Origin of the sequence: Pantoea sp. BRR-3P, from assembly GCF_039621635.1 — a bacterium.
GTDB lineage: Bacteria > Pseudomonadota > Gammaproteobacteria > Enterobacterales > Enterobacteriaceae > Pantoea > Pantoea floridensis.
In genome coordinates, this window is record NZ_CP155066.1 from 4,027,572 (window position 1) to 4,085,242 (window position 57,671).

Sequence of the window (57,671 nt, forward strand, 5' to 3'; positions counted from 1 at the left end):
CCTTTACGCGGCACGATCACCGAATGGTCTGGCAACGCCTGACCAATCGGCATTGAGCACACCGCAAGGCGGTGACCATCGGTGGCGACGGTGCGCAGCTCTTCACCTTCGGTTTCAAACAGCATGCCGTTGAGGTAATAGCGCACATCCTGATGCGCCATCGAGAACTGCGTAGCCTCGATCAAGCGTTTCAACGTTGCCTGCGGCAAAGTAAATTCTACCTCGCTCTGCCAGTCATCCAGGTTCGGGAAATCACTGGCTGGCAAGGTAGATAACGAGAAACGGCTGCGGCCAGAACGCACCAGCATTCTGTCGCCTTCCAGCGTCAGACTGATCTCAGCACCTTCCGGCAAACCGCGACAAATATCGAGGAATTTACGCGCGGGAACCGTGGTTGCACCCGGCTCGTGTGGCTGCGTCAGCGCAACGCGCGCCACCATTTCCATTTCCAGATCGGTGCCGGTCAGGCGCAGCGTATCTTCGCTGACCTGCAGCAGTAAATTGCCAAGGATCGGCAGGGTTGGACGACCGCCCAGCGGGCCGCTGACCTGTTGCAGGGGCTTCAGTAACTGCTCACGTTCTACAATAAATTTCATATGCGTCAGGAAGATAATGTTCGAATGAGGTTAGAGAAATCTTCTTTGATGTCGTGGCTCTCTTCACGCAGCTGCTCGATTTTACGGCAGGCGTGAAGCACGGTGGTATGGTCGCGGCCACCAAACGCATCGCCAATTTCCGGCAAACTGTGGTTAGTGAGCTCTTTCGCCATCGCCATCGCCATCTGGCGCGGACGCGCTACCGAACGCGAACGGCGTTTCGACAGCAAATCCGCCACTTTAATTTTGTAATACTCGGCCACCGTTTTCTGAATGTTATCAATGGTGACCAGCTTTTCCTGCAGCGCCAGCAGATCGCGCAGCGCTTCGCGCACGAAATCGATGGTAATGGCGCGACCGGTAAAGTTCGCGTTGGCGATCACGCGGTTCAGCGCGCCTTCCAGCTCTCGCACATTGGAACGCAGACGCTTAGCAATAAAGAACGCCACTTCGCCCGGCAGGCGGATGTCGTTTTCATCGGCCTTCTTCATCAGGATCGCCACGCGCGTTTCCAGCTCAGGCGGCTCGATCGCGACCGTTAATCCCCAGCCAAAGCGCGATTTCAGGCGATCTTCTACGCCGTTGATCTCTTTTGGATAGCGATCCGAGGTCAGGATGATCTGTTGATTGCCTTCCAGCAGGGCGTTGAAGGTGTGGAAAAACTCTTCCTGCGATCGTTCTTTATTGGCAAAGAATTGGATGTCATCGATCAGCAGTGCATCCACCGAACGATAGTAACGCTTAAACTCTTCGATAGCGTTGTTCTGCAAGGCTTTAACCATGTCCTGAACAAAACGCTCAGAGTGCATATACACCACTTTGGCATTGGGCTTGCGCGCAATAATGCCGTTACCCACCGCGTGCAGCAGGTGAGTTTTACCCAAACCGGTGCCGCCATAAAGGAACAGAGGGTTATAGGCGCCGCCAGGGTTGTCCGCTACCTGACGTGCCGCCGCGCGTGCCAGTTGGTTCGATTTACCTTCCACAAAGTTATCGAAGTTATGGCGGTTATTCACATTGGAACGGTAGGTAACATCAGCCGGCGCAGGCACCGAATCCCAGCTTGGGCGCAAAATTTGCGTGGGCGCCGGGCGATTTTCAATCGGTGCAGGCGCGCTGTAACTGGCCATTGCCGGCTGGCTGGTGGTGACCTGTGCGGCAGGACGCGTGCCCACTTCAAAACGCAGTAACGGCACATTCGTACCGCAGAATTCATTCAGCAGCCCATTGATACTATTGAGATATTTATCTCTAACCCAGTCGAGTACAAACCGATTTGGTGCATACAAGGTCAGCGTATTGTCGTTCAATTCAGCCTGCAGCGGACGAATCCACATGCTGAATTCGGTGGCAGGAAGCTCATCCTGCAAACGGGCAAGACACTGTTGCCAAAGCGTAAGTGACACGGCGGACTCCACTCGTACAAAATCGATAAGAATTTTAGGCGCTAATAAATAGAAACGTAATTTTTAGACACAGGCGGTTGGAAAGCGCCTGCGACCGCTATTCGCGGTAGTCTTCCCCGGCGATCGCATGGAGGATCGTCAGCGGAAGGGCGGATCATAACGTAAAGCAGCCGAGAGATCTTCCCTTTCTACACAGTTTTGATCCATTTTATCCACAGGCTGATGATGCGCAAATGAGTTTACGCTTTTTAGCAGAAAAGCCAGCGTTAATGTGGCTGAAAGCGACAATTTTTCTGGGCGGCTCTCGTTTTTGCCGCAACAAGTTTGCAAATAGATCGCAAGAAGATCCTGCGCGATCCTTGCGCTTTACCCCACAGCCCGTATAATTCCCCACCCGGCATTATTGCGTGAAGCCTTGATGCCCGGAATCAGCGGGCTGTATCTGGGTTTCCAGGTGCCGCGACCAGCGAAGTAAATTGACTCTGGACTGTACAATTATTACAATCCCGCCTCTTTATTAAAGACACATTGAGGCGTTGGTCGATTTACTGGCCCGAAAACGCGTCACCCAGTGAAAATTTTCAAGTTTAGGTAGAAATCGCCATGAAACGCACTTTTCAACCGTCCGTACTGAAGCGCAACCGTTCACACGGTTTCCGTGCTCGTATGGCAACAAAAAATGGTCGTCAGGTTCTGGCACGTCGTCGTGCTAAAGGCCGTTCTCGTCTGACCGTTTCTAAGTAATAAAGCTAACCCTCGTGGTTAAGCTCGCATTTCCCAGGGAGTTACGTTTGTTAACTCCCACTCATTTCACTTTCGTCTTCCAGCAGCCACAAAGAGCCGGTACGCCGCAAATCACCATACTCGGCCGACTTAACTCGCTGGGGCATCCCCGCATCGGTCTCACCGTCGCAAAAAAACATGTAAAACGCGCCCATGAACGCAACCGGATCAAGCGATTGACCCGAGAAAGCTTTCGTCTGCGTCAACATGAGCTGCCTGCGATGGATTTTGTGATCGTGGCTAAAAAAGGGATTGCTGACCTGGATAACCGTGCGCTGACGGAAGCGTTGGAGAAATTATGGCGTCGTCACTGTCGCCTGGCTCGCGGCTCCTGATTGCCCTGATACGCGTTTATCAACGCGCCATCAGCCCACTGCTGGGACCTCATTGCCGGTTCCATCCCACCTGCTCGCAGTATGGGATTGAGGCCTTACGCCGCTTTGGCGTGGTAAAAGGCAGTTGGTTGACGATTAAACGCGTATTAAAATGCCACCCTTTGAACCCGGGTGGTGACGATCCTGTGCCGCCAAAAACCTTTGATACCAGAGAACATTAACGATGGATTCGCAACGCAATCTCTTTCTCATCGCTTTTCTGTTCGTGTCTTTTATGATCTGGCAAGCCTGGCAGACGGACCACGCTCCGCAGCCACAGCAAACCCAGACCACGCAAAACACAAGCAGCGCAGCGGGTGATGCCGCCACTTCCGGCGTGCCGGCTAGCGGACAGGGCAAAACGATCACCGTTAAGACAGATGTCCTGTCACTCAACATCAATACGCGCGGTGGCGATATTGAGCAGGCTCAGCTGCTGACTTACCCGGACAAACTGGGTTCAGACGCACCGTTCCAGCTGCTTGAAACCACACCTGCATTCGTTTATCAGGCGCAGAGCGGCTTAACCGGCCGTAACGGTCCGGATAACCCGAACAATGGCGCACGTCCGCTGTATACCACCACACAAGATAGCTTCGAGATGGCAGATGGCCAGAGCGAACTGCGCGTGCCGCTGACCTGGACCGGTGAAAACGGCGTGGTTTACACCAAGACCTTCGTCTTCAAACGCGGTGAGTATGCGGTAAATGTTGACTACAACATTAACAACACCACCCAGCAGCCGCTGGAAGTGTCGATGTTTGGTCAGCTGAAGCAAACTATCGATGTGCCTAAGCACCGCGATACCGGCAGCAATAACTTTGCTCTGCATACCTTCCGTGGCGCAGCGTACTCCACCAGCGATGCGAAATACGAAAAATATAAATTCGACACCATCGCGGATAACGAGAACCTGAACACCACCACCGGCAACGGTTGGGTGGCGATGCTGCAACAGTATTTTGCCACCGCTTGGGTGCCACGCACGCAAGGTAATAACACGCTGTACACCAGCAACCTCGGCAATGGCGTAGCGGCAATCGGCTACAAATCTGCGCCGGTTACCGTTGGCGCAGGCGCACAGCAGGATCTTGGTGCCACTCTGTGGGTTGGCCCGGAAATTCAGGACAAAATGGCGGCCATCGCGCCTCATCTTGATCTGACTGTGGATTACGGTTGGCTGTGGTTCATCTCTCAGCCGCTGTTTAAGCTACTGAAGTTCCTGCACAGCTTTATCGGTAACTGGGGCTTCTCCATTATCGTTATCACCTTCATCGTTCGTGGCATCATGTACCCGCTGACTAAGGCGCAGTACACCTCCATGGCGAAGATGCGTATGCTGCAGCCGAAGATTCAGGCGATGCGTGAACGTCTGGGCGATGACAAGCAGAAGCAGAGCCAGGAAATGATGGCGCTGTATAAGGCGGAGAAAGTGAACCCGCTGGGCGGCTGCTTGCCGCTGGTTATCCAGATGCCAATCTTCCTGGCCTTGTACTACATGCTGTCAGGCTCGGTTGAACTGCGTCATGCACCGTTTATTCTGTGGATTCATGACTTGTCTGCGCAGGACCCGTACTACATTCTGCCGATTGTCATGGGTATCACCATGTTCTTCATTCAGAAGATGTCACCGACCACTGTGACCGATCCGATGCAGCAGAAGATCATGACTTACATGCCGGTTATCTTTACCGTGTTCTTCCTGTGGTTCCCATCAGGTCTGGTGCTGTACTACATCGTCAGCAACCTGGTAACCATTCTCCAGCAGCAGCTGATTTATCGCGGCCTGGAAAAACGTGGTCTGCATAGCCGCGACAAGAAGAAAGCGTAACGCCTGACTGCCACCAGCAGCAGCGTATAATCAAAGGGCGACATTTATGTCGCCCTATTTTTATTTATTAATACCCTAAAAGTTTAAGGTGGAATCATGAGCCACAGCGACACCATCGTTGCCCAGGCGACGCCTCCCGGCCGCGGCGGCGTAGGCATTCTGCGTATCTCCGGCGCCAAAGCGGCCGAGGTGGCGCAAGCCGTGTTAGGCAAATTGCCGAAACCGCGTTACGCCGATTATCTGCCTTTTACCGATGCCGATGGCAGCGTGCTCGATCAGGGCATTGCGCTGTGGTTTCCCGGCCCGAACTCCTTTACCGGCGAAGATGTGCTGGAGCTGCAGGGCCACGGCGGCCCGGTGATTCTCGACCTGCTGCTCAAACGCATTGTGGCCCTGCCCGGCTTGCGTATTGCTCAGCCCGGTGAATTCTCGGAACGCGCCTTCCTCAACGACAAACTCGATTTAGCGCAAGCCGAAGCGATTGCCGACCTGATCGATGCCAGTTCAGAGCAGGCAGCCCGCTCAGCGGTGAACTCGCTGCAGGGCGCCTTTTCCCTGCGCGTTAACGCACTTGTGGAAGCACTTACTCACCTGCGTATCTATGTGGAAGCGGCCATCGACTTCCCGGATGAAGAGATCGATTTCCTGTCCGACGGCAAAATTGAAGCACAGCTCAATGTGGTGATCGGCGATCTCGACGGCGTACGTGCCGAGGCGCGTCAGGGCAGCTTGCTGCGTGAAGGGATGAAAGTGGTCATTGCCGGTCGCCCTAATGCCGGTAAATCGAGCCTGCTGAATGCGTTAGCCGGTCGCGAAGCGGCGATTGTCACCGATATTGCCGGCACCACGCGCGACGTGCTGCGCGAACATATCCATATCGACGGCATGCCGCTGCATATCATCGATACCGCCGGTTTGCGTGAAGCCAGTGATGAAGTAGAGCGCATTGGTATTGAGCGTGCATGGCAGGAGATCGAGCAGGCCGACCGCGTGCTGTTTATGGTCGATGGCACCACCACGGATGCCACCGAAGCCGCCGCCATTTGGCCAGATTTTGTCGCGCGTTTGCCAAATGCGCTGCCGATTACCGTGGTGCGCAACAAAGCGGATATGACGGGGGAAGTGCTGGGGCTTACTGAAGTGAACGGTCACTCACTGATTCGTCTCTCGGCACGCACTGGTGACGGTGTGGAAGCGCTGCGCGAGCACCTGAAACAGAGCATGGGTTTTGCTGGCAATATGGAAGGCGGATTCCTTGCACGTCGCCGCCATCTGCAGGCGCTCGAGTTAGCGGCTGCTCACCTGCAACAGGGAAAACATCAGCTATTAGGCGCATGGGCGGGTGAATTACTGGCGGAAGAGCTTCGTTTAGCGCAACAGGCGCTGAGCGAGATCACTGGCGAATTCACCTCCGACGATCTGCTGGGACGAATCTTCTCAAGCTTCTGTATTGGGAAGTAATATCTGTTACGTAGTCGCCATAAATGGCGACCCTACAACAAATGAGCGCGGTTTTCGTAGGGTGCGCATTCGTGCGCACCTGATGTCTGTTACGTAGTCGCCATAAATGGCGACCCTGCATCGAATGAGCGCGGTTTTCGTAGGGTGCGCATTCGTGCGCACCTGATGTCTGTTACGTAGTCGCTATAAATGGCGACCCTGCATCGTATGAGCGCGGTTTTCGTAGGGTGCGCATTCATGCGCACCTGGATCCCAGTAGACATGCGTCTTTGTTATTTGGCTCCCCTTTCGCTTTGCAGTATAACGATCACTGCCCGGCGAAAAGGCCCTGCCGGGAACATCGACTATTCATGCAAAATATTGGGCGCTCGTTGCGGCCTGAACAGGAGAGAAACATGAGTACAACGCTCGACAGCGTGGCGCTGAATGCGCTGTTTAATGAAGCCCGCACCCACAGCTACTGGCAGGACAAACCGATTTCTCAAGAGGTGCTGAAGCAGCTCTACAATCTGACCGCGCTGGGCCCAACTTCTGCTAACTGCTCGCCAGGCCGTTTTGTGTTTGTGACGTCTCAGGAAGGGAAAGAGAAGCTGAAACCGGCACTTTCGTCCGGTAATGTTGACAAAACCATGGCGGCGCCGGTGACGGTGATCGTGGCGTGGGACCCAGAATTCTACGAAGCGCTGCCAAAGCTGTTCCCGCACGGCGATGCGCGCAGCTGGTTCACCAGCAGCCCGGATCTGGCGAAAGAGACCGCGTTCCGTAACAGCAGCTTGCAAGCGGGTTACTTGATTCTGGCGGCGCGTTCGCTGGGGTTGGATGCAGGCCCAATGTCCGGTTTCGATCCGTCCAAAGTGAATGAGGCGTTCTTCAGCGAGAATAAATGGCAGGTGAACTTGCTGATCAATCTGGGCTATGGCGAAGCCAGCAAACTGCACCCGCGTTTGCCGCGTCTGAGCTTTGATGAAGCCAGCAAATTTGCCTGATTCGATAGCGAAAAGGCGTCACTTACGACGCCTTTTCCTGTGCGGTTAGCCCAGTGAATGGAAACCGCTATTGAAGTAGATCATTGGCTCTGACGCTTCGCCAGGCAGCGCAATGCCAACAATACGTGCCAGCAGCACGCTATGCGTATTCCACTCCACCACTTTCTCCAGCTGGCAATCAAAGCTCACCAGCGCATCCGCCAACACTGGCGCGCCGGTATTCAGCGTCTGCCAGGCGCCGTTTTGAAAACGCTCTTCGCGACGCGATGATTGGCTGAACTGAGCGCATAAATCGTCATGCTGCTCACGCAGTACGTTAACGGCAAAATGACCGGCCTTGATAAACGCATCATGACTGGATGCGCTGCGATTCACGCACACCAGCAAGCTCGGTGGCTCAGCCGCCAGCGAACTCACCGACGTGGCAATTAGCCCCAGCTTTTCGCCCTGAAATTCGGTGGTAACCAGAGAAACGCCTGCCGTTAGGCGGCGCATGCCGTGACGAAACTCATCAAGAGAGATCGATTCCTGGCGAGAAGAAATAGCGGTAACTGACATAAAAAACTCCGACGTGCATGATTCAGCGATGTGCACGATTGGCCTGAGGGTGAATAGTTAGCGCACTTCGATGTGCCTTTTTACTGCCCAAATCCTACACCACATCGCGCCAATCGGCACCCGATCAGACATGAATGTGCAAAAGCGTTCTATGCAAAGTGACAAAATGGGATTGCCGTGCGGCTTCAGCCTTATCTGAAATATCGCCTATTCCACCTTAAGGCGGATGCAAACCCATGAGAAAATTCTTACAATAGCACTGATGATTATTCGACCATTTTCACGGAGCGACAGATGGCTAGTCATTTTGTTCGTTGGATCGGTCATCCGCCCTTTTCTTCAGAGAATATGCGGGTGCCACAGGAAGTGATTCATAGCGCCCAACGCTTCGCTGACAAGCGCCGCGGACGCTTTCTCGCCGCGCGCGAACTGCTGGGGCAGCTGATGCTGCGCGTTTATGGTATTCGTGAATTACCTGCATTAATTACCACCAGCAGTGGTCGTCCCCGTTTTGCCGATGCGAATCTGCCCGATTTTAGTATTTCCTATGCTGGCAACACTATCGGCGTGCTGCTGGCCGAAGAAGGCGGTCGTGCCGGACTGGACATGGAGATTGTGCGTGCGCACAGTCGCCAAACTCAGGATATGCTGACGCAGGATCTCTCCTCTGGCGAGAAAGCCTGGATCAACGCGCAGCAGGATTTTATGGAAGCGCTGACGCAAATCTGGACGCTGCGGCAAAGCATTCTCAAACTCACTGGCGAAACGAATAGCGGTATTGATTCACTGCGTTTGCATCCCGCAGCCGGACGACTGCGTTCCACCGTGTTTCCCGATATTCAGGCGGTATGTGATGCTGAACCGACGCTGGTATGGTCGTGTGCACTATCTCCAGGCACAGAACGTTTACGGCTGTGGGAAATTGATGGCGCGCAGCAGTGGCAAGCGCTGCGCGACGTCGAGATGAGCAAACCCAATATGGGGCCGCGCACCTTACGCCTGACCAGTTTGGTCGCGCCGCAGGAGATAGGACATCCCTGACAAAAAAGGCCGCTTAAGCGGCCTTTTTCACTTAATGAGCGTCAATGAAGACGATTTTCAGCACAAACAGCAGCGCCACCACCACCACGCATGGACTGATTTCACGCCAGCGACCCGTTCCCAACTTCATCACGCAGTACGAGATAAAGCCCAGCGCAATGCCTTCGGTGATCGAGAAGCTAAATGGCATCATCGCCGCGGTGACAAACGCCGGAACCGCTTCAGTGAGATCGTCCCACTGTACGCGGGAAAGCGACGCCGTCATTAACACGCCAACATAAATCAGCGCGCCCGCCGCCGCATAGGATGGCACCATCGCTGCCAGCGGTGACAGGAACATCACCAGCAGGAACAGAATCCCGGTAATCACCGCCATCAAGCCGGTACGCCCGCCGATCGCCACGCCGGACGAGCTTTCAATGTAAGCGGTAACTGAAGAGGTCCCCACCAGCGAACCGGTCACAGAGCTGATGCTATCAACGTACAGCGCCTGCTTCATGCGCGGGAACGTGCCTTTCTCGTCGGTCAGTCCGGCTTTATCGGTCACGCCAATCAGCGTGCCGGAAGAGTCGAACAGATTCACCAACATAAAGGAGAAGATCACGCCGGCCATGCCGATGTTGAATGCACCTTTGATATCCACCTGACCAACCACCGAAGTGATGGCGGGCGGAGCGGCGAACACACCGCTGAATTTTACGTCGCCAATGATCAGGCCCAGTGCGGTAGTCACCACGATCGAGACCAGCACCGCCGCATGGATATTACGTGAGGCCAGAATAGCGATGATGAAGAACCCAAGCGCGCCCAGCAGTACGCTGTGCGACGTCAGGTTGCCAACGGCCACGATGGTATCGGCGTTAGGCACGATGATGCCGGCATTTTTCAGCCCCATCATGGCGATAAACAGGCCGATACCGGCGGTAATCCCCACGCGCAGGCTCAGCGGAATGTTGGCAATCATCCAGTAGCGCACGCGCAGCAGCGTGAGGATCAGCAAGCCCAAGGCTCCCCAGAAGATCGCGCCCATGCCAACCTGCCATGAGTAGCCCATCGCGCCCACCACCACGAAGGCGAAAAAGGCGTTCAAGCCCATCGCCGGTGCCAGCGCTACCGGCAGATTCGCCACCAGCCCCATTAAGATGCTGCCGAACGCGGCAATTAAGCAGGTGGTGACAAACACGGCCTGGGTATCCATGCCTGCCACACCCAGAATTTGCGGGTTAACGAAGACGATGTAGACCATCGTCAGGAAAGTGGTGCAACCGGCAATCACTTCTGTACGCACGGTTGTGCCGTGTTCCTGCAGCTTGAAGATGCGCTGCAAAAGCCCCTGGTTATTCATTTCACTGTTCCGATAAAAAATTAATCGCCGCGTATCGTATAGAGTTTAGCGTGGCAAAACACTGATTTTTCGCAACCGGTTGCTCAGGGTCGCTTTCTGCGCTCAGTGCGCTAGAGTGTCAGCTTATTGTTTAACAAAAGGATGATGCGCGATGTCGGTGGAATGTATTTTTTTTGATTGCGACGGCACGCTGGTCGACAGCGAAGTAATCTGTACGCAATCTTACGTCAACACCTTTGCCCGCTACGGTATTGAGCTCTCACTGCAACAGATGTTTGAGCAGTATAAAGGGGTGAAGCTCTACGACATCATCCGTGACGTCGCGGCAGAACATCAGGTTGAGTTACCGCTCGAAGAGGTGGAAACTGCCTATCGCGCCGAGGTGGCGCGGCTGTTCGATCTCGATTTAAAGCCGATTGCCGGTGCCAAAGCGCTGGTGGAGCGCGTAAAAGTGCCAATGTGCGTGGTTTCAAACGGCACGGTGAAGAAGATGCAACACTCCCTGGGATTAACCGGCATGCTGCCCTATCTGGATGGCAAGCTATACAGCGGCTATGACATCAACCACTGGAAGCCCGATCCCGAGCTGATGTATCACGCCGCCGAGCAGATGCAGGTGCCGATTGAGAAGTGCATTCTGGTGGACGATTCCGAAGCCGGCGCACGCGCAGGCATCGCGGCCGGGATTCCAGTGTTTTACTACTGCGCTGACGCACATAATCCAGAATTAGATCATCCGCTGGTGACGCGCTTTGATGATATGGCGCAGCTGCCGGAGTTGTGGCGCGCACGCGGCTGGGATTTGGTGGGATAGGTGCGGTGTTCAGCCAGGTCGGCATCAATGCCGACCCTACGTTCGTGCTCCATTCAATGATAGGGTCGCCATTCATGGCGACCACAAAAATCAGCCAATCGCCCCCAGCGAATCTTCGTTGCTCTGCTTTTTCGGCAGCAGGAACAGCGTGGCGGCGATATCCAGCAAATAAATCAACGCCAGTAGGGTGATTGCGGCGGTGAAGGAGATGTTGGTGGCCAGTAATCCAATCACCAGCGGACCAAACCCGCCCACGCCACGCCCAAGGTTAAACAACACGTTCTGCGCCGTAGCACGCGCCTGCGGCGGGAAGGTATCAGAAATCAGCGCGCCGTAGCCGCCAATCATACCGTTGACAAACATCCCCATCAGCGCGCCAGTAAACAGCATTACCGTTGGATCGCGCAGCTGTGCATACACCACCACCATCACCACCGCACCGAACTGGTACAACAGGAAGATTTTCCAGCGCGCGAAGCGATCGGCCAGCACGCCGAACAGCCAGATGCCAAATGTCATGCCGACTACCGTTACCGCCGTCCACAAGCCGGATTTTGTCAGGCTGAAGCCAAAGTTAGACGACAGATAGCTCGGCATCCAGATCATCAAACCGTAGTAACCGAAATTCTGCACCGAACAGAGAATAAGAATTCCCAGACTGGCTTTGCTGGTATTGCTATCGGCGAACAGCAGTTTAAGCCGCGCGGTAAACGACAGCTGCGGGGTTTTCTCAACGTGACGGGTAAATTCTTCCGGCTCACCCATGCTGCGGCGAATCACAAATGAGACCAGCGCGGGCAGTAAACCAACGAGGAACATGCCGCGCCAGCCAATGACACTCAGCAATGGCGGCGTAATAAAGGCCGCCAGCAGCACACCAAGCTGCCAGCCAATGCCGACCCACGCCGAGGCGCGGTTGCGCTTCTCTTTTGGCCAGGCTTCCGCAATCAGCGCCATCCCAATGCCGAACTCGCCGCCTAATCCCACGCCCGCCAGGGTGCGGTACGCCAGCAAATCCCAGTAGCCCTGTGCGACAGCGCACAGTCCAGTGAACACCGAGAACACCAAAATAGTGACGGTGAGAATACGGATGCGGCCATAGCGATCGCTGAGATGGCCAAACACGATGCCGCCAATCACCGCACCAATCAGCGTCCATGTCACCAGAGAACCCGCCTGAGACGGATCGAGCGCCAGCGAAACGCTGATGGCGGGCAGCATAAAGCCGAGGATCAGAAGGTCAAATCCGTCCATGGCGTAGCCGCTAATGGCAGCCACCATGGCTTTCGCCGGTGTAATAGCGCGTTTTTTTTGTAGTGAGGAGGACATGCAGCAGCACCTTGCAGAAAAAAGTGTGCCAAGTATAAAAGAGAGGGCAACGCGGAGACCAGGCAGAAATCAAGAAAGCGGCCCGTTAGTCACAGTGGCAACGGGCCGCCAAAGTCTCAATCAAGAGGGTTTATTGCTACCGTCATCGCCCGACAGCAGTTCATCCAGCTTGTCGCCGCCCACATGGCGGAAATCCTGACCTTTTACGAAATAGAAGATAATTTCACAAATATTCTGGCAGCGGTCGCCGATACGCTCGATGGCGCGCGCGCAGAACATCGCGGTCAATACGCTGGGAATGGTGCGCGGATCCTCCATCATATAGGTCATCAGCTGACGCACGATGCCTTCATACTCTTTATCCACCTTCTTATCTTCGCGGTAGATTTTGATGGCTTCGTTAAGATCCATGCGCGCAAACGCATCCAGCACGTCATGCAGCATCTGCACGGTGTGATGGCCCAGCGCTTCAAGGCTAACCAGCAGCGGCAGATGCTGTTGACCAAACTTCTCCAGCGCGGTGCGGCTGATTTTCTCCGCCACGTCACCAATGCGTTCCAGCTCTGAAATGGTCTTGATGATCGCCATCACCAGGCGCAAATCGCTGGCGGTAGGCTGACGTTTGGCGATGATGCGCACGCAGGCTTCATCAATCTCCACTTCCATCATGTTGACCTTCTGGTCGCCGTCAATCACGTGACGCGCCAACTCGCCATCCTGGTTATGCATCGCGGTAATGGCATCGGTAAGCTGCTTCTCTACCATGCCCCCCATGATCATCACCTGAGTGCGAATGTGCTCAAGCTCCGCATTAAACTGACCGGAGATGTGTTTGTTCAGATTTAAATTATCCATGTGCGTCTCCTGAATCAGCCGTAGCGACCGGTGATGTAATCTTCGGTTTGCTTCTGTGCGGGCTTAGTGAACAACGTATCGGTATCGCTGAACTCAATCAGCTCACCCAGATACATGAAAGCGGTGTGATCAGAACAACGTGCGGCCTGCTGCATGTTATGCGTCACGATTACCACCGTGTAATCCTGCTTCAGCTCGGTGATCAGCTCTTCGATACGACCGGTTGAGATCGGATCCAGCGCGGAACATGGCTCATCCAGCAACAAAACTTCCGGGCGAATGGCGATGCCACGCGCGATGCACAGACGCTGCTGCTGACCGCCGGAAAGACTGTAACCGCTCTGATGCAGCTTGTCTTTGGTTTCATTCCACAGCGCGGCTTTGGTTAGCGCCCACTGCACGCGCTCGTCCATATCGGCACGCGACAGCTTTTCAAACAGGCGTACACCGAAGGCGATGTTATCGTAAATCGACATCGGGAACGGCGTTGGCTTCTGGAATACCATGCCAACGCGCGCGCGCAGCAGGGCGATATCCTGATTAGATGCCAAAATGTTATCGCCATCCAGCAGGATGTCACCTTCTGCACGCTGCTCGGGATAGAGCGAGTACATTTTGTTGAAGGTACGCAGCAGCGTGGATTTACCGCAGCCTGATGGGCCGATAAACGCGGTGACCTGGTTTTTAGTGATATCCAGGTTGATGTTTTTCAGCGCGTGAAACTTACCGTAATAGAAGTTCAGATTACGGACCTGAATTTTACCGGCTGATGAAGTCACGTTACTCATTCTCGTCTCTCATAAGCAGCGCCGCCGAAGCCGCGCCGGGAAATTAGTGTTTGCCCTTGGCGAAAATCACGCGCGCCACAATGTTCAGCAGCAGCACGCACAGCGTAATAATCAGCACACCCGCCCACGCCAGGCTTTGCCATTCGGCAAACGGGCTCATGGCGAATTTAAAGATGGTGACCGGCAGGTTAGCGATCGGCTGCATCATGTCGGTACTCCAGAACTGGTTCGACAGCGCAGTGAACAGCAGCGGAGCGGTTTCACCGGCGATACGCGCCACGGCCAGCAGCACACCGGTGATGATGCCGGAAACGGAGGCTTTCAGCGTGATAGCTGAGATCATCTTCCATTTCGGCGTACCGAGCGCATAAGCCGCTTCACGCATGCTGTCCGGCACCAGACGCAGCATGTTCTCGGAGGTACGAATCACAATCGGGATCTGCAGCAGCGCCAGCGCCACCACGCCCGCCCAGCCGGAGAAATGCTGCATCTGCGACACCACAATGGTGTAAACAAACAGGCCGACCACAATCGACGGCGCAGACAGCAGAATATCGTTGATGAAGCGAATCACTTCCGCCAGCCAATGTTTACGCCCATATTCCGCCAGGTAAATTCCGGCCATGATGCCAAGTGGCGTTCCGATGATCGTCGACCAGAAAATCAGTAAGCCGCTGCCGACTAAGGCATTGGCTAAGCCACCGCCTGCTGTATTCGGTGGCGGAGTTGATTCGGTAAACAGCGACCAGCTTAAACCATCGACGCCGCGCGTCACGGTAGTGAACAGAATCCACACCAGCCAAAACAGGCCGAAAGCCATGGTCAACAGCGACAGCGTCAGGGCAATTTTGTTTTTAGTACTGCGCCACGCCTGCATTTTGCGGCGCGAGGCTTCCAGCTCAGCGCGAGCCTGAACTTCAATAGCGGTCATGAACGGGCTCCTTCACTCTTCGCCAGACGCAGGATCATCAGTTTGGAGATCGCCAGCACGATAAAGGTAATCACGAAGAGGATCAGACCCAGCTCCATCAGCGCCGCGACGTGCACACCGGATTCCGCTTCGGCGAATTCGTTGGCCAGCGCGGAGGTGATACTGTTGCCCGGCATAAACAGCGAGGGGCTGTCGAGCTGGTAGGTGTTGCCGATGATAAAGGTCACCGCCATGGTTTCACCCAATGCGCGGCCCAGTCCCAGCATCACGCCGCCGATCACGCCGTTTTTGGTGAACGGCAGCACGATGCGCCAGATCACTTCCCATGTGGTACAGCCGATACCGTAAGCCGACTCTTTCATCATCACCGGCGTTTGCTCAAACACGTCACGCATCACCGAAGCGATGTAAGGAATGATCATGATGGCGAGAATCACGCCCGCCGCCAGAATACCGATACCGAATGCCGGGCCAGAGAACAGCGCGCCAACGATCGGGATATTCGATAACACATTGCCCACTGGCGTCTGGAAATATTCGGCGAACAGCGGGGCGAAAACAAACAGGCCCCACATGCCGTAAACGATGCTGGGTATCGCGGCCAGCAGCTCAATGGCGGTGCCCAGCGGGCGGCGTAGCCAGCCCGGCGCAAGTTCGGTCAGGAACAGCGCGATGCCGAAGCTCACTGGCACGGCAATGATCAGCGCAATAATTGAGGTAACGAGGGTGCCGTAAATCGGCACCAGCGCACCAAATTGTTCGTTTGGCGCATCCCAGGTTTTGTTCCACAGGAAGGAGAAACCAAATTTTTGGATGCTAGGCCAGGAGGAGAAAATCAGGGAGACGATAATGCCACCCATCAACAGCAACACGATAAGCGCAGACAGTTTGACCAGTGCGCCGAAAATCATATCGCCTTGTTTACCGGGGGCTTTGAACGTCGGCTTAGTGGCAGCCATAGAATTCTCTGTTCTCAGGAGGATATCAGGGCGGCAGGTGATGCCGCCCATTGAGCTGGCCAACCGTGCTGGCTGGCCGGGTAAATCCGTTACTTGTACAGCGCTTTACCGGAGCTATCTTTAATGTTCGCTTTCCACGCTGCACGAATCTGGTTCGCTACGCTCTCTGGCAGCGCGGCATAGTCCAGAGACGTTGCGGTTTTACTGCCGCCTTTGTAGGCCCAGTCGAAGAACTTCAGCACTTCGCTACCTTTCGCCGCATCAGCCTGATCTTTGTAAATCAGGATGAACGTGGTTGAGGTGATCGGCCATGCATCGTTGCCTTTCTGGAAGGTCAGATCCTGGGCAAACGATTTGCTCCAGTCTGCGCCTTTCGCGGCGTTAGCAAAGCTGGCCTCGCTTGGCGCTACCGCTTTGCCATCTGCATCAACCAGTTTGGTGTAGGTCAGGTTGTTCTGCTTAGCGTAGGCGTATTCCACGTAGCCAATCGAACCCGGCAGACGCTGCACGAAGGCGGCTACGCCATCGTTACCTTTACCGCCCAGACCGGTTGGCCAGTTAACGGTGTTACCTTTACCGATTTTGCTGTTCCACTCTTCGTTCACTTTCGCCAGGTAGCTGGTGAAGACGAATGAAGTACCGGAACCGTCAGCGCGGCGCACCACGTTGATGTTGGAATCGGGCAGTTTCACGCCCGGGTTCAGTTTAGTGATCGCCGGGTCGTTCCACTTTTTGATGGTGCCGAGGTAGATATCACCTACGGTTTTGCCGTCGAGGGTTAATTCACCTGATTTCACGCCTGGAATGTTAACCGCCAGCACCACACCACCGATGACGGTAGGGAACTGGAACAGGCCGTTTTTCTCCAGATCTTCATCTTTCATTGGTGCATCAGACGCACCGAAATCGACGGTTTTTGCGATGATCTGCTTAACGCCGCCTGAAGAACCAATACCCTGATAGTTAATTTTGCTACCGGTGGCTTGCTGGTACTCTGCTGCCCACTTGGCATAAACCGGTGCCGGGAATGTCCCGCCTGCGCCCGTCAGATCGGTTGCTGCAAAAGCAGAGACCGCGCTTACTGCGAAGGTGGCGGCGAGGATTCGGGCTACGGTGCTACGCATCAGTGTCATGTTCCCTCCAGGGGATTTAAAAAAATCAGGCTCAATGCCTTTTTAGTAGGAGTCAGTGATTGCTGCTGGAGGGAAAATAGGACAGTTTGATGACAGTGAAATGTACGAAATATGACAGTTATATGACAGCGTGCAGAAATGAAGCGGGCCCGTTGCGGGCCCACTCTTATGATTGATTATTCTACGGTAACGGATTTTGCCAGGTTACGCGGCTGATCGACGTCGGTGCCTTTAATCAGCGCCACATGATATGAAAGCAGCTGTAACGGCACGGTATAGAAGATTGGAGCAATCACCTCTTCTACGTGCGGCAGTGAGATGATTTTCATGCCATCGCTGTCACTGAAGCCGGCATCCTGGTCGGCAAACACATACAGCAAACCGCCGCGCGCGCGCACCTCTTCGATGTTGGATTTCAGCTTCTCCAGCAGCTCGTTGTTCGGCGCCACCACGATCACCGGCATATCCGCATCAATTAACGCCAGCGGGCCATGCTTCAGCTCACCAGCCGCATAGGCTTCGGCGTGAATGTAGGAGATCTCTTTCAGCTTCAGCGCACCTTCCATGGCGATGGGATACTGATCGCCGCGGCCAAGGAACAGCGCGTGATGTTTGTCGGAGAAACCTTCAGCGAGATTTTCGATCACTTTATCCTGCGCCAGCATCTGCTCGATACGGCTCGGCAATGCCTGCAGCGCGTGCACAATTTCGTGCTCGGTTTCGGCTTTCATGCCGTGCAGACGGCCGAGTTTCGCCACCAGCATCAGCAATACCGCTAGCTGCGTGGTGAAGGCTTTGGTCGACGCGACGCCAATTTCGGTGCCGGCTTTGGTCATCAGCGCCAAATCTGACTCACGCACCAGCGAGGAACCGGCCACGTTACAGATCGCCAGCGAACCGAGATAACCCAGCTCTTTCGACAGACGCAGCGCGGCCAGCGTATCGGCGGTTTCACCCGATTGTGACAGCGTGATCAGCAGGCTATTTTTGCGCACCGCTGATTTGCGATAGCGAAATTCGGAGGCGATTTCCACATCACAAGGCAGGTTGGCCAGCGACTCAAACCAGTAGCGCGACACCATGCCGGAATTGTAAGAGGTGCCGCAGGCGATGATCTGGATATGCTCAACCTGGCTCAGCAATTTCTCTGCATCCGGGCCCAGCTCACTGAGATCAACTTCACCGTGATTAAAACGCCCGGTTAAGGTGTTTTTAATCGCGTTCGGCTGCTCATAAATCTCTTTCTGCATGTAGTGACGATAGATGCCTTTATCACCGGCATCGTACTGCGCAGTGGATTCGATTTCAGCGCGTTTAGCCGGTTTGCCAGCGCGGTCGATGATGGTGATTTCGCGGCGGGTAATCTCAGCGATATCCCCCTCTTCCAGATAAACGAAGCGGCGCGTCACCGGCAGCAAGGCCAGCTGATCGGAAGCGATAAAGTTTTCGCCCACGCCACGACCAATCACCAGCGGGCTACCGGAACGCGCCGCCACCAGCACCGCAGGATCGCGGCTGTCCATGATCACCATGCCATAAGCGCCGCGCAGCTGCGGGATCACGCGCAGCACCACTTCACGCAGCGTGCCGCCCTGCTTCTGCTCCCAATGCACCAGATGCGCCACCACTTCGGTGTCGGTTTCCGAAGCAAAGTGGTAGCCGCGCTCAAGCAACTGGGCGCGCAGCGGCTCATGGTTCTCAATAATACCGTTGTGCACGATGATGATGTGCTCAGAAATATGCGGATGCGCATTGGCTTCCGAGGGTTCACCGTGAGTCGCCCAACGCGTGTGTGCGATCCCCGTGCCGCCAATCAGCGGCTGCTGTTCTGCCGCTTCCGCCAGGTTCTGTACTTTGCCTAAACGACGCAGACGCGTCATATGGCCCTGACGATCAACTACCGCCAGCCCGGCAGAGTCATACCCGCGATACTCAAGACGACGCAAACCTTCCAGCAGAATTTCTGCGATGTCACGCTGCGCTACTGCACCAACAATTCCACACATAGTAATTTCCTGACTTCATGGCTTTTGGCCATTGCGTTGTCATCTGACCTGATTTCCCCGAGCCTTGTAGAGAGTGGGGATAGTTTTTATGGCACTGCTAACGAGCCGATCGTTGCCGGCCCTTAATTTATTTCTTCTTCACCGGGCGCTGCCAGCCAGACTTGTGGTTCTGCTCTTTACGGTTATAAACCAGGTCAGCGGCCGTCACATCCTTCATGATGGTAGTACCCGCGGCAATGGTCGCGCCGCTCGCCACGCTGACGGGTGCTATCAGCTGCGTATCTGAGCCGATAAATACGTTGTCGCCGATGATGGTTTTAGATTTGTTCGCGCCATCGTAATTACAGGTAATGGTGCCTGCGCCGATATTCACGCCCGCGCCAATTTCGGCATCACCGAGATAGGAAAGATGGCCAGCTTTTGAGCCTTTGCCCAGCGTGGCTTTCTTCATCTCCACGAAGTTACCCACGTGCGCCTCTTCCGCTAACTCGCTGCCCGGACGCAGACGCGCGAACGGACCAACCGTACAGCCGGCGGCTAAGGTGGCATCTTCGATCACCGAATAGGGGCTGATTTCACAGTCATCCGCAATCACGCTGTTTTTGATGATGCAGCCCGCGCCGATTTTCACGCGGTTGCCGAGCGTAACGTTGCCTTCAACAATCACGTTGGTGTCAATCTCCACATCCCGCCCGTGTTGCAGCGCACCGCGCAGATCGAAACGCGCCGGATCGCGCAGCATGACACCCGCCAGCAGCAGCCTTTCCGCCTGCTCGCGTTGGTAAACGCGCTCAAGTGTTGCCAGCTGCAGCCGATTATTCACGCCGTCGGTTTCACTGATGCGCGCTGGGTGCACCGCATTGATAACGCGACCTTCCCGGTGCGCCATGGCAATGATATCGGTGATATAGAATTCGCCCTGCGCATTGTTATTGTTGAGCTGCGCCAGCCAGCGCTTGAGGTCGCTGCCGTTGGCAATCAGGATACCGGTGTTAATTTCCTGGATTTTTAGCTGTTCTGCCGACGCATCTTTCTGCTCGATAATGCCGGTCACCGTGCCGTTTTCACGCACGATGCGGCCATAGCCGGTTGGGTTATCCAGAACCACCGTAAGTAAGCCAATGCCACCCGCCGGTTTAGCCGCACGCAGACGCTGCAAGCTCTCTTGCGAGATCAGCGGCACGTCGCCGTACAACATCAGGATATCTTCATCATCAGCAAAGAAGGGGGCTGCCTGCTGCATTGCGTGCCCGGTACCGAGCTGTTCAGCCTGCAGCACCCAATTAAGTGCGTTATCCGCAAGCGCAGACTTGAGTAAATCACCGCCGTGACCATATACCAGATGGATGTGTTGAGCGCCCAAACCGGTTGCGGCATCAATCACGTGCTGAACCATTGGTTTACCTGCAAGGGTGTGCAGAACTTTGGGCAGATCGGAATACATTCGGGTGCCTTTGCCAGCGGCTAAGATCACCACACTCATCGCGTTTGTAGACATAACTATCCTGACTGAATTTAACTTTCGAAAGTGTAAGGTTTAGCCCTGAGATTACTACATTTTTCTCGGGTCGAAATTAGCCGGGATTAAAGCGCAACGGCAAATTTTGGGCAAAAAAAATGCCAACCCAATGGGCTGGCATTTCGTGACGCATAAAGCCTGATTACATCGCTTTTTTGGTCAGCTCGATAACACGCAGTTTTGCGATGGCTTTCGCCAGCTCCGCAGAAGCCTGAGCATAATCCACGTCGCCGTGGCTGCTGTTCATGTGCTCTTCCGCTTTACGTTTCGCTTCCTGCGCGCGCGCTTCGTCGAGGTCTTCGCCGCGAATCGCGGTGTCAGCCAAAACGGTGGTGCTGCCAGGTTGTACTTCCAGCACGCCGCCAGAGAGGTAGATATACTCCTCTTCGCCGTGCTGTTTCACGATGTGAATCATACCAGGCTTGATGGCTGTCAGCAGCGGGGCGTGACCCGGGCGAATACCCAGCTCACCTTCGCTACCTGACACCTGGATGCGCTCCACCAGACCGGAGAACATTTGTTGCTCCGCACTGACCACGTCCAGATGATAAGTCATAGCCATACCATTCCTCCTGGGAAACCGAAATTACAGTTTCTTCGCTTTTTCTACGGCTTCTTCGATAGCGCCGACCATGTAGAACGCCTGCTCTGGCAGGTGGTCGAATTCGCCTTCCATGATGCCTTTGAAGCCACGAATAGTGTCTTTCAGGGTAACGTACTTACCTGGAGAACCGGTGAAGACTTCAGCAACGAAGAACGGCTGAGACAGGAAGCGCTGAATTTTACGCGCACGTGCCACCAACAGTTTGTCTTCTTCAGACAGCTCGTCCATACCAAGGATGGCGATGATGTCTTTCAGTTCCTGGTAACGCTGCAGCAGAGACTGCACGCCACGCGCAACATCATAGTGCTCCTGACCCACGATCAGCGGATCCAGCTGACGGCTGGTAGAATCCAGCGGGTCAACGGCTGGGTAGATACCCAGAGAGGCGATCTGACGGCTCAGCGTAACGGTTGAGTCTAAGTGAGCAAAGGTGGTTGCTGGTGACGGGTCAGTCAAGTCATCCGCAGGAACGTAAACGGCCTGTACAGAGGTGATTGAACCGGTCTTGGTAGAGGTAATACGCTCCTGCAACACACCCATCTCTTCTGCCAGCGTCGGCTGATAACCTACCGCAGATGGCATACGACCCAGCAGTGCTGATACTTCAGTACCGGCCAGGGTGTAACGATAGATGTTGTCGATGAACAGCAGAACGTCACGGCCTTCATCACGGAATTTTTCCGCCATGGTCAAGCCGGTCAGTGCTACGCGCAGACGGTTACCCGGCGGCTCGTTCATCTGGCCATACACCAGCGCTACTTTATCGATAACGTTGGAGTCAGTCATTTCGTGGTAGAAGTCGTTACCCTCACGAGTACGCTCACCCACACCAGCAAATACCGAGTAACCTGAGTGCTCAGCCGCGATGTTACGGATCAGCTCCATCATGTTTACGGTTTTACCTACACCCGCACCACCGAACAGACCGACTTTACCGCCCTTAGCGAACGGACACATCAGGTCGATTACCTTGATGCCGGTTTCCAGCAGTTCCTGGGAGTTAGACTGATCTTCATATGAAGGTGCTGCGCGGTGAATAGAGGAAACCTCTAGTGCGCTGCCATCGTCATTCTGCAGGTCGCCTTTCATGTCGATTGGCTCACCCAATACGTTCATGATACGGCCGAGGGTTGCTTTACCAACCGGAACCTGGATAGGTTTTTTCAGGTCAGTGACTTCCAGACCGCGCTTCAGGCCGTCAGAAGTACCCATGGCGATGGTACGAACCACGCCACCACCCAGCTGCTGCTGAACTTCCAGCACCAGACGAGCATCACCATTTTTCACCTCGAGAGCGCTATATACCTGCGGTACCGCGTCCTGAGGGAATTCGACGTCAACTACGGCGCCGATAATCTGGACAATCTTTCCAGCTGCCATCTTGAATCCTCTACCTAATACGAAAATACCCAGCCGCGCTCGCGCGACAGGATATATGCCTGGTTAAACCGCGGAGGCTCCCGAGACGATCTCGGTAAGTTCCTGGGTGATGCTGGCCTGACGAGCTTTGTTGTAAACCAACTGCAGCTCTTTGATCAGGTTTCCGCCGTTATCGGTTGCAGCTTTCATCGCCACCATACGTGCGGCCTGCTCACTGGCCAGGTTTTCCACCACACCCTGATAAACCTGCGATTCGACATAACGGCGCAGCAGGGTATCCAGCAGCGCTTTCGGATCGGGTTCGTACAGGTAATCCCAGGTCTTCGCCTTCATCTCTTCTTCACCTTCCGCTGGCGGTAACGGCAGCAGTTGGGTAATGGTCGGAGTCTGAGACATGGTGTTATTAAACTTGTTGCCAACGATATACAGCTTGTCGATGCGACCTTCATCATAGGCCTGCAACATCACTTTTACCGGGCCAATCAAATCAGACAGTGCGGGCTTATCGCCCATACCGGTGACCTGAGCCACGATGTTGCCACCTACAGAGCCGAAGAATGAATTGCCTTTAGAACCGATAATCGCCAGATCGCTCTGCACGCCTTTATCAGACCAGCTCTTCATATCTGCCAGCAATTTTTTGAACAGGTTAATGTTCAAACCACCACAAAGCCCGCGGTCAGTCGAAACGACCAGGTAGCCGACGCGCTTAACGTCGCGCTCATCCAGGTAAGGGTGCTTGTATTCCAGATTACCCAGTGCAAGGTGACCAATCACTTTGCGCATGGTATCTGCATACGGACGGCTGGCCGCCATGCGTTCCTGCGTTTTACGCATTTTGGAGGCGGCGACCATTTCCATCGCTTTGGTGATCTTCTGCGTATTTTTTACGCTGCCGATCTTACTACGTATTTCTTTTGCGCCGGCCATTAGCTTCTCCTCAAAGCCTTGCGGCCTGCCTTTTCAGACAAGCCGCCAGACATTACCAGGACTGGGTTGCTTTAAACGTTTCGAGGACGCCTTTCAGCTTCTCTTCGATTTCGTTATTGAAGTTACCCGCTTGGTTGATTTCAGCCATCAGCTCAGCGTGATCGCGATCCGCGAACGCCAGCAGAGCGGCTTCGAAGCTGCCGATTTTCGCCAGTTCAACGTCGTTCAGATAGCCGCGCTCAGCAGCAAACAGCACCAGACCCTGTTGCGCGACTGACATCGGCGCATACTGTTTCTGTTTCAGCAGTTCGGTCACTTTCTGACCGTGGCTCAGCTGTTTACGCGTTGCATCGTCCAGATCGGAAGCGAACTGAGAGAACGCCGCCAGTTCACGATACTGTGCCAATGCGGTACGGATACCACCGGACAGTTTCTTGATGATCTTGGTCTGTGCAGCACCACCAACACGGGATACCGAGATACCCGGGTTAACGGCTGGACGAATACCGGAGTTGAACAGGTTCGATTCCAGGAAGATCTGACCATCAGTAATCGAGATTACGTTGGTCGGAACGAACGCGGAAACGTCACCCGCCTGAGTTTCGATGATTGGCAGTGCGGTCAGAGAACCGGTTTGGCCTTTCACTTCACCGTTGGTGAAGCGCTCAACGTAGTCAGCGCTAACGCGTGATGCACGCTCCAGCAGACGAGAGTGGAGATAGAACACGTCGCCAGGGAAGGCTTCACGACCTGGTGGACGGCGCAGCAGCAGAGAAATCTGACGGTAAGCAACAGCCTGCTTAGACAGGTCATCGTACACGATCAGTGCATCTTCACCGCGGTCACGGAAGTACTCACCCATCGCACAACCGGCGTACGGTGACAGGTACTGCAGCGCTGCAGATTCAGAAGCAGAAGCGACAACGACGATGGTGTTAGCCAGCGCGCCGTGCTCTTCCAGTTTGCGAACCACGTTAGAAATGGTTGACGCTTTCTGGCCAATCGCAACGTAGACACACTTGATGCCTGAATCGCGCTGGTTGATGATGGCGTCGATTGCCATTGCGGTTTTACCGGTCTGACGGTCACCGATGATCAGCTCACGCTGGCCACGGCCGATTGGAATCATCGCATCGACAGATTTGTAACCGGTCTGAACAGGCTGGTCTACTGACTGACGGTCGATAACGCCTGGTGCAATCACTTCAACCGGCGAGAAGCCGTCGTTGTCGATTGCGCCTTTACCGTCGATCGGTGCACCCAAGGTGTTCACCACACGGCCCAGCAGGCCACGGCCAACTGGAACTTCTAAAATACGACCCGTACATTTCACTTTCATGCCTTCCGCGAGGTCAGCATACGGGCCCATCACTACTGCACCAACCGAGTCACGCTCGAGGTTCAGTGCGATAGCGTAACGGTTGCCCGGCAGGGCAATCATCTCACCCTGCATCACATCGGCAAGGCCGTGTACGCGGATGATACCGTCACTTACAGAAACAATAGTACCTTCGTTGTGAGCTTCACTCACGACATTGAACTGAGCAATGCGCTGCTTGATCAGTTCGCTGATTTCGGTGGAATTCAGTTGCATATGCTCCAGTCCCCTTAAGACTGCAAGACGTCTGCCAGACGATCAAGACGGCCGCGTACGCTGCCATCAATGACCAGGTCACCCGCACGGATAACCACACCTGCCATTACAGACTTATCAATTTTGCAATTCAGCTTAACTTTACGTGACAGACGTTTTTCCATCGCGGCGCTGATTTTAGTCAGCTGACTGTCACTCAGCGTACTGGCAGAAATCACATCAACTTCGGCTGTCGCTTCATAAGCGTCACGCAGTTGAATGTACTGTTCCAGTACCGCTGGAAGCGCTGTCAAACGTCCGTTTTCGGCCATTACCTTAATCAGGTTCTGGGCGTTTTCATCAAGTTGATCGCCACAAACTGCAATGAAAGAAGCAGATAACGCTTCCGGTGCAAGCGCACCGGAAAGAAGATCTGCGATCTGTTCGTTGCGAGCCACTTCTGCGGCAAACGCCAGCATTGATTGCCAGCGATCGATGCTTTGATGCTCAACAGCAAAGTCAAAAGCTGCTTTGGCGTAGGGGCGAGCTACAGTAATAAGATCAGACATCAGCCCCTCCCTCCTTACAGTTCAGCGACCAGTTTATCAACGATGTCGCTGTTAGCAGCTTCATCCACGGAACGTTCGATGATTTTCTCGGCGCCAGCTAATGCCAGCAACGCGACTTGCTTACGCAGCTCTTCACGGACACGTGAACGCTCGGCATCAATTTCTGCCTGCGCCTGTGCCACGATGCGGTTACGTTCAGTCTCAGCTTCAGTTTTCGCTTCGTCCAGAATCTGGGCACGGCGTTTGTTCGCCTGCTCGATAATGACCTGAGCGTCTTCTTTCGCTTTTTTCAGCTGGTCGGTCGCATTGGCCTGCGCGAGATCTAAATCTTTCTTCGCGCGCTCAGCAGAAGCAAGGCCTTCAGCAATTTCTTTCTGGCGCTTTTCGATGGCAGCCATAATCGGCGGCCATACGTACTTCATGCAAAACGCGACAAACAGAATGAACGCGATGGCCTGGCCGAGGATTGTTGCATTAATGTTCACAGCACAATGCCTCTTATTAAGTTAACTTGCTCTGCCGCTATCAGCGATAAACGGCAGAATCCGTCCCTCATCACACCAGGTGCCATGAGTGAACAAGGCTACCAGGTTTAAGCGACAGCAAACATCACGTAGAGACCCAGACCTACAGCGATCATCGGGATAGCATCCACCAGACCCATTACAACAAAGAACTGCGTACGCAGCAGAGGGATCAGATCCGGTTGACGCGCGGCGCCTTCCAGGAATTTACCTCCGAGGATGCCGATACCGATCGCAGCACCGATTGCCGCCAGGCCCATCATCACAGCGGCAGCCATGTACAGCAGATCCATATTCAGGTTTTCCATGACAGTCTCCAGTTTGTTTCAGTTAAAAGCTTAAGTGTTGAGATAAAAATCAATGTTCTTCAGATGCCATCGACAGATAGACGATCGTGAGAACCATGAAAATGAAAGCCTGCAGCGAAATGATCAGGATGTGGAAAATGGCCCATGGCACATTCAACAACCACTGCGACCACCACGGCAGCAGGCCGGCAATCAGGATAAAGATCAGCTCACCCGCATACATGTTACCGAACAGTCGCAGACCCAGTGATACTGGCTTGGACAGCAGGCTAACACCTTCAAGAATCAGGTTAATGGGGATGAAGATCGGGTGATTAAAAGGCTGCAGCGTCAACTCTTTGGTGAAGCCGCCAATGCCTTTCATTTTGATGCTGTAGAACAGAATCAAAATAAATACGCCCAGCGCCATAGACAGCGTGATGTTCACGTCTGCAGATGGCACGACGCGCAGCGCCGGCAAACCTAAATAGTGCTCGCCGATAAACGGCAGCAAATCGATAGGCAGCAGATCCATGAAGTTCATCAGGAAGACCCAAACGAAAATCGTCAGAGCCAGCGGGGCGATAAGTTTGCTTTTACCGTGGTACATGTCACGCACGTTGTTATCAACGAAGCCGACAACCAGTTCGATAGCCGCTTGTAATTTCCCTGGAACACCGCTGGTAGCGCTTTTAGCTACTTTGCGGAACAACACCAGGAAAATCAGTCCCAGCACCACAGAGAAAAACATGGAATCGATATTTATTACCCAGAACGTCGCGGGAGCGTCGTGCGGATTCACCAACTCGAAAGTACGCAGGTCCAACTGAAGGTTATTCAGGTGGTGACCTATGTATTCTTGCGGAGTAGAGATTTCTCCAGCAGCCATGATGCCTCTTACCCTTTGTTGTTAATTACAGCCGGCGCGACGATCTGCACCACCAGCACCGATAACCACGTGATTGCGAGCGGCCAGAAGACCGCACCAAACACACCCAACGCCACCGCGAGAAAAATGACCGTTGTGAACACCTTCAACACTTCACCGAGGGCGAAGCTCCAGGCAACACGGCCTTTCGCAGGCGTTTGATCCTGCAGGCGCCAGGCTAAAAACATAAACAACACGTTCGGCAGCCAGGCTGCCGCTCCACCGGCGATGGCAGAGGCGCCCCAGGAGACCTCTTTCAGGGTAAAGAGCGCACCGATGATGACAAAGGTCACCAGCTGAATGATCAGCACGGCCCGGGCTAATTTCACACTGTAAAGAGACACTGACATGACGCTGAACTCTCCTGCCCCGAACGGGGTATGTCGCGTGTCGTATAAGACTGCCTTTACTCATTTGAGTCAAGCAGCAAAAGCCGTGCAAATTATACGGGCGCCACCTGCGATTTCAATCGGTAAGTAGCGAAAAGGTGAACAATTATTTAAATTTCTTTCTGGAGCGCTATTTTTGAAAACATCGCCTGGCGAGCAGGGTTCGATAAAAATCTGAAATTGCCCTTCCGACTTGCTTTTAAAGCGTGCTTTAGATCACATAATAAACAAGGAATGGCGATGTGAATTTGTTTAAGTTATGAAAATTAACATTTCACAACCCAATAAATTAATTATTTATCAATAGATTATAATTATCCGGAAACTACATATCATTGATTATCGATAAAAACACTCTATTGACATCATGTCCTGCAATAAAAACGTAAAACTGATATTACGCACGCCGATTTATTGCAGAGTTATATTTTCCACAGTGATTATTTGAGTGCGTAAATACACGCCATAACGTGATCTAAGTGATAATGAAATGTGAATTAATCGTTAAATGTAACAGGACTTTTCGGATAATTTCCGGGATGAATGTTAACTTGCTTACCCTGCCCCACCGAATAAATGCTTTTATCCCAAAGTGTTCAATCGCTGCTTTTTCATTCAATTTCATCACGAAAGCAAACGGTATGGATTGACTTAAATCCATACCGTTGGAAAGGCTATTTTCGGCTAATCACGACTAAATGCCGCTCACCGTCCAGTTCCGGCACCTGCAGCGGTTGAATTTTCTCCACAATAAAGCCAGCAGGCAAGGCTGATATCTCATCATCCGGACGTACCCCCTTCAAGGCATAAAAACGTCCTTCACGACCCGGCAAATGATGGCACCAGTTCAGCATATCTTCCAGTGAGGCGAAAGCACGGCTAATAACGCCATCGAACGGCGGCTCGGATGGGAACTCCTCCACGCGGCTTTGCACGGGCGTAACGTTAGTAAGTCCTAACTCATGCTGTACCTGGCGCAGGAAACGCACGCGTTTGCCAAGGCTATCAAGCAGTGTGAAATGCGACTGCGGACGTACAATGGCCAGCGGAATACCCGGTAAGCCAGGTCCGGTGCCAACGTCAATAAAGCGATCGCCCTGCAGATGCGGCTCAACCACCACGCTATCGAGGATATGCCGTACTAGCATCTGCTGCGGATCGCGCACCGATGTCAGGTTATAGGCCTTGTTCCATTTATGCAGCAGCTCAACATAGCCAACCAACTGCTGTTTTTGTTGATCGGTAAGGGAAATGTTTGCCGCTTTCAGCAGCGAGGAGAGTTTGTTAATCACGACGAGAATTCCATTAACGGGGGCGAGGTACCTCGCCCCGAAGTCTATCAGGCGCTTTTACGCAGCAGGCCCTGTTTTTTCAGGTAGATCAGCAGAATCGAGATCGCCGCAGGCGTAATGCCCGAAATACGAGAGGCCTGGCCGATGGAGGTGGGTTTGTGATCGTTAAGCTTGGCAATCACTTCATTCGACAGACCATTAACCTGACGATAATCGAGATCCACAGGCAACAAGGTATTTTCATTGCGCTGCTGGCGATCAATCTCTTCCTGCTGGCGTGCAATGTAGCCTTCGTACTTCACCTGAATTTCAACCTGCTCGGCGGCTTGCTCATCAGCGAGCGCCGGGCCATAGCTTGCCAGCGAGGTAAGCAGCGGATAGGTCATTTCTGGACGGCGCAGTAAATCTTCACCGCTGGCTTCTTTGGTAAGCGGTGCACTGATCACCGTGTTTACCTCCGCCACGTTATCTGATTTTGGGTGCACCCACAGATCGCGCAAGCGTTGACGCTCTTGCTCAATCGCTTCCAGTTTTTGGTTGTAACGTGCCCAGCGAGCATCATCAACCAAACCGAGTTCACGGCCTGTCTCTGTCAAACGCAGATCGGCGTTATCTTCACGCAGCATCAAACGATACTCGGCGCGCGAGGTGAACATGCGGTACGGCTCTTTGGTACCCAATGTGCAGAGGTCATCGACCAAAACACCGAGATACGCCTGATCGCGCCGTGGCGCCCAGCCCTCTTTGTCTGCAGAAGAACGCGCCGCATTGAGGCCGGCTAGCAGACCTTGCGCCGCCGCTTCTTCGTAGCCTGTGGTGCCGTTGATCTGACCGGCAAAGAACAAGCCGTGGATAAATTTACTTTCCAGCGTTGGTTTTAGGTCGCGAGGATCGAAGAAATCATACTCAATGGCATAACCCGGACGCACGATCTTCGCGTTTTCAAGGCCCTTCATGGAGCGGACGATCTGCATTTGAACGTCAAATGGCAGGCTGGTGGAGATGCCATTTGGGTAAATTTCATTGCTGGTGAGACCTTCCGGCTCGAGGAAGATCTGGTGCGCGTTACGATCGGCAAAGCGCATCACTTTATCTTCGATCGACGGGCAGTAACGTGGACCAATGCCTTCGATGATCCCGGCATACATCGGGCTACGATCAAGGTTATTGCGGATCACGTCATGGGTCTGTTCGTTGGTAGAGGTAATCCAGCACGGCACCTGCTGTGGATGCTGTGAGACTTTGCCCATGAACGAGAACACCGGCATCGGGTTATCACCGTGCTGCGGAGCCAGTACTGAAAAATCAATCGAGCGCGCATCAATGCGCGGTGGCGTACCGGTTTTCAGACGGTTCACGCGCAGCGGCAGTGCACGCAGACGTTTCGCCAATGGAATTGATGGCGGATCGCCCGCTCGTCCACCGCTGTAGTTATCCAGGCCAATATGGATTTTGCCATCAAGGAACGTCCCGACGGTCAGTACCACGGTTTTGGCGCGGAATTTCAAACCCATCTGTGTCACAGCACCGACGACGCGATCGTTTTCCACAATCAGATCGTCAACTGCCTGCTGGAAGATCATCAAATTTGGCTGGTTCTCCAGCGCAGTGCGTACCGCCTGGCGATACAGCACGCGGTCAGCCTGAGCGCGCGTAGCGCGTACTGCTGGGCCTTTACTGGCGTTTAGTATCCTAAACTGGATGCCAGCCTGGTCAATTGCCGTGGCCATCAAACCGCCTAAGGCATCCACTTCCTTCACCAGATGTCCTTTCCCGATGCCACCGATCGCCGGGTTACAGGACATTTGTCCAAGCGTATCAATGTTATGGGTGAGTAACAGGGTTTGCTGACCCATTCGGGCGGCGGCCATCGCGGCCTCGGTGCCCGCATGACCACCACCGATTACGATGACGTCAAAAGGATCTGGATAAAACATGAAGTGGGTCCTCGTTAGTGTTCGGACAGGGATCGTTGCCCTGGGCGGTGGATTCTACTGAAATTATCTCGGCGGCGAAAGTCGCGGGATCCTGAGGTTTAAAAGAAAGGATCTTTATTCTTTTATATGATCTCTCTGTTAGATCTACTATTAGGATCGCACCAGGCTGTTGATAACCCGGAAAAGCCACGATTTAACAGCACATTAGAGAGGATCGTTTGCTGTGAATGATCGGTGATCCTGATCCGTATAAGCTGGGATCAAAACAGCTACTTATACACAGCCTAAAAAAGAAACAGCGGTTGTTATTGGGATAACTACCGGTTATACGCATGAATCAGGCTATGTTATCCACAGCTGATCGCGTGTTTAAAGCAAAAAAACAGCGCAATAAACTGGGGATCGTTCTATTTACCCGATCCCCGGCCGGCAAAGATCGTTTAAATCTGGGTTTTCCATGTGGACACCCACACTTCAGCCGCGTCTTCCGGGATCTCATGCTCAAGCACGTCGATCTCAAGGCGATCGCCAATGCGTTTGGCACCCAATTGGTTCAACTGCTCTTCCAGCAGCTTGATCGCGCCACAGAAAAGATCGTATTCGTGGTTGCCGATGCCGACTGCACCATAACGTAAGCCGGAAAGATCCGGTTGCGTCTCCTGCAATGCTTCATATAAAGGAAGCAAGTTGTCGGGGAGTTCACCGGCACCGTGCGTGGAGGTCACAATCAGCCAAATGCCTTCCTGCTGCAGCTCATCGAGCTCAGGCCCATGCAGCACCTCGGTTGAGAAGCCCGCTTCCTGCAGTTTTTCTTCCAGATGTTCAGCAACATATTCGGCGCTGCCAAGGGTACTTCCACTGATTAACGTAATATCGGCCATGATGCTCTCCCGCACTAAAGGCGAGCATTGTACGCTGTGATCAAGCCGTGATCCACCTGTGGAAAACAGGGTTAATAGTAGAAAGCATCAGGCGGCAAGTCACGCTGTGCGCGCGATCTGCCGGGGATAAGTTTGTGCACAGTTTATATGGGGATTACGGCTTAATGGTGCGCATGATGGGGTTTTGCAGTGAGATCAGGGTTTCGGTGGACTGAATTTCGTCGATAGTCTGGATCTTGTTGATCAACACCTGCTGCAGCGCGTCGATTGATCGACACATCACTTTGATAAAAATGCTGTAATGGCCCGTGGTGTACCAGGCCTCAACGACTTCATCTAAGGCTTCCAGCTTACTGAGCGCCGCCGGATAATCACGCGCACTCTTCAGGATAATGCCGATAAAGCAGCACACATCGAAGCCAAGCTGGCGCGGATCAATCTCCACGCGGGTGCCTAAAATAATCCCCGCCTGACGCATTTTTTCCACGCGAACATGAATGGTGCCCGGGCTCACGTTGAATTGTTTAGCGAGTTCGGCATAAGCGGTACGCGCATTTTGCAGCAGCGCATTCAAAATGCCGCGATCCAGGTTATCCAGCTGAAGGTTTTCCGCCATTGTCCATCCTCGTTGAGTTCTTCTTCTATGAATAGAGGAGAATGTGCAGCAAATTAGCGGTGCAGGCAAGGTGCAGACAACAGCCATGCCGTTGTCTGCACGCTTTATTAGCGCTTGCGCCAGAAGGTCACTTGCGCCTGTGTGTGCTGGAATTTGCGCGCCGTCTCGCGGATAACAAAGGGGATATCCTGCGGCGGTGCGACTTCGTCAAACGCGTCACGTAATACGCGTTGCAACGCCTGGTAAGTGGTGAGTGCTTCGCCATTCTCACGCACACCACCCAGCCAGTTTTCTTTCGGCGTGAATTCCTCCAGCCAGGTATAAGGTGACGACAGCACCAGCAAGCCGCCGGCCCGGATCATCGGCGTAACATCCTGCAGGAAGCGTTTGGGCTGACGCAGACGATCAATCAGGTTGGAAGCGAGTACCAGATCGTAACGATCCGGCTGTGGCTTCAGGTTACAGGCATCGCCCTGCACAAACTGGATACGCTGCGCTTGCTGAGCCTCAAGACCAAACTCTTTCAGCCGTACCTGCCGATACTCCACCAGCTCGCCTTCTTCTGGCACCACGTAGCGGAAATCTTCTCCTGATGTCAGCTGTAGCGCGACATCAATAAAGCGCGCCGAGTAATCCATTCCGGTTACTGCATCAAAATGGCGCGCCAGCTCGAAACTGGCGCGTCCGGTGGCACAACCGATATCCAGCGCCTGGCCACGCTCCTGGCAATGCGGCAGCAATTTTTCCACCAGCGCAGCCGCGTAGTTGGGCACGCCGTAGTAACTCGGACCGTACTGGAAATCGAGGTATTGCGACACCATGCTATCCGTTTCATAAGGATTGAGCGCCATCGTTTCTTCATGTGATGAAACCACATAGCGGAAACCGGCGTGCTGGAAGAAGTGACGGCGGAAAGCGTAGCGTGCGGATTTCAGCGCTTCGTTGCCGGTAGAAATCCAGCTGCCGCCTTTAATTAGCGCATGTTTGCCATCAAAGGTCGGCGTGGAGAAATCATCGTAGAGCGGGTGAACTTTAAAACCTTCGAAGCCGTTGGTCGGCGTGGTGGTCCACTGCCATACGTTGCCGACAATGTCGTAGAACTCACCCTGAGCAAAGCGATCGACCGGGCTGGACGAAGCCCAATACGCCAGATTGATATTGCCTGGCGCGTCAATCCAATCCGGCTGGTCGCCGCTTACCTGTTCACGTAGCTGCGCCCATTCCGCTTCACAGGGGAGTTGCACGGATTTACCGGTCTCTTCAGCCAGCCAGCGACAGAACGCAGCGGCTTCCAGCTGATTCACCTCCGCTGGCCAGTCCCAGGGCATCGCGACTTCCTCAGCCAGCAAGCGCAGCTTTAGCTGATCGGGTTGCTTTTCGTCCCCGATCCAAAACGTCGGCATTTGCGCGCCGGAGAATTCGCGCCAGCCCCAGCCTTCATCATCCCACCAGCGGCGATCGTTATAGCCATCCGCCGCGATAAAGCGGTAAAACTCGGCATTGCTCACCAGCATTTTACTGGCCTTAAACGGCTTCAGTTCTGTCTGATGGCTGCCATATTCATTATCCCAGCCGTAGGTGTCGTCTGTTTTGCCCTGCTGCACGCGCCCCCCGGGCATGGCGACCAGCGTATTGTCTGGCACAGATTGACGATCGTGACGCGCCTGCGGGCAAACCGGCCAGTGCGGTTGCGCTTTTACCCACTCGATGGGCAACTGGCGCATCAGCACGCTGGAGGTTTCCAGATGAATACGTTCGTGCTCGATCCCCATCAAAACCACCCACGCCGGGCTTTCCCAATCGATGGGCAGCGCCAGCGGCATGGTGCGAATGAACTCGCTCACCAGACTTTTTACTTTGCCGCGATAGTCGCGGACTTCAGCGATAGTTGGCCAGTCGTAATGGTTGTCGTTGAGATCGTCCCAGCTCATCTCATCCACGCCGATCGCCATCATCGCCTCAATACGATCGTCGACGCGTTGATCGAGATAGCGTCCGGCCATCAGCTTGTTAATGTAGAAGGTCGCAGTGTGGCCAAAGTAGAAGATCAGCGGATGACGCAGCGAAATGGCTTTATTAAACCAGGCGCGTTCGTCGGCCAGACAATCAAACAGGCTTTCATACAGTTCCCAGGTTTGGGTGAAGTACGTTAGCAGTTCGGCTCTTTTTTGTTCGGTATTTTGGCCGGAGAGTCGCAGCGTGTGGGTCGGTGCGGGAAGTTGGGCGGTGGTCACAAGGTGCTCCATTTGCTTGGTGTGCGAACTTATCACTATAGCAAATTAGCATTTCCGCCAGATGACTTAGCGCTGCCAGCGGCGCAGCAGGCGACTTTTCAGGCCGGTATCAAAGCGCCAGATGTGATCGAAAATGCGCAGAATGCCGGGTTTGCCATGCAGCGACATCGCGACCGCGTGGAAGCGCTGTTGATAGTGGCGCTGACGCTGCTTAATGGTGCTAACGACATCGTCGGGCAAACGCTGGGCAATAAAATCCGACACGATCACCGCATCCGCTTCCTGCCACGCGTTGCCTTCCATGCGTTTTACTACGGCCGCAAGGCAGGCGGCGAGATCGGTGCCGCCGCGAAAGCGCTGGCTGAGAAAACGAATGGCCTGCTCAATGCCGTTGTCGGCGGTGAGCTCATAGCCGATCACTTCATGTGCAAACAACATGATGTAGCAGCGGCGCTTATCCGCCAGCGCCACTTTCAGCAGCGCCAGGCAAAAAGCTTTGGCGCAGCGTTCGTTGAAACCGCCCATCGAACCGGAGGTATCCACGCAGACGATAAACGGTCCGCGCGGCTGCTCTTCGTGTTGCTGGTGGCTAACCGGTCTCATGGTGACTTTTTCGTGCCACGCATCGCCCTGTAAACGGTAGGTCAGCAAGCGTTTCTCGACCAAACGTCGATAAAATTCCAGCTCTAACTCGCTAATGCTCAGCGCCGCCAGCTCTGGCGGTAGCAGGCGCAGCACATCATCGCTCTGATGAATGCCGCTGACCTCTTCCGGCACATTATCCGGTTCACGCACCAGTTGGTGAAACGCCTCCAGCGGCGCATCCTGCGATGGCACCGATTTGGCCTCGCGGCTGCGTCCCAGCTGTTGCGCCAGCTTCATCAGTTCCGGCTGCTGAGCAAGGAAATCGCCATACTGCACAATCAGCTCGTAATCGCCGTGCTGCAGCGGCGCTTTGCTCAAATCCCACAGGCGACCAGCCGCGGCCTCATCGTCATCGGTAAGAATCGGTGCCAGCTGACCGCTGATTGCCATGCGCTGCTGCAGCTCCGCCATCAGGCGTTCGCGCTGTTCTTCCAGAATGGTTTCATTTAGCGTCAGCGTTTGCAGTGTCAGGCTGAGGCGCCAGCGTTGCAGAAACAGCGTGTGCTGCGCGTTACTGAGCTGTGTGTTTTCGGCATTAAGAAGCAGTTTGCTGGCTTCTTCAATAAACGGCGACGGCAGACTTTTCAGCTGCGTCATGATGTGGGGTAACTGCTGGGTGAAATTTTGCGTGCTGAGCAGCTGCATCTGCTGAAACAGCTGAAATTCCTGCGCCAGCGTTTCCGGCACCGGCGTGGCTTTGATCTGCTCGGCAATCTCCGATCGCCAGCGCGGCAGATCGCGCATTAATGCCTGCTTCATGCGGGGAAATTTTTCAAAAAAAAGCGCCAGCTGCGGCGAGGCGAGTAACGCGATGATCAGCTCTTCTATCAGCTCGGTTTCACCAATCGATAGCAGCGTACTCAGCGTCTCTAGCGAGATCATTTTCTCGCCTGTTTCAGCTGTTCCGCTACATCCTGCAGGCTGGTTTCAATGCGAGCCAGCCAGTCATCGCTAATGAACAAGCAGCGCTGCTGCTGGCTAAATAGCGTACGTTGCGTGCGCAGCTGCGTTTCCAGCGCCTCATATTCATCGGCGATCTCCTGCGGCATCTCGCTGCTGTTGCTGGCGCCCGGCAGCGTGAGTCGCGTGGATTGCAGGCTAACATCGCGCAGCGTCAGGCAGTGATGCGTATCCACCAACATATCGAGCGTCTGACCAAAGCCAATGCCATTTAGCTTGCCACGGATTTCGCCGCCTTTCAGCAGCCACTGATTCAGGGCTTCACGCCCCAGCAGAATGTGCGTTACCTGCATATCGTGCAGCATTAGCGGCTGTTGCAGCATCAGTGTCAGCTGTTCGTCCGCGATCGCGGCGGGTAATTCATAATGCGGTTTGCGGCTGAACATGCCGCTGTGTTTCTCCAGCGTCAGCGCTTGCGCCACGCTTTGCTGCTGTTGCAGCGCCAGGCGACGGCCTTTGATCTGCTGCAGTTTGTGTAGCAGCGCCTGTTGCTGCCACGCATGTTGCGACATCAGCGTATCAATTTCGCGATCCAGCAGCTTCATCGAGGCCACGTCATGCCATAGACAATCTTTCAGCAGAATTAAATCGATGGGGGCGATGGTCACGCGACCACTATAGAATGCGCTGGCCTGCAATAAATGAATGGCTTTTTTCCAGCGGCGATCGGAGATGTAGGGCGCATCCGGCAGCGTTTCTAGTTGCTGACGTAGCTGATAAATCAGTTCGAACACGTGATCCGGCAGGCTGACCTGGCTGATGCCTTTCTGCCACTGCTCATACTCTTCATCGCTGATGCGCAGTGACTCCGCCACAGGATTGTCGTTTTCGTCCTGCTGATGGGTGAGCATGCTGCGGAAATTCTGTTTCTCATGCACATTATCCAGCCACAGACGAATCAACATGCGGTCATACAGTGCTTCCAGTCCGCTATCCGCTTCAGGCAATTCGTTGGAGGCGGTAACCAGCAGGCGCATCGGGATTTTTTCTTCGCTATCGCCGTTACGGAAGCGGCGTTCGTTGATGGCGGTTAGCAGGGTATTCAGAATCGCCGGGCCGGCTTTCCAGATTTCATCAAGGAAGACAATCTCAGCATCGGGCAGATAGCCTTTGGTCAGTCGCTGATAGCGGCCCTCATCTTTGAGTGCCTGAATCGACAGCGGGCCAAACACCTCTTCAGGGGTAGAAAAACGGGTCATCAGATATTCAAAAGCGCGGGCGTGCTGGAAGGCATATTTCAGGCGGCGGGCGATAAGGCTCTTGGCGATGCCCGGCGGCCCAAGCAAAAACACGCTTTCCCCGCTGAGCGCGGCCAGCAGACAGAGACGGATCGCGTGATGGCGTTCATACAGCCCTTTTTCCAGCGCGTTGCTCAGGCGAGAAATTCTTTCTGCCAAAAGATGGGGTTGAGCCATAATCACATCATTATCCTTTTGATCCTGGTGCCGTCATAGTTTGGCGAGCGCAATACTCTACTGATTATCATGCGCGAATGCGTTGATAGCCGTCAGCTTTTTTGTTTCAGAAGGTTGATGCGAGAGAACTCGCCGCTTCCAACGGTTTTTTAGCCGGATTTTCGGCGAAAAACCGCGTCACCGACGCGATGGTGACACTTTGTAAGAGTAGGTTTTTTTGGGAATATGTGCATACTGTGCGCTTTTTGATGGCTTGAGCGGTAGGCAAGTGCCTCCGGCTCCAACAAAAGACAACTTATGAGCTCGGATAAGAAACAGTCCCTTGGTGCAGTCACGCTGGCGGCTATTGGCGTGGTGTATGGCGATATCGGTACCAGCCCGCTCTATACATTGCGTGAATGTCTCTCTGGCCAGTTTGGTTTTGGCGTTGAACGTGAAGCGGTTTTTGGCTTTCTTTCGCTGATCTTCTGGCTGCTGATTCTGGTGGTATCACTCAAGTACATCAGCTACGTGATGCGTGCAGATAACGCCGGAGAAGGCGGAATTTTGACGCTAATGTCGCTGGCCGGACGCAATACTGGCGCCAGAGCAACGGCGATTCTGGTGATCATGGGACTGATTGGCGGCAGCTTCTTCTACGGCGAAGTGGTGATTACACCAGCCGTTTCGGTGCTTTCTGCAATTGAGGGGCTGGAAATTGCGGCCCCAAGTCTGGATGCCTATATCGTGCCCCTGGCGATCGCCGTTTTGACCCTGCTGTTTGTTATCCAGAAGCACGGCACCGGCATTGTCGGTAAGCTGTTCGCACCGGTAATGCTGCTGTGGTTCCTGGTTCTGGCGGTATTGGGCGCGCGCAGCATCATCAGCAACCCGGACGTGCTGCACGCGATGAATCCCTACTGGGCGCTGCACTTCTTTATCGAATACAAAACCGTTTCCTTCTTCGCGCTTGGCGCGGTGGTGCTGGCAATTACCGGCGTGGAAGCGCTGTATGCCGATATGGGCCACTTCGGTAAATTCCCGATTCGTCTTGCCTGGTTCATCGTGGTGCTGCCATCGCTGGTGCTGAACTACTTTGGCCAGGGGGCGCTGCTGCTCAAACATCCGGAAGCGATCAAAAACCCGTTCTTCCTGCTCGCGCCGGACTGGATGCTGATCCCGATGTTGATTCTGGCGACCTTAGCCACGGTGATCGCCTCGCAGGCGGTGATTTCCGGCGTGTTCTCGTTAACCCGTCAGGCGGTGCGTCTCGGCTACCTGCCGCCAATGCGCATTGTGCACACCTCTGAGGAAGAGTCCGGGCAGATTTATATTCCGGTGATCAACTGGCTGCTCTACTTCTCGGTGGTAATTGTGATTGTCGGCTTCGAGCACTCCAGCAATTTGGCCGCGGCGTACGGCATTGCGGTAACGGGCACCATGGTGCTGACCGCGATTCTTTGCTCTACCGTGGCGATTCAAAACTGGCACTGGAACCGCTATCTGGTAGTGCTGATTCTGATTGCCATGTTGTGCATCGATGTGTCGCTGTTCTCCGCCAACTTGATCAAAGTGTTCTCCGGCGGCTGGCTGCCGCTGACGCTGGCGCTGATGATGTTCATCATTATGACCACCTGGAAAAGCGAGCGTTTCCGCCTGCTGCGTCGTATGCATGAGCACGGTAACTCTCTGGAAGCGATGATTGCTTCACTGGAGAAATCGCCGCCGGTGCGCGTGCCAGGTACTGCGGTATACATGTCGCGTGCGCTCAATGTGATTCCATTTGCCATGCTACATAATCTCAAACACAACAAAGTGCTGCATGAGCGCGTGGTGCTGCTGACGCTGCGCACTGAAGATGCACCTTACGTGCACAACGTACGTCGAGTGACGATTGAGCAGCTGTCGCCCACTTTCTGGCGCGTAGTGGCCAGCTACGGCTGGCGTGAAACGCCGAACGTGGAGGAGATTTTCCACCGCTGCGGCCTTGAAGGGCTGAATTGCCGCATGATGGAAACCTCGTTCTTCATGTCGCATGAATCGCTGATAATCGGCGATCGTCCGTGGTATCTGCGCCTGCGTGGCAAGCTGTTCCTCGCGCTGCAACGTAATGCGCTGCGCGCGCCAGATCAGTTTGAAATCCCACCGAACCGCGTGATTGAACTGGGAACCCAGGTCGAGATTTAACGCTCTGCGCGTCACCAGCTTAAGGTGACGCGCAATCCTCCGCTGGCGCGCTGGCTGAACTGCAATCGAATGCCGTGCAGCTGGGCAATATTCTTCACAATGGAAAGCCCCAATCCACTGCCGGTTTGTGTCTGTCCCGGCGGTCGCCAGAAGCGTTCACCCAGCCTCGCCAGTTGTTCTTCGCTGACGCCTGGTCCGTTATCGTCAACGGTAATGGCGCGCGCATTAAGCTGCACATTGATGCTGCTGCCCGAAGGTGAGTAGCGCAGCGCGTTATCCAGCAGATTACGCACCATTAAATTCAGCAACAGCGGATGACCGTTCATCACCGGTTCGGCGTGGTGAGTAAATACTAAATCGGTATGCTGCTGTTCCGCCTGCGGGAAATGCTCCGCCAGCAGATTTTGCAGCAGCGGCGCCAGCGCGACCGGTTGAAATTCGCTGCGCAGATCGTCAGCCTCGACGCGTGAAAGCGTCAGTAGCTGATCCACCAAGCGCGTGGCGCGCACGATGCCGCTATCCAGCTGCTGAATGGCGCGTTTGCGCATCGTTTCATCATCATCGGCCAGCTGAATCACTTCGCTCTGTACGCGCAGCGCCGCCAGCGGGCTACGCAGCTCATGGGCGGCATCGGAGGTAAAGCGGCGTTCGCGTTGTACCAGCTGTGCCATGCGGTTAAACAAACCGTTGAGCGCTACCACCAGCGGTTTCACCTCTTTGGGCAGGCGCGCGTCCGGCAGCGGTTTAGCATCATCCGGCGCACGCTGATGCAGCGATGCGGTAAGGCGTTTCAATGGACGCAGCTCAAACCACACCAGCGCCAGCAAAAACAGCAGCATAAAAGGCATGGCGATCAGCCAGGGTAACAAGCTGCTGAGTGCCAAATCGCGCGTCATATCATCGCGATATTCCCACTCCTGACCCACCACCACGCGATAGCGTTTATCGGCAGAGGTAAGCCACACTAAGCGCCAGCTGTCTTTATCGTCGCGCAGGTGGCCATCGACAAAACCATCGCGCTGATGATCAAACTGCAAATCGCGACCGTTTTCGCCATCGTTCAACAGCGGCTTGCCCTCGGCGCTGTAAATGGCAAATGCCAGTGCATCATCATCCTGATCGCCCCGATGATGACGCAGGATAGATTTGGTTTTTGGCAGCGTAACGTCTTGCCGCGAGGTGGGATCGAGCGCGATCAGGCGCTTTGCGAACAGCATTTGCTGCGTATCAAACAGCTCGTTCACCGTATCGCGGGTTTGCTGCCAGGCGCTGAGGCCGGCAAGTCCGCCGCACAAGAGGATCAGCACGACAAAGCCGATGGCGAGGCGCAGGAACAGACTCATTCCACCGCTCCCAGCGTATAGCCCACGCCATGCACGGTACGAATAAACTGGCTGCCGAGTTTTTTACGCAGATGATGAATATGGACTTCCACCGCATTGCTGGAGACATCTTCATCCCAGCTATACAGTTTTTCTTCCAGCTGGCTGCGCGTTAGCACGCGGCCTGGATTGCGCAGAAAGAGCTCCAACAGCGCCAGTTCCCGACTCTTCAGGCTGACGGCTTCGCCATCGCACATTACGCTGTGGCTGTCGGGTGCCAGGGTAACCTTGCCGTGTTTAAGCTCTGGCTGCAGCTGTCCATGACGACGACGGATCAGCGCCTGCAAACGTGCGGCTACTTCTGTTAGCGCAAACGGCTTGCACAGGTAATCGTCGGCGCCGAGCTGCAATCCTTGCACGCGCTGATCGAGCGCATCGCGCGCCGTGAGAATCAGCACCGGCACATCGTGTCCTTGCTGGCGCCATTGACGCAGGATGTCTAAACCATCGCGTTCCGGCAGCGACAGATCCAGCACTACCGCATCCCAGGGCGCGGCGGTTAGGGCCTGAAATCCGCTTTCCCCCGAGATAAACCAGTCGACGCTGAAGCCGAGTTTGGTGAGGCCAACCTTCAAACCGTCGCCAATCAGGGCGTCATCTTCTATCAATAAAATGCGCATAACTTCTCCTTCTGTTAAGCGGAGTTATACGAAGCACATTCTTTCTTGTACAGCGAAAATCGCGGCAAATAGGCTATTTTTCAGGAATGTACGCGCAAAGCGTTCTCTTAAGATCCTGTTAAGAACCTTATGGTGAAATAGCGCATGTAAACCAACACATTCATGGAAACGAGGTGAGAAATGAAAAAATCTGCTGCTTTATTCGCGATTGTCGCGCTGGCTGCTACGCCGGTTCTTGCTGCGCAGCAAGGGGGTTTTGTGGATCCCACTGCACCAACGGCACAGGTCAAGTCTGGTGGTTTCAAAGCCGATAACACTAGCATCGTCACGGTAAAACAGGCCGAAGAGATGAAAGACGATAGCTGGATTACCGTACGCGGTACGCTGGAGAAGCAAATTGGTGATGAGGATTATCAGTTCCGCGATGCTACTGGCACCATGAAGGTCGAAATCGATCATAAACGCTGGAACGGTTTGACCATCACACCGAAGGATCAGGTGGAGCTGACCGGTGAACTGGATAAGGATTTCAACGCGATCGAACTGGACGTGAAACAGGTACGTAAATTGCCATAATTTCCTCCCCGGGGCCGTGTAAGCGGCTCCGCCATCCCACCAAACTCAAATTCCCGCTGGCACAAGCGAAACGTTTCGATGGCGATCACATTTCCGTGATGTCGTCATTGAGTTGCCGCGCGCATTTTATACACTCCCGATCAGCGAAACGTTTCGCTGTGGAGTGGAAGAAATGAAAAAAGGTCGCTTGTTAAACGCTGAAGTCTCTCATGTGATTGCCCGCCTGGGGCACACCGATACGCTGACGATTGCAGATGCAGGCTTGCCGATTCCGGCCGGTCCACAGCGCATCGATCTGGCATTAACGCCGGGTACGCCCGAATTTTTACAGGTGGTCGACGTTATCACGCAGGAGATGCAGGTCGAAAGCGCCCTGATGGCGGAGGAGATTAAACAGCATAATCCGCCGCTCCACAGCGCACTGCTCGCCGTGCTCGAAGCCTTGCAACGGCACCAGGGGAATGTCATCACCATCCGTTACACCAGCCATGAACAATTCAAACAACAGACACAGCGCAGTCAGGCGGTCATTCGCAGCGGAGAGTGTTCTCCGTATGCGAATGTCATCCTGAGCGCTGGCGTGACCTTCTGAGGCCGTTATGCAACCGTTATTGCAACTCAAAGGGATTGAAAAATCGTTTCCTGGCGTGAAAGCGCTGAATGGCGCCTCGCTTGCCGTCTATCCTGGCCGCGTGATGGCGCTGGTGGGCGAAAACGGTGCCGGTAAATCTACCATGATGAAAGTGCTGACCGGCATTTACAGCATGGACGCCGGCTCCATGCAGTGGCTGGGTAAGGATGTGGCGTTCTCTGGCCCGAAAGCTTCGCAGGAAGCGGGCATTGGTATTATCCATCAGGAACTGAACCTGATTCCGCAGCTGACCGTCGCCGAAAATATTTTCCTTGGTCGTGAATTTGTTAACCGCTTTGGCCGCATCGAATGGAAAAAGATGTATGCCGCAGCGGATGGACTGTTACAACGCCTTAATCTGCGCTTCAGCAGCCACAAGCTGGTGGGCGATTTGTCGATTGGCGATCAGCAGATGGTTGAGATCGCGAAAGTGCTTAGCTTCGAGTCAAAAGTCATCATTATGGATGAACCGACCGATGCGCTCACCGATACCGAAACGCTGTCGCTGTTCCGCGTGATCAACGAACTAAAAGCGCAGGGCTGCGGCATTGTCTATATCTCGCACCGCATGAAAGAGATCTTCGAGATTTGCGATGACGTCACCGTGTTCCGCGACGGGCAGTTTATTGCCGAGCGCGCGGTCAGCGATCTCAGCGAAGAGAGCCTGATCGAGATGATGGTGGGGCGCAAACTGGAAGATCAATATCCACGCATTGATCAACAACCTGGCGAGATCCGTTTAAAAGTCGAAAACCTGAGCGGGCCGGGCGTTGATAACGTCAGCTTTACGCTGCGTAAAGGGGAAATCCTTGGCGTGTCTGGCCTGATGGGCGCGGGCCGCACTGAACTGATGAAAGTGCTGTACGGCGCGCTGCCACGCAGCAAAGGCAAAGTCACGCTGAATGGACGTGAGATCGTGACCCGCTCACCGCAGGATGGCTTAGCGAACGGCATCGTCTATATCTCCGAAGACCGCAAGCGCGATGGCCTGGTGCTCGGCATGTCGGTGAAAGAGAACATGTCGCTGACCGCGCTGCGCTATTTCAGTACCGGCGCGGGCAATCTCCGGCACAGCGATGAGCAGCTGGCGGTGGGCGATTTTATCCGCCTGTTCAACGTTAAAACCCCCTCCATGGAGCAGCCGATTGGGCTGCTGTCCGGTGGTAATCAGCAGAAAGTAGCGATTGCGCGAGGTCTGATGACACGCCCCGATGTGCTGATTCTTGATGAGCCAACACGCGGCGTCGACGTTGGGGCGAAAAAAGAGATCTATCAGTTAATTAACCAGTTTAAAGCCGAAGGGCTGAGCATCATTTTGGTGTCGTCAGAAATGCCGGAAGTGTTGGGTATGAGCGATCGCATCGTGGTGATGCATGAAGGCCATCTGAGTGGCGAATTTTCCCGCGAGCAGGCTACCCAGGAATCCCTGATGGCAGCGGCAGTCGGTAAGCAACACAGCGAGGAGTTAGTTGTATGAGCACCCAAACCCTACCCGCCAGCCGCCGCTGGTTCAGCAAAGCCTGGCTGCTGGAGCAGAAATCCCTGATTGCGTTGATCGTGCTGATCGCCGTGGTCGCCAGCCAGAGCCCAAATTTCTTTACGCTGCCGAATATGTTCAACATTCTGCAGCAGACGTCGGTCAACGCCATCATGGCGGTGGGGATGACGCTGGTGATTCTGACTTCAGGCATTGATTTGTCGGTGGGATCGCTGCTGGCGCTGACGGGCGCGGTAGCGGCATCAATTGTCGGATTAGAAGTGAATGCGCTGGTCGCCGTAGCGGCTTCGCTGGCGCTCGGCGCGGCAATTGGCGCTCTTACCGGTGTAATAGTCGCACGCGGCAAGGTGCAGGCTTTTATCGCCACGCTGGTGATGATGCTGCTGCTGCGCGGCGTCACTATGGTTTATACCAACGGCAGCCCAATCAATACCGGTTTCAACGATAACGCCGATCTGTTCGGCTGGTTCGGTATTGGCCGCCCGCTGGGCATCCCAACGCCGGTTTGGCTGATGGCAGTGGTATTTGCACTCGCGTGGTACATGCTGCATCACACGCGCCTCGGACGTTACATCTACGCGCTGGGCGGTAACGAAGCGGCTACACGCTTATCCGGTATCAGCGTTAACCGCGTCAAAATCATCGTCTATTCGCTGTGCGGCCTGCTGGCGGCATTGGCAGGCACCATCGAAGTGGCACGCCTCTCTTCCGCACAACCCACGGCGGGTACCGGTTATGAACTGGATGCCATTGCCGCGGTGGTGCTGGGCGGCACCAGCCTGGCGGGCGGTAAAGGCCGCATCATGGGCACGCTGATTGGTGCGCTGATCCTCGGCTTCCTGAATAACGGCCTGAATCTGATGGGCGTATCGTCTTACTACCAAATGATTGTTAAAGCCGTCGTCATTCTGCTAGCGGTGCTGGTGGATAACAAAAGCAGTAAATAACTCTGACCTTCACACAGGATTTAAAAATGAAAAAGTTAACTGCATTGGCCGTCATTCTTGGCGCCACCCTCAGTGCTGGCGCAATGGCCAAGGACACCATTGCTCTGGTGGTTTCAACCCTGAATAATCCGTTCTTTGTGTCACTGAAAGATGGCGCACAGAAAGAAGCTGATCAACTGGGTTATAACCTTGTCGTGCTGGATTCGCAGAACAACCCGGCGAAAGAGCTGGCGAACGTGCAGGATCTGACCGTACGCGGCACCAAGCTGCTGCTGATCAACCCAACCGATTCTGATGCGGTAGGCAACGCGGTGAAAATGGCGAACCAGGCGAACATTCCGGTGATCACTCTGGACCGTGTTGCTGCGCAAGGTACCGTGGTGAGCCACGTTGCTTCTGACAACCGTTTCGGCGGCAAAATGGCCGGTGACTTCATCGCTAAAAAGCTGGGCGATGGCGCGAAAATCATTGAACTGCAGGGCATTGCCGGTACGTCTGCGGCGCGCGAGCGTGGCGAAGGCTTTAAACAAGCGGCAGATGCGCACAAATTCAACATCCTGGCGAGCCAGCCTGCTGACTTTGACCGTACTAAAGGTTTGAACGTCATGCAGAACCTGCTGCAGGGCCATCCGGATGTGCAGGCGGTGTTCGCACAGAATGACGAAATGGCGCTGGGCGCGCTGCGTGCGCTGCAAACGGCCGGTAAAACCGACGTGCTGGTGGTGGGCTTCGATGGCACTGCTGACGGCGTGAAAGCGGTAGAATCGGGTAAACTGACCGCTACTGTGGCACAGATGCCAGACAAAATTGGCGTGATTGGCGTGCAGACCGCCGATAAAGTACTGAAAGGCGAGAAGGTGCAGTCGGTGAACCCGGTTGACCTGAAGCTGGTGACTAAATAATAAGTAAAGAAAAGCAGGGCAACGCGCCACCTTCCCGGTGGCGCATCTTTCTGGATGAATCCCAATGAGCAAACGCGCAAAACTGGCCGTTCTCGGCAGCATTAATGCCGATCACATCCTTAACCTCACCCACTTTCCACGTCCGGGCGAAACGGTGATCGGGAAACAGTATCAAATTGCCTTTGGCGGCAAAGGGGCCAATCAGGCGGTGGCCGCTGGCCGTGCCGGTGCTGACATTGCCTTTATTGCCTGCGTCGGTGCCGATGATATTGGCGCACGCATTCGTCAGCAGCTGCAGCAGGATCGCATTGATACTGCGCCGGTCGAAATCGTTGCGGATGAAGCCACCGGTGTGGCGATGATCTTCGTGAATGGCGAAGGCGAAAATAATATCGGCATTTATTCCGGCGCCAATGCAGCGCTGACGCCGGCTCGCGTTGCACACCATCAGCAGGTAATTGCCGATGCCGATGCGTTACTGATGCAGCTGGAATCACCGCTGGAAAGCGTACTGGCGGCGGCGAAAATTGCCCGAGAGCAGCATACCCAGGTCATTCTCAATCCCGCGCCGGCTACACAGCTTTCTAATGAGCTGCTCGGATTGATCGACATCATCACGCCAAATGAAACCGAAGCAGAAATTCTCACCGGCATCGCGGTAAAGAACGATGAAGACGCAGCGCGTGCCGCGCAGGCATTGCATGCCAAAGGTATTGCTACCGTGTTAATCACGTTAGGCCGTCGCGGCGTGTGGCTGAGTGAACAAGGAAACGGCGTGCGTATTCCGGGCTTCAACGTGCAGGCCATCGATACCATCGCTGCGGGCGATACCTTTAACGGTGCGTTTATCACCGCGCGTCTGGAAGGTGTGGCGATGCATGATGCCGTGCGTTTCGCCCATGCCGCCGCGGCGATTGCGGTGACGCGTCCAGGCGCGCAGCCCTCAGTGCCGTGGCGCACTGAGATCGACGCCTTCCTGCAACAACAGGGTTAAGCGCTTGGCTACCATGAAAGATGTCGCTCGCCTGGCGGGCGTCTCGACCTCCACCGTTTCGCACGTCATCAATAACAATCGCTTTGTTAGCGAACAGGTGCGGGAAAAGGTCGATCAGGCGATTCGCGAACTCAACTATGCGCCGTCCGCGCTGGCGCGCAGCCTAAAGATTAAGCAAACGCGCACCATTGGCATGTTGCTGACCGCCAGCAGCAACCCGTTTTACTCCGAAGTGGTGCGCGGCGTGGAAAACAGCTGTTACGAACGCGGCTATAGCCTGATTCTGTGCAATACCGAAGGTGATGAAGAACGCATGAACCGCAGCCTCGAAACGCTGATGCAAAAGCGTGTCGATGGTTTGCTAATGATGTGTACCGAAACGCATCTGCCTTCAGCGGAGATCCTCAATCGTTATCCGTCGGTGCCGATGGTGATGATGGACTGGGCACCGTTTGAAGGACGGGGTGACATCATTCAGGATAACGCCCTGCTCGGCGGCGAACTGGCTACCCAGCATCTGATCGATCGCGGCTATACGCGCATCGCGTGTATTGCGGGTCCTCAGGATAAAACCCCGGCGCGTTTGCGTCTTGAGGGTTTCCATAAAGCGATGGCTAATAGCGGGTTGTTGGTACCGCCGGGCTATGTCGTTGATGGTGATTTCGAGTTTCAGGGCGGTTTCAACGCCATGAATCAATTACTGACTTTGGATTCGTTGCCTGAAGCGGTCTTTACCAGCAACGATGCGATGGCCGTTGGCGTCTATCACGCCTTGTTTCAGGCTGGATTGCGTGTGCCGCAGGATATTGCGGTGATGGGCTATGACAACATCGAGCTGGCACGTTACCTGACGCCGCCGCTCAGCACCGTCCATCAACCGAAAGATGAGCTCGGCGAACTGGCGATTGATACCTTGATACATCGCATGAGCGATCCCGACGCCAGTCAGCAAACGCTGGTGCTGACGCCGGAGCTGGTAGAACGTGGTTCGGTTTAAGCGGCTTTCTTCTTTTTCTCGCGGTTGGCGATGAGATTTCGGCCATCGCCTGGACGCAACATCATAAAGGTAAAGGCCGACAACACGGTGACAACGCCCATCGTTAGGAAGGTGGCGTGGAATTGCTGCACGGTGGTCGTCTCGAAATCCTGATAAAAACGCAGCACCGCGGCGCTAACTGCCACACCAAAGCTGATCGACAGCTGCTGCGTGACTGCCAGCACACTGTTCCCCCCGCTGGCGTTCTCATCATTCAAATCTGCGAGCGTTATGGTGTTCATTGCGGTGAACTGTGTCGACATCGCCATACCCAAAATCAATAGCGCTGCCAGCAGCATAACTACGCTCCCGCCCGGTGATTGCAATGAGAACGTCGCGATGAGTACACCGATAATCATTGTGATGCCAACCAACGTACGGCGATAACCGAGACGCCGAAGCACTTGCGTCACCGTGGATTTAGCCAGTATTGCGCCAATCGCGGTTGGTCCCATCATGCATCCTGCAATTATCGCAGGATAACCAAAGCCCACCTGTAACATCAGCGGCATCAGGAAGGGGATACAGCCGGTACCCAGACGTGAGGCAATATTGCCAAGGATGCCGACCGAGAAGGTGCGGGTTTTGAACATGGGAAGATTGATCAGCGGTGCCGGATGACGCCGTGCATGCACAATATAAAGAAGCAGTAACACAACACCGCTTACTAACACCAATACGGCTTGCCATGGCAACACGACGCGCTCGCCAAACAGTTCGATGCCAACGGAAATCAGCACAAGGCCCAAACCAAACAGCAGGAAGCCTAAAAAATCAAAGCGACGTTTTGGCGTGGTGAAGTCTGGCATATATTTGCGCGCATAAAAGATGCCTGCGATGCCGATGGGAATGTTGATCAGGAATATCCAGTGCCAGCTGGCGTAGGTGACCAGCAAGCCACCGAGCATCGGGCCGAGAATCGGTCCAACTAAACCCGGCATAGTGACGAAGTTCAAAACGGGTAGCAGTTCGCTACGCGGATAAGCACGCAGCAGTGCCAGGCGCGCGACGGGCATCATCATTGCTCCGCCAATCCCTTGTATCACGCGTGAAATCACCAACATGCTCAGTGAGCCAGATAAGGCACAAGCCAGTGAACCCAAGGTAAACAGCGAAACGGCAAGAATGAAGATTTTGCGTGTGCCGTAGCGATCGGCCAGCCAGCCACTTACCGGGATCAGCATCGCTACCGTTAACGTGTAACTGATGATGGCGGATTGCATGGCGAGTGGAGAGCGTTCAAGGCTGGTGGCAATAGCGGGAAGCGCAGTATTAAGGATGGTGGCGTCGAGGGCTTGCATGAAAAACGCCATGGCGGCGATCCAGGGCAAACCGGCCATACTGCGCGCGGAGCGAATCATTGAAAATCCTTCTCTAATAATTGTCAGCCTACAACAAAGTTAATTGCATTTGGCTAAACAGAATAGCATTGGAGTTTAAGGTGGTGGCGCTGATTTATGTCACTGCATTGGCGGTTTTGACTGATTCTTCAGCGAGAAATGTCTGTTTTTAACGCGTTCGTTTAAAAAAGAGGCGCTCAGTTATTTTTTTACAGGAAATGCTTGTCAGCTCCGAATAACTCCCTATAATGCGCCACCACTGAGACGGCAAAGCGGCAACGCAGGCGGCTCAGCAGGGAGTGAAGAAATTCATCCCGCCGGATGAAAACGCTGAAAAAAGTGTTTGACTCTGAAGGAGGAACGCGTAATATACGCCACCTCGCGACAGGCGGTTAACCCGCTGCTCGCAACGCTCTTTAACAATTTATCAGACAATCTGTGTGGGCACTCGCAGGATTGATATCAGCGTCTCCGGACGTAAAAAAATATCAAGTCTCACGAGTGAACACATAATGAAATTCATTATGACGTTTTACAGATGAGCATCGCTGCACTTGTTGCAGCAAATCAAACTTAAATTGAAGAGTTTGATCATGGCTCAGATTGAACGCTGGCGGCAGGCCTAACACATGCAAGTCGAACGGTAGCACAGAGAGCTTGCTCTCGGGTGACGAGTGGCGGACGGGTGAGTAATGTCTGGGAAACTGCCCGATGGAGGGGGATAACTACTGGAAACGGTAGCTAATACCGCATAACGTCGCAAGACCAAAGTGGGGGACCTTCGGGCCTCACACCATCGGATGTGCCCAGATGGGATTAGCTAGTAGGTGGGGTAATGGCTCACCTAGGCGACGATCCCTAGCTGGTCTGAGAGGATGACCAGCCACACTGGAACTGAGACACGGTCCAGACTCCTACGGGAGGCAGCAGTGGGGAATATTGCACAATGGGCGCAAGCCTGATGCAGCCATGCCGCGTGTATGAAGAAGGCCTTCGGGTTGTAAAGTACTTTCAGCGGGGAGGAAGGCGGTGAGGTTAATAACCTCACCGATTGACGTTACCCGCAGAAGAAGCACCGGCTAACTCCGTGCCAGCAGCCGCGGTAATACGGAGGGTGCAAGCGTTAATCGGAATTACTGGGCGTAAAGCGCACGCAGGCGGTCTGTCAAGTCGGATGTGAAATCCCCGGGCTTAACCTGGGAACTGCATTCGAAACTGGCAGGCTAGAGTCTTGTAGAGGGGGGTAGAATTCCAGGTGTAGCGGTGAAATGCGTAGAGATCTGGAGGAATACCGGTGGCGAAGGCGGCCCCCTGGACAAAGACTGACGCTCAGGTGCGAAAGCGTGGGGAGCAAACAGGATTAGATACCCTGGTAGTCCACGCCGTAAACGATGTCGACTTGGAGGTTGTTCCCTTGAGGAGTGGCTTCCGGAGCTAACGCGTTAAGTCGACCGCCTGGGGAGTACGGCCGCAAGGTTAAAACTCAAATGAATTGACGGGGGCCCGCACAAGCGGTGGAGCATGTGGTTTAATTCGATGCAACGCGAAGAACCTTACCTACTCTTGACATCCACGGAACTTGGCAGAGATGCCTTGGTGCCTTCGGGAACCGTGAGACAGGTGCTGCATGGCTGTCGTCAGCTCGTGTTGTGAAATGTTGGGTTAAGTCCCGCAACGAGCGCAACCCTTATCCTTTGTTGCCAGCGGGTAATGCCGGGAACTCAAAGGAGACTGCCAGTGATAAACTGGAGGAAGGTGGGGATGACGTCAAGTCATCATGGCCCTTACGAGTAGGGCTACACACGTGCTACAATGGCGCATACAAAGAGAAGCGACCTCGCGAGAGCAAGCGGACCTCATAAAGTGCGTCGTAGTCCGGATCGGAGTCTGCAACTCGACTCCGTGAAGTCGGAATCGCTAGTAATCGTAGATCAGAATGCTACGGTGAATACGTTCCCGGGCCTTGTACACACCGCCCGTCACACCATGGGAGTGGGTTGCAAAAGAAGTAGGTAGCTTAACCTTCGGGAGGGCGCTTACCACTTTGTGATTCATGACTGGGGTGAAGTCGTAACAAGGTAACCGTAGGGGAACCTGCGGTTGGATCACCTCCTTACCTGAAGATACCTTCCCGCGAAGTGCTCACACAGATTGTCTGATAGAAAAGTAATGAGCAAGACGGCTGCGAAGTCGTGACACTATCGTGTCCCCTTCGTCTAGAGGCCTAGGACACCGCCCTTTCACGGCGGTAACAGGGGTTCGAATCCCCTAGGGGACGCCACTTGCTTGGTGACAGGTGAAAGGTGTCTCCACGACGTATCTCAAAACTGACGTAACCGTCATGTTTGAGATACTGCTCTTTAACAATCCGGAACAAGCTGAAAATTGAAACGACGTGTTGGTTCATTTCTCCGTAATAAGAAATGAATAACAACATGTTCGAGTCTCTCAAATGCTTGCAGTCTGCGCGCGTTGCAAAACGCCTGTGGGTTGTGAGGTTAAGCGACTAAGCGTACACGGTGGATGCCCTGGCAGTCAGAGGCGATGAAGGACGTGCTAATCTGCGTAAAGCGTCGGTAAGGTGATATGAACCGCTACAGCCGACGATGTCCGAATGGGGAAACCCGGTGCACTCAGTGCATCATCGCAACATGAATACATAGTGTTGCGAGGCGAACCCGGGGAACTGAAACATCTAAGTACCCGGAGGAAAAGAAATCAACCGAGATTCCCCCAGTAGCGGCGAGCGAACGGGGAGCAGCCCAGAACCTGAATCAGTTTGTGCATTAGTGGAAGCGTCTGGAAAGTCGCACGACACCGGGTGATAGTCCCGTACACGAAAGTGCACATTCTGTGAGTTCGAAGAGTAGGGCGGGACACGTGGTATCCTGTCTGAATATGGGGGGACCATCCTCCAAGGCTAAATACTCCTGACTGACCGATAGTGAACCAGTACCGTGAGGGAAAGGCGAAAAGAACCCCGGCGAGGGGAGTGAAACAGAACCTGAAACCGTGTACGTACAAGCAGTGGGAGCCTCATTTATGGGGTGACTGCGTACCTTTTGTATAATGGGTCAGCGACTTATATTCTGTAGCAAGGTTAACCGTATAGGGGAGCCGCAGGGAAACCGAGTCTTAACTGGGCGTTAAGTTGCAGGGTATAGACCCGAAACCCGGTGATCTAGCCATGGGCAGGTTGAAGGTTGGGTAACACTAACTGGAGGACCGAACCGACTAATGTTGAAAAATTAGCGGATGACTTGTGGCTGGGGGTGAAAGGCCAATCAAACCGGGAGATAGCTGGTTCTCCCCGAAAGCTATTTAGGTAGCGCCTCGTGAACTCATCCTCGGGGGTAGAGCACTGTTTCGGCTAGGGGGCCATCCCGGCTTACCAACCCGATGCAAACTGCGAATACCGAGGAATGTTATCACGGGAGACACACGGCGGGTGCTAACGTCCGTCGTGAAGAGGGAAACAACCCAGACCGCCAGCTAAGGTCCCAAAGTCATGGTTAAGTGGGAAACGATGTGGGAAGGCACAGACAGCCAGGATGTTGGCTTAGAAGCAGCCATCATTTAAAGAAAGCGTAATAGCTCACTGGTCGAGTCGGCCTGCGCGGAAGATGTAACGGGGCTAAACCATGCACCGAAGCTGCGGCAGCGACACTATGTGTTGTTGGGTAGGGGAGCGTTCTGTAAGCCGTTGAAGGTGGCCTGTGAGGGTTGCTGGAGGTATCAGAAGTGCGAATGCTGACATAAGTAACGATAAAGCGGGTGAAAAGCCCGCTCGCCGGAAGACCAAGGGTTCCTGTTCAACGTTAATCGGAGCAGGGTGAGTCGACCCCTAAGGCGAGGCTGAAAAGCGTAGTCGATGGGAAGCAGGTTAATATTCCTGCACTTGGTGTTACTGCGAAGGGGGGACGGAGAAGGCTAGGTTATCCGGGCGACGGTTGTCCCGGTTTAAGCGTGTAGGCTGACACCTTTGGTAAATCCGGGGTGTCTTAAGGCTGAGGCGTGACGACGAGCCACCACGGTGGTGAAGTAACTGATGCCCTGCTTCCAGGAAAAGCCTCTAAGCTCCAGGTAACACGAAATCGTACCCCAAACCGACACAGGTGGTCAGGTAGAGAATACCAAGGCGCTTGAGAGAACTCGGGTGAAGGAACTAGGCAAAATGGTGCCGTAACTTCGGGAGAAGGCACGCTGGCGCGTAGGTGAAGGGACTTGCTCCCGGAGCTGAAGCCAGTCGAAGATACCAGCTGGCTGCAACTGTTTATTAAAAACACAGCACTGTGCAAACACGAAAGTGGACGTATACGGTGTGACGCCTGCCCGGTGCCGGAAGGTTAATTGATGGGGTTATCCGCAAGGAGAAGCTCTTGATCGAAGCCCCGGTAAACGGCGGCCGTAACTATAACGGTCCTAAGGTAGCGAAATTCCTTGTCGGGTAAGTTCCGACCTGCACGAATGGCGTAATGATGGCCAGGCTGTCTCCACCCGAGACTCAGTGAAATTGAAATCGCTGTGAAGATGCAGTGTACCCGCGGCAAGACGGAAAGACCCCGTGAACCTTTACTATAGCTTGACACTGAACATTGAGCCTTGATGTGTAGGATAGGTGGGAGGCTTTGAAGCGTGGACGCCAGTCTGCGTGGAGCCAACCTTGAAATACCACCCTTTAATGTTTGATGTTCTAACGTAGGCCCGTTACCCGGGCTGCGGACAGTGTCTGGTGGGTAGTTTGACTGGGGCGGTCTCCTCCCAAAGAGTAACGGAGGAGCACGAAGGTTGGCTAATCCTGGTCGGACATCAGGAGGTTAGTGCAATGGCATAAGCCAGCTTGACTGCGAGAGTGACGGCTCGAGCAGGTGCGAAAGCAGGTCATAGTGATCCGGTGGTTCTGAATGGAAGGGCCATCGCTCAACGGATAAAAGGTACTCCGGGGATAACAGGCTGATACCGCCCAAGAGTTCATATCGACGGCGGTGTTTGGCACCTCGATGTCGGCTCATCACATCCTGGGGCTGAAGTAGGTCCCAAGGGTACGGCTGTTCGCCGTTTAAAGTGGTACGCGAGCTGGGTTTAGAACGTCGTGAGACAGTTCGGTCCCTATCTGCCGTGGGCGCTGGAGAATTGAGGGGGGTTGCTCCTAGTACGAGAGGACCGGAGTGAACGCACCACTGGTGTTCGGGTTGTCATGCCAATGGCACTGCCCGGTAGCTAAGTGCGGAAAAGATAAGTGCTGAAAGCATCTAAGCACGAAACTTGCCCCGAGATGAGTTCTCCCTGACTCCTTGAGAGTCCTGAAGGGACGTTGAAGACTACGACGTTGATAGGCCGGGTGTGTAAGCGCAGCGATGCGTTGAGCTAACCGGTACTAATGACCCGTGAGGCTTAACCTTACAACGCCAGAGGCGTTTTGGTGAGAGAGACCAGAGATTTTCAGCTTGTTTATGGATTGGTTTGCGGTGCCTGACAGGGCTTCGTGAACGAAACAGAATTTGCCTGGCGGCTTTAGCGCGGTGGTCCCACCTGACCCCATGCCGAACTCAGAAGTGAAACGCCGTAGCGCCGATGGTAGTGTGGGGTCTCCCCATGCGAGAGTAGGGAACTGCCAGGCATTAAATAAGTGAAGAAGCCCCGAACGGAAGTTCGGGGCTTTTTTACGTCCAGTGAATAGCAAAACCAGCTAAAACAACATCTATCTCCATATTATTTCAGCCATTCAACAATAAAATCAGCAACCCTTTGCGGCTGGTTAATATCTAAAAGAGGCAATTTGATCTCTAAATCTTCGTTAGTGGCGATTGCGATCACATGACTATCGAGTAAATCTTCAATCTCTCCCTTAACACCACGCCGCCAAAGCGCAATTTTAGGTACCGGCTCATCTTTGAAGCCTTCGACCAGTACCAAATCCAGCGTTGAAAGCTCCATTCTGGATGCTAATGCCACGAGATTAAGTGGCTGATTAGGCGTTTCAGACATCAAAGCCCATCGCTGATTACTGGCGACAATAACCTGATCCGCTCCAGCCTTGCGCAGCAAATAGCTGTCTTTTCCCGGCGTATCAATATCCATTTGATGATGCGTATGCTTAATCAATCCCGATCGTATTCCTTGCGCCTTTAGCAGCGGAATGACTTTTTCAAGGAGTGTGGTTTTCCCGGTTCCGCTCCAGGCAGTAAATGCCAGCAAGGGCACGTTCATGGCAAAGTTTCCTCATTTGCTAAATCGTCCGGCGTATTAATATTACGGAAGGATGATTCTGGGTCTAAAAATTCAACTGGATGTCCACCATGCTCACGTAAAAACTGCATGAGACGTCGCTCACCGCGCAGCAGCCAGGCCTCAAGCTCATCCGCTAGCGAGCAATTGACCAGTGCCAAAGCCGGATGGTCGCGCTGTGAAGATTTCACCCACACCGCAGGTGCTGTCCCTCGTTGCTGCCATAAACGATCAACAAAATCGTGTGGAAGCCACGGGGTATCACAAGCAGAGAAAGCCACCCATTCGGTTTTACTGTGGCGCAGTCCGCTGAGCATGCCGGCCAGCGGTCCGGGATAATCCGGCATTGAATCTGTAACAACCTGACAACCACTTGCCTGATAGCGATCAATGTTACGGTTGGCACTTATCAACACAATATTGACCTGCGGTCGCAATTTCCGCAAAACGTGCTGATAAAGCGGTTGTCCCTGTAGCACCAGCAACCCTTTATCCTGTCCACCCATACGGTTGCCTTGCCCACCTGCGAGGATCACGCCGGTAAATGCTGTCATCTTCGTCTCCTTGCTTCATTCTGGACGATACTTACATAGCGGCAGCGTACCACTTGCATAAAGGAATCCACGATGAAATACCACCGTCTAAATGAACTGCTTGAACTCCTGCAGCCTGCATGGCAAAAGGATTCCGATCTCAACTTGTTGGCATTTTTACAAAAACTGGCGCAAGAATCTGGTTTCAGTGGCCCATTAAGTGAATTAACGGATGATGTATTGATTTACCATCTCAAAATGCGAGAAGCAGGTAGTGATGCAGAGATCCCCGGACTAAAAAAGGATTATGAAGTGGACTTCAAAACCGCGCTATTACGAGCACGCGGTGTGATTAAGGATGATGAGTAGTGTTATCCTTGCGCATTAATAGCAAAGGTAACACACAGGCAAAATGATGAGCGAAGCCGCCTTTAATTTCCAGACGCTGAATCCCGATGTCATTCTAGATGCTCTTTGGGACGCGGGTCTGCGTGTCGAATCAGGCTTAACAGCCCTCAACAGCTACGAAAACCGCGTCTATCAATTTAGCGATGATGAGAAGCGACGCTACGTGGCGAAATTTTATCGTCCGCAGCGCTGGAGTGAACAACAAATCCTTGAAGAACATCAATTCACTCATGATCTGTTGGCCGATGAAGTGCCGGTAGCCGCACCGCTGAGCCTCAAGGGGAGCACGCTTAATCATCATGCCGGATTTATGTACGCGGTCTTCCCCAGTTTGGGTGGGCGGCAGTATGAAACTGACAATGAGGAACAGATGGAATGGGTTGGCCGCTTTCTTGGGCGAATTCATCAAACTGGCAGACAAAGTCCGTTTCAACAGCGCCCAACATTTGGACTGGAAGAGTATGTACTTCAACCGCGTTGTGAGCTGGAGCAAAGCGCATTAGTACCGACTTCTCTCAAAGATTCACTGCT

General features: G+C 54.1%; 51 protein-coding genes, 1 tRNA gene and 3 rRNA genes (2 of these 55 cut by a window edge). 22 read left to right on the plus strand and 33 right to left on the minus strand.

Features of this window, described 5'->3' with window-relative positions; translation table 11 throughout:
• Both dnaN and dnaA read right to left on the minus strand, forming a co-directional pair.
• Positions 1 to 596 carry the 5' portion of a DNA polymerase III subunit beta gene (gene dnaN / locus AAGR08_RS18585; protein WP_097095492.1) on the minus strand. 505 nt of this gene lie to the left of the window's left edge, so 596 of the gene's 1,101 nt are visible here — the first part of the coding sequence; its start codon is at positions 594 to 596; its stop codon lies off the left edge, out of view.
• A gap of 5 nt (positions 597 to 601) precedes the next feature.
• Entirely contained in the window at positions 602 to 2,002 is a 1,401-nt protein-coding gene (dnaA, locus tag AAGR08_RS18590; RefSeq protein WP_097095493.1) for a chromosomal replication initiator protein DnaA, read from the minus strand.
• A gap of 603 nt (positions 2,003 to 2,605) precedes the next feature.
• Between dnaA and rpmH the strand changes: the two genes are divergently transcribed.
• The 6 genes from rpmH to AAGR08_RS18620 all read left to right on the plus strand — a co-directional run bounded on the left by rpmH (position 2,606) and on the right by AAGR08_RS18620 (position 7,437).
• Complete coding sequence (gene rpmH, locus AAGR08_RS18595; protein WP_003849659.1) at positions 2,606 to 2,746, plus strand: 50S ribosomal protein L34; 141 nt, start codon at positions 2,606 to 2,608, stop codon at positions 2,744 to 2,746.
• Positions 2,747 to 2,760: 14 nt separating this feature from the next.
• Complete coding sequence (rnpA, locus tag AAGR08_RS18600) at positions 2,761 to 3,120, plus strand: ribonuclease P protein component (RefSeq protein ID WP_034830013.1); 360 nt, start codon at positions 2,761 to 2,763, stop codon at positions 3,118 to 3,120.
• Entirely contained in the window at positions 3,084 to 3,341 is a 258-nt protein-coding gene (yidD, locus tag AAGR08_RS18605) for a membrane protein insertion efficiency factor YidD (protein ID WP_007893564.1), read from the plus strand. The genes rnpA and yidD overlap by 37 nt, the downstream gene beginning before the upstream one ends.
• A 2-nt stretch (positions 3,342 to 3,343) precedes the next feature.
• Positions 3,344 to 4,990: a membrane protein insertase YidC gene (gene yidC / locus AAGR08_RS18610; protein ID WP_097095494.1), complete on the plus strand. Its 1,647-nt coding sequence runs from the start codon at positions 3,344 to 3,346 to the stop codon at positions 4,988 to 4,990.
• A 96-nt stretch (positions 4,991 to 5,086) separates the two neighbouring features.
• Positions 5,087 to 6,451, plus strand: a complete 1,365-nt coding sequence (mnmE, locus tag AAGR08_RS18615; RefSeq protein ID WP_097095495.1) for a tRNA uridine-5-carboxymethylaminomethyl(34) synthesis GTPase MnmE — start codon at positions 5,087 to 5,089, stop codon at positions 6,449 to 6,451.
• A gap of 395 nt (positions 6,452 to 6,846) precedes the next feature.
• Positions 6,847 to 7,437, plus strand: coding sequence for a malonic semialdehyde reductase (locus AAGR08_RS18620; protein WP_097095496.1), 591 nt, complete (start codon positions 6,847 to 6,849; stop codon positions 7,435 to 7,437).
• A 45-nt stretch (positions 7,438 to 7,482) separates the two neighbouring features.
• On the opposite strand, the gene AAGR08_RS18625 is transcribed toward AAGR08_RS18620, so the two are convergent.
• Positions 7,483 to 7,995: a flavin reductase family protein gene (locus AAGR08_RS18625; protein ID WP_097095497.1), complete on the minus strand. Its 513-nt coding sequence runs from the start codon at positions 7,993 to 7,995 to the stop codon at positions 7,483 to 7,485.
• 294 nt (positions 7,996 to 8,289) lie between these two features.
• On the opposite strand from AAGR08_RS18625, the gene AAGR08_RS18630 reads away from it, so the two are divergent.
• On the plus strand, positions 8,290 to 9,036 hold the full coding sequence (locus tag AAGR08_RS18630; protein ID WP_097095498.1) for a 4'-phosphopantetheinyl transferase superfamily protein: 747 nt from the start codon (positions 8,290 to 8,292) through the stop codon (positions 9,034 to 9,036).
• A 31-nt stretch (positions 9,037 to 9,067) separates the two neighbouring features.
• Here the strand turns inward: AAGR08_RS18630 and AAGR08_RS18635 are convergent, their stop codons facing one another.
• On the minus strand, positions 9,068 to 10,381 hold the full coding sequence (locus AAGR08_RS18635) for an NCS2 family permease (RefSeq protein ID WP_097095499.1): 1,314 nt from the start codon (positions 10,379 to 10,381) through the stop codon (positions 9,068 to 9,070).
• Positions 10,382 to 10,532: 151 nt separating this feature from the next.
• Between AAGR08_RS18635 and yieH the strand changes: the two genes are divergently transcribed.
• The gene (gene yieH / locus AAGR08_RS18640) at positions 10,533 to 11,195 is read left to right on the plus strand and encodes a 6-phosphogluconate phosphatase (RefSeq protein ID WP_345827643.1); all 663 of its coding nucleotides are present in this window, start codon (positions 10,533 to 10,535) and stop codon (positions 11,193 to 11,195) included.
• Positions 11,196 to 11,285: 90 nt separating this feature from the next.
• Here yieH and AAGR08_RS18645 read toward each other — a convergent pair whose 3' ends face one another.
• The 24 genes from AAGR08_RS18645 to ravA form a co-directional block, all read right to left on the minus strand.
• Positions 11,286 to 12,524 carry an MFS transporter gene (locus AAGR08_RS18645; protein WP_345827645.1) on the minus strand — a complete coding sequence of 413 codons (1,239 nt, stop codon included), beginning with the start codon at positions 12,522 to 12,524 and terminating at the stop codon, positions 11,286 to 11,288.
• Positions 12,525 to 12,644: 120 nt separating this feature from the next.
• Positions 12,645 to 13,379 (minus strand): phosphate signaling complex protein PhoU, encoded by a 735-nt coding sequence (gene phoU, locus AAGR08_RS18650; protein ID WP_097095502.1) that lies wholly within the window; start codon positions 13,377 to 13,379, stop codon positions 12,645 to 12,647.
• Between the two features lie 14 nt (positions 13,380 to 13,393).
• Entirely contained in the window at positions 13,394 to 14,167 is a 774-nt protein-coding gene (pstB, locus tag AAGR08_RS18655; RefSeq protein WP_007893584.1) for a phosphate ABC transporter ATP-binding protein PstB, read from the minus strand.
• Positions 14,168 to 14,210: 43 nt separating this feature from the next.
• Entirely contained in the window at positions 14,211 to 15,098 is an 888-nt protein-coding gene (gene pstA, locus AAGR08_RS18660; RefSeq protein ID WP_097095503.1) for a phosphate ABC transporter permease PstA, read from the minus strand.
• Positions 15,095 to 16,057 carry a phosphate ABC transporter permease PstC gene (gene pstC, locus AAGR08_RS18665; protein ID WP_345827648.1) on the minus strand — a complete coding sequence of 321 codons (963 nt, stop codon included), beginning with the start codon at positions 16,055 to 16,057 and terminating at the stop codon, positions 15,095 to 15,097. The genes pstA and pstC overlap by 4 nt, the downstream gene beginning before the upstream one ends.
• Before the next feature lie 89 nt (positions 16,058 to 16,146).
• On the minus strand, positions 16,147 to 17,190 hold the full coding sequence (pstS, locus tag AAGR08_RS18670) for a phosphate ABC transporter substrate-binding protein PstS (protein WP_097095505.1): 1,044 nt from the start codon (positions 17,188 to 17,190) through the stop codon (positions 16,147 to 16,149).
• Positions 17,191 to 17,366: 176 nt separating this feature from the next.
• On the minus strand, positions 17,367 to 19,196 hold the full coding sequence (gene glmS, locus AAGR08_RS18675; RefSeq protein ID WP_345827650.1) for a glutamine--fructose-6-phosphate transaminase (isomerizing): 1,830 nt from the start codon (positions 19,194 to 19,196) through the stop codon (positions 17,367 to 17,369).
• A 127-nt stretch (positions 19,197 to 19,323) separates the two neighbouring features.
• Complete coding sequence (gene glmU / locus AAGR08_RS18680; protein WP_345827651.1) at positions 19,324 to 20,694, minus strand: bifunctional UDP-N-acetylglucosamine diphosphorylase/glucosamine-1-phosphate N-acetyltransferase GlmU; 1,371 nt, start codon at positions 20,692 to 20,694, stop codon at positions 19,324 to 19,326.
• A 163-nt stretch (positions 20,695 to 20,857) separates the two neighbouring features.
• The gene (locus tag AAGR08_RS18685; protein ID WP_097095508.1) at positions 20,858 to 21,277 is read right to left on the minus strand and encodes a F0F1 ATP synthase subunit epsilon; all 420 of its coding nucleotides are present in this window, start codon (positions 21,275 to 21,277) and stop codon (positions 20,858 to 20,860) included.
• 24 nt (positions 21,278 to 21,301) lie between these two features.
• Positions 21,302 to 22,699, minus strand: coding sequence for a F0F1 ATP synthase subunit beta (atpD, locus tag AAGR08_RS18690; protein WP_007893594.1), 1,398 nt, complete (start codon positions 22,697 to 22,699; stop codon positions 21,302 to 21,304).
• A 63-nt stretch (positions 22,700 to 22,762) separates the two neighbouring features.
• Positions 22,763 to 23,629: a F0F1 ATP synthase subunit gamma gene (gene atpG / locus AAGR08_RS18695; RefSeq protein WP_097095509.1), complete on the minus strand. Its 867-nt coding sequence runs from the start codon at positions 23,627 to 23,629 to the stop codon at positions 22,763 to 22,765.
• 52 nt (positions 23,630 to 23,681) lie between these two features.
• The gene (gene atpA / locus AAGR08_RS18700; protein ID WP_097095510.1) at positions 23,682 to 25,223 is read right to left on the minus strand and encodes a F0F1 ATP synthase subunit alpha; all 1,542 of its coding nucleotides are present in this window, start codon (positions 25,221 to 25,223) and stop codon (positions 23,682 to 23,684) included.
• Between the two features lie 14 nt (positions 25,224 to 25,237).
• Positions 25,238 to 25,771 carry a F0F1 ATP synthase subunit delta gene (atpH, locus tag AAGR08_RS18705; protein ID WP_097095511.1) on the minus strand — a complete coding sequence of 178 codons (534 nt, stop codon included), beginning with the start codon at positions 25,769 to 25,771 and terminating at the stop codon, positions 25,238 to 25,240.
• A gap of 14 nt (positions 25,772 to 25,785) precedes the next feature.
• A complete protein-coding gene (gene atpF, locus AAGR08_RS18710; protein WP_345827654.1) occupies positions 25,786 to 26,256 on the minus strand; it encodes a F0F1 ATP synthase subunit B in 471 nt (156 codons plus the stop codon).
• Between the two features lie 107 nt (positions 26,257 to 26,363).
• On the minus strand, positions 26,364 to 26,603 hold the full coding sequence (gene atpE / locus AAGR08_RS18715) for a F0F1 ATP synthase subunit C (RefSeq protein ID WP_003849523.1): 240 nt from the start codon (positions 26,601 to 26,603) through the stop codon (positions 26,364 to 26,366).
• A gap of 49 nt (positions 26,604 to 26,652) precedes the next feature.
• Positions 26,653 to 27,471, minus strand: coding sequence for a F0F1 ATP synthase subunit A (atpB, locus tag AAGR08_RS18720; RefSeq protein WP_097095513.1), 819 nt, complete (start codon positions 27,469 to 27,471; stop codon positions 26,653 to 26,655).
• An 8-nt stretch (positions 27,472 to 27,479) separates the two neighbouring features.
• The gene (atpI, locus tag AAGR08_RS18725; RefSeq protein WP_097095514.1) at positions 27,480 to 27,860 is read right to left on the minus strand and encodes a F0F1 ATP synthase subunit I; all 381 of its coding nucleotides are present in this window, start codon (positions 27,858 to 27,860) and stop codon (positions 27,480 to 27,482) included.
• Positions 27,861 to 28,573: 713 nt separating this feature from the next.
• On the minus strand, positions 28,574 to 29,191 hold the full coding sequence (rsmG, locus tag AAGR08_RS18730) for a 16S rRNA (guanine(527)-N(7))-methyltransferase RsmG (protein ID WP_097095515.1): 618 nt from the start codon (positions 29,189 to 29,191) through the stop codon (positions 28,574 to 28,576).
• A 47-nt stretch (positions 29,192 to 29,238) separates the two neighbouring features.
• The gene (gene mnmG / locus AAGR08_RS18735) at positions 29,239 to 31,128 is read right to left on the minus strand and encodes a tRNA uridine-5-carboxymethylaminomethyl(34) synthesis enzyme MnmG (protein WP_345827658.1); all 1,890 of its coding nucleotides are present in this window, start codon (positions 31,126 to 31,128) and stop codon (positions 29,239 to 29,241) included.
• A gap of 440 nt (positions 31,129 to 31,568) precedes the next feature.
• On the minus strand, positions 31,569 to 32,009 hold the full coding sequence (gene mioC, locus AAGR08_RS18740; protein WP_097095517.1) for an FMN-binding protein MioC: 441 nt from the start codon (positions 32,007 to 32,009) through the stop codon (positions 31,569 to 31,571).
• Between the two features lie 154 nt (positions 32,010 to 32,163).
• On the minus strand, positions 32,164 to 32,625 hold the full coding sequence (gene asnC / locus AAGR08_RS18745) for a transcriptional regulator AsnC (RefSeq protein WP_097095518.1): 462 nt from the start codon (positions 32,623 to 32,625) through the stop codon (positions 32,164 to 32,166).
• Between the two features lie 107 nt (positions 32,626 to 32,732).
• Positions 32,733 to 34,871 (minus strand): 5-histidylcysteine sulfoxide synthase, encoded by a 2,139-nt coding sequence (ovoA, locus tag AAGR08_RS18750; RefSeq protein WP_345827660.1) that lies wholly within the window; start codon positions 34,869 to 34,871, stop codon positions 32,733 to 32,735.
• A gap of 54 nt (positions 34,872 to 34,925) precedes the next feature.
• The gene (viaA, locus tag AAGR08_RS18755) at positions 34,926 to 36,386 is read right to left on the minus strand and encodes an ATPase RavA stimulator ViaA (RefSeq protein WP_097095520.1); all 1,461 of its coding nucleotides are present in this window, start codon (positions 36,384 to 36,386) and stop codon (positions 34,926 to 34,928) included.
• Positions 36,383 to 37,879, minus strand: coding sequence for an ATPase RavA (ravA, locus tag AAGR08_RS18760; RefSeq protein WP_097097620.1), 1,497 nt, complete (start codon positions 37,877 to 37,879; stop codon positions 36,383 to 36,385). Before ravA ends, viaA begins: the two co-directional genes overlap by 4 nt.
• 297 nt (positions 37,880 to 38,176) lie before the next feature.
• On the opposite strand from ravA, the gene kup reads away from it, so the two are divergent.
• The gene (gene kup / locus AAGR08_RS18765; RefSeq protein ID WP_345827661.1) at positions 38,177 to 40,045 is read left to right on the plus strand and encodes a low affinity potassium transporter Kup; all 1,869 of its coding nucleotides are present in this window, start codon (positions 38,177 to 38,179) and stop codon (positions 40,043 to 40,045) included.
• Positions 40,046 to 40,056: 11 nt separating this feature from the next.
• Here kup and qseC read toward each other — a convergent pair whose 3' ends face one another.
• Positions 40,057 to 41,388: a quorum sensing histidine kinase QseC gene (gene qseC, locus AAGR08_RS18770; RefSeq protein WP_345827662.1), complete on the minus strand. Its 1,332-nt coding sequence runs from the start codon at positions 41,386 to 41,388 to the stop codon at positions 40,057 to 40,059.
• Positions 41,385 to 42,047, minus strand: coding sequence for a quorum sensing response regulator transcription factor QseB (qseB, locus tag AAGR08_RS18775; RefSeq protein WP_345827663.1), 663 nt, complete (start codon positions 42,045 to 42,047; stop codon positions 41,385 to 41,387). The genes qseC and qseB overlap by 4 nt, the downstream gene beginning before the upstream one ends.
• Before the next feature lie 180 nt (positions 42,048 to 42,227).
• Here qseB and AAGR08_RS18780 point away from each other — a divergent pair, with 180 nt between their 5' ends.
• From AAGR08_RS18780 to rbsR, 7 genes are all read left to right on the plus strand, one after another.
• Positions 42,228 to 42,623, plus strand: coding sequence for a YgiW/YdeI family stress tolerance OB fold protein (locus AAGR08_RS18780; protein ID WP_097095524.1), 396 nt, complete (start codon positions 42,228 to 42,230; stop codon positions 42,621 to 42,623).
• Positions 42,624 to 42,795: 172 nt separating this feature from the next.
• Positions 42,796 to 43,215 (plus strand): D-ribose pyranase, encoded by a 420-nt coding sequence (rbsD, locus tag AAGR08_RS18785; protein ID WP_097095525.1) that lies wholly within the window; start codon positions 42,796 to 42,798, stop codon positions 43,213 to 43,215.
• A gap of 7 nt (positions 43,216 to 43,222) precedes the next feature.
• Positions 43,223 to 44,731: a ribose ABC transporter ATP-binding protein RbsA gene (rbsA, locus tag AAGR08_RS18790; protein ID WP_345827665.1), complete on the plus strand. Its 1,509-nt coding sequence runs from the start codon at positions 43,223 to 43,225 to the stop codon at positions 44,729 to 44,731.
• The gene (rbsC, locus tag AAGR08_RS18795) at positions 44,728 to 45,699 is read left to right on the plus strand and encodes a ribose ABC transporter permease (protein WP_345827667.1); all 972 of its coding nucleotides are present in this window, start codon (positions 44,728 to 44,730) and stop codon (positions 45,697 to 45,699) included. The genes rbsA and rbsC overlap by 4 nt, the downstream gene beginning before the upstream one ends.
• A gap of 26 nt (positions 45,700 to 45,725) precedes the next feature.
• Positions 45,726 to 46,601 carry a ribose ABC transporter substrate-binding protein RbsB gene (gene rbsB / locus AAGR08_RS18800; RefSeq protein WP_097095528.1) on the plus strand — a complete coding sequence of 292 codons (876 nt, stop codon included), beginning with the start codon at positions 45,726 to 45,728 and terminating at the stop codon, positions 46,599 to 46,601.
• Positions 46,602 to 46,665: 64 nt separating this feature from the next.
• Positions 46,666 to 47,595: a ribokinase gene (rbsK, locus tag AAGR08_RS18805; protein ID WP_345827669.1), complete on the plus strand. Its 930-nt coding sequence runs from the start codon at positions 46,666 to 46,668 to the stop codon at positions 47,593 to 47,595.
• A gap of 13 nt (positions 47,596 to 47,608) precedes the next feature.
• The gene (gene rbsR / locus AAGR08_RS18810) at positions 47,609 to 48,592 is read left to right on the plus strand and encodes a ribose operon transcriptional repressor RbsR (protein ID WP_345829940.1); all 984 of its coding nucleotides are present in this window, start codon (positions 47,609 to 47,611) and stop codon (positions 48,590 to 48,592) included.
• On the opposite strand, the gene mdtD is transcribed toward rbsR, so the two are convergent.
• A complete protein-coding gene (mdtD, locus tag AAGR08_RS18815) occupies positions 48,589 to 49,992 on the minus strand; it encodes a multidrug transporter subunit MdtD (RefSeq protein ID WP_345827670.1) in 1,404 nt (467 codons plus the stop codon). The genes rbsR and mdtD overlap by 4 nt on opposite strands.
• A 554-nt stretch (positions 49,993 to 50,546) precedes the next feature.
• Between mdtD and AAGR08_RS18820 the strand changes: the two genes are divergently transcribed.
• The 4 genes from AAGR08_RS18820 (at position 50,547) to rrf (ending at position 55,591) form a co-directional block, all read left to right on the plus strand.
• A 16S ribosomal RNA gene (locus AAGR08_RS18820) occupies positions 50,547 to 52,087 on the plus strand.
• Between the two features lie 89 nt (positions 52,088 to 52,176).
• Positions 52,177 to 52,252: transfer RNA gene (locus AAGR08_RS18825), tRNA-Glu, on the plus strand.
• A 215-nt stretch (positions 52,253 to 52,467) separates the two neighbouring features.
• A 23S ribosomal RNA gene (locus tag AAGR08_RS18830) occupies positions 52,468 to 55,373 on the plus strand.
• Between the two features lie 102 nt (positions 55,374 to 55,475).
• Positions 55,476 to 55,591, plus strand: a 5S ribosomal RNA gene (gene rrf / locus AAGR08_RS18835).
• The 16S, 23S and 5S rRNA genes sit together here with 1 tRNA gene alongside, the layout of an rRNA operon.
• Before the next feature lie 92 nt (positions 55,592 to 55,683).
• On the opposite strand, the gene mobB is transcribed toward rrf, so the two are convergent.
• Positions 55,684 to 56,181 carry a molybdopterin-guanine dinucleotide biosynthesis protein MobB gene (mobB, locus tag AAGR08_RS18840; RefSeq protein ID WP_345827672.1) on the minus strand — a complete coding sequence of 166 codons (498 nt, stop codon included), beginning with the start codon at positions 56,179 to 56,181 and terminating at the stop codon, positions 55,684 to 55,686.
• Positions 56,178 to 56,753: a molybdenum cofactor guanylyltransferase MobA gene (gene mobA, locus AAGR08_RS18845; protein ID WP_097095533.1), complete on the minus strand. Its 576-nt coding sequence runs from the start codon at positions 56,751 to 56,753 to the stop codon at positions 56,178 to 56,180. The genes mobB and mobA overlap by 4 nt, the downstream gene beginning before the upstream one ends.
• A 72-nt stretch (positions 56,754 to 56,825) precedes the next feature.
• On the opposite strand from mobA, the gene AAGR08_RS18850 reads away from it, so the two are divergent.
• Together AAGR08_RS18850 and AAGR08_RS18855 are read left to right on the plus strand one after the other, a co-directional pair.
• Positions 56,826 to 57,101, plus strand: a complete 276-nt coding sequence (locus AAGR08_RS18850) for a YihD family protein (RefSeq protein ID WP_097095534.1) — start codon at positions 56,826 to 56,828, stop codon at positions 57,099 to 57,101.
• Between the two features lie 46 nt (positions 57,102 to 57,147).
• Positions 57,148 to 57,671, plus strand: partial view of a serine/threonine protein kinase gene (locus AAGR08_RS18855; protein ID WP_345827673.1) — the 5' portion only. 463 nt of this gene lie beyond the right edge of the window; only the first 524 of its 987 coding nucleotides appear in the window; its start codon is at positions 57,148 to 57,150; its stop codon lies beyond the right edge, outside the window.

Coding starts and splice junctions, on each gene's coding strand:
- rpmH (WP_003849659.1), top strand. CDS start 2,606: ATGAAACGCACTTTTCAACCGTCCGTACTGAAGCGCAACCGTTCACAC.
- yidD (WP_007893564.1), top strand. CDS start 3,084: ATGGCGTCGTCACTGTCGCCTGGCTCGCGGCTCCTGATTGCCCTGATA.
- yidC (WP_097095494.1), top strand. CDS start 3,344: ATGGATTCGCAACGCAATCTCTTTCTCATCGCTTTTCTGTTCGTGTCT.
- mnmE (WP_097095495.1), top strand. CDS start 5,087: ATGAGCCACAGCGACACCATCGTTGCCCAGGCGACGCCTCCCGGCCGC.
- AAGR08_RS18620 (WP_097095496.1), top strand. CDS start 6,847: ATGAGTACAACGCTCGACAGCGTGGCGCTGAATGCGCTGTTTAATGAA.
- AAGR08_RS18625 (WP_097095497.1), bottom strand. CDS start 7,995: ATGTCAGTTACCGCTATTTCTTCTCGCCAGGAATCGATCTCTCTTGAT.
- AAGR08_RS18630 (WP_097095498.1), top strand. CDS start 8,290: ATGGCTAGTCATTTTGTTCGTTGGATCGGTCATCCGCCCTTTTCTTCA.
- AAGR08_RS18635 (WP_097095499.1), bottom strand. CDS start 10,381: ATGAATAACCAGGGGCTTTTGCAGCGCATCTTCAAGCTGCAGGAACAC.
- yieH (WP_345827643.1), top strand. CDS start 10,533: ATGTCGGTGGAATGTATTTTTTTTGATTGCGACGGCACGCTGGTCGAC.
- AAGR08_RS18645 (WP_345827645.1), bottom strand. CDS start 12,524: ATGTCCTCCTCACTACAAAAAAAACGCGCTATTACACCGGCGAAAGCC.
- phoU (WP_097095502.1), bottom strand. CDS start 13,379: ATGGATAATTTAAATCTGAACAAACACATCTCCGGTCAGTTTAATGCG.
- pstB (WP_007893584.1), bottom strand. CDS start 14,167: ATGAGTAACGTGACTTCATCAGCCGGTAAAATTCAGGTCCGTAATCTG.
- pstA (WP_097095503.1), bottom strand. CDS start 15,098: ATGACCGCTATTGAAGTTCAGGCTCGCGCTGAGCTGGAAGCCTCGCGC.
- pstC (WP_345827648.1), bottom strand. CDS start 16,057: ATGGCTGCCACTAAGCCGACGTTCAAAGCCCCCGGTAAACAAGGCGAT.
- pstS (WP_097095505.1), bottom strand. CDS start 17,190: ATGACACTGATGCGTAGCACCGTAGCCCGAATCCTCGCCGCCACCTTC.
- glmS (WP_345827650.1), bottom strand. CDS start 19,196: ATGTGTGGAATTGTTGGTGCAGTAGCGCAGCGTGACATCGCAGAAATT.
- glmU (WP_345827651.1), bottom strand. CDS start 20,694: ATGTCTACAAACGCGATGAGTGTGGTGATCTTAGCCGCTGGCAAAGGC.
- AAGR08_RS18685 (WP_097095508.1), bottom strand. CDS start 21,277: ATGGCTATGACTTATCATCTGGACGTGGTCAGTGCGGAGCAACAAATG.
- atpD (WP_007893594.1), bottom strand. CDS start 22,699: ATGGCAGCTGGAAAGATTGTCCAGATTATCGGCGCCGTAGTTGACGTC.
- atpG (WP_097095509.1), bottom strand. CDS start 23,629: ATGGCCGGCGCAAAAGAAATACGTAGTAAGATCGGCAGCGTAAAAAAT.
- atpA (WP_097095510.1), bottom strand. CDS start 25,223: ATGCAACTGAATTCCACCGAAATCAGCGAACTGATCAAGCAGCGCATT.
- atpH (WP_097095511.1), bottom strand. CDS start 25,771: ATGTCTGATCTTATTACTGTAGCTCGCCCCTACGCCAAAGCAGCTTTT.
- atpE (WP_003849523.1), bottom strand. CDS start 26,603: ATGGAAAACCTGAATATGGATCTGCTGTACATGGCTGCCGCTGTGATG.
- atpB (WP_097095513.1), bottom strand. CDS start 27,471: ATGGCTGCTGGAGAAATCTCTACTCCGCAAGAATACATAGGTCACCAC.
- atpI (WP_097095514.1), bottom strand. CDS start 27,860: ATGTCAGTGTCTCTTTACAGTGTGAAATTAGCCCGGGCCGTGCTGATC.
- mnmG (WP_345827658.1), bottom strand. CDS start 31,128: ATGTTTTATCCAGATCCTTTTGACGTCATCGTAATCGGTGGTGGTCAT.
- mioC (WP_097095517.1), bottom strand. CDS start 32,009: ATGGCCGATATTACGTTAATCAGTGGAAGTACCCTTGGCAGCGCCGAA.
- asnC (WP_097095518.1), bottom strand. CDS start 32,625: ATGGCGGAAAACCTTCAGCTGGATAACCTGGATCGCGGCATTTTGAAT.
- ovoA (WP_345827660.1), bottom strand. CDS start 34,871: ATGGAGCACCTTGTGACCACCGCCCAACTTCCCGCACCGACCCACACG.
- viaA (WP_097095520.1), bottom strand. CDS start 36,386: ATGATCTCGCTAGAGACGCTGAGTACGCTGCTATCGATTGGTGAAACC.
- ravA (WP_097097620.1), bottom strand. CDS start 37,879: ATGGCTCAACCCCATCTTTTGGCAGAAAGAATTTCTCGCCTGAGCAAC.
- kup (WP_345827661.1), top strand. CDS start 38,177: ATGAGCTCGGATAAGAAACAGTCCCTTGGTGCAGTCACGCTGGCGGCT.
- qseC (WP_345827662.1), bottom strand. CDS start 41,388: ATGAGTCTGTTCCTGCGCCTCGCCATCGGCTTTGTCGTGCTGATCCTC.
- qseB (WP_345827663.1), bottom strand. CDS start 42,047: ATGCGCATTTTATTGATAGAAGATGACGCCCTGATTGGCGACGGTTTG.
- AAGR08_RS18780 (WP_097095524.1), top strand. CDS start 42,228: ATGAAAAAATCTGCTGCTTTATTCGCGATTGTCGCGCTGGCTGCTACG.
- rbsD (WP_097095525.1), top strand. CDS start 42,796: ATGAAAAAAGGTCGCTTGTTAAACGCTGAAGTCTCTCATGTGATTGCC.
- rbsA (WP_345827665.1), top strand. CDS start 43,223: ATGCAACCGTTATTGCAACTCAAAGGGATTGAAAAATCGTTTCCTGGC.
- rbsC (WP_345827667.1), top strand. CDS start 44,728: ATGAGCACCCAAACCCTACCCGCCAGCCGCCGCTGGTTCAGCAAAGCC.
- rbsB (WP_097095528.1), top strand. CDS start 45,726: ATGAAAAAGTTAACTGCATTGGCCGTCATTCTTGGCGCCACCCTCAGT.
- rbsK (WP_345827669.1), top strand. CDS start 46,666: ATGAGCAAACGCGCAAAACTGGCCGTTCTCGGCAGCATTAATGCCGAT.
- rbsR (WP_345829940.1), top strand. CDS start 47,609: ATGAAAGATGTCGCTCGCCTGGCGGGCGTCTCGACCTCCACCGTTTCG.
- mdtD (WP_345827670.1), bottom strand. CDS start 49,992: ATGATTCGCTCCGCGCGCAGTATGGCCGGTTTGCCCTGGATCGCCGCC.
- mobB (WP_345827672.1), bottom strand. CDS start 56,181: ATGAACGTGCCCTTGCTGGCATTTACTGCCTGGAGCGGAACCGGGAAA.
- mobA (WP_097095533.1), bottom strand. CDS start 56,753: ATGACAGCATTTACCGGCGTGATCCTCGCAGGTGGGCAAGGCAACCGT.
- AAGR08_RS18850 (WP_097095534.1), top strand. CDS start 56,826: ATGAAATACCACCGTCTAAATGAACTGCTTGAACTCCTGCAGCCTGCA.